The following is a 57,671-nucleotide window of genomic DNA, read 5'->3' as shown; positions in this document are numbered from 1 at the left end:
GTGCATCACACGCTGGTGAAGGGCGCCCTCTTCCTGGCTGTCGGCATTCTGGCTGCGACCGGGCGGGCACGGTTGCGGCCTGTCCTGCTGCTCACCGGCCTTCTGGCGCTCAGCCTCGGTGGCCTGCCTCTGACCAGCGGGGCGCTGGCCAAACTCGCGACCAAGCCGATGCTGGGCTATGGTTATGTCAGCCACGCCATGGCGCTGGCCGGCGCAGGAAGTACGCTGCTGATGCTGCATTTCCTGTCGATCGTGGCGCGCGACGCGCGAGAGAATCCGCAATCCTCTGCCCCCACCGGACAGATCATACCCTGGCTCGTCGTCGCTGCCTCCTCGCTGGTGATCCCATGGTCACTCTATCCCGCGATTGCGGGCGAAAGCATCGCCAGTCTGCTGCAACCCGCCGCGCTCTGGAAGGTCATCTGGCCCATGCTGCTGGGGGGGCTTGCCATGCTGCTGGTTCGCCGCATCACGAAACTGCCTGGCTCCATCCCCGAGGGCGACATCGTCGTGCTGGCAGAGGCCGGTACCTCCGTCATTCAGCGCCTCGCTGCTGGCATCGAGCAGGTGGACGTCCTGCTGCGCCGCTGGTCGGTGGCCGGGCTGTCGCTCATCGTCGTTGCCGTTCTGCTGGGAGCGCTGATGTTTCGAGCCTGAACACGAGGGGGTCTGTGCTCACTGGCGCCCCGGCCATGGTCGGATACAGTGCCCGCATCCGCCCTTCTGCTGCGGAGCACATGACCCGGCTTCAGTGAACGACCAGGACAGCGGAGGCCTCGTGCCATGGCCGCTTTGACACGCATCATCACAAGACTGGACCAGACTTGACCCCGATTGAAAGCACTGCCGTCGTCACCGTGATCACGATTGCCCTGTTCGCCTGGAACAGGCTGCCGGTCATCGTCGTGGCTATTGGAGCAGCGCTTTCGCTCTGGGCGAGCGGTGCCGTCACGCTCGAGCAGGCTCTCGCCGGATTTGGCGATCGCGCGGTGCTGTTCATCGCCAGTCTCTTCATCGTCAGCGCCGCGCTGGAGAAGACGGGCGTGACCGCCTGGGCCGGACAGCTCCTGATCGCCAAGGCGGGCGAAAACAGGCGAACCCGCCTGCTGATCATCATCATGACGGCCGTCGGCTGCCTGAGCGCCCTGATCAGCGGCGGCGGCGCGGTGGCTGCGCTGATGCCGGTCGTGGTGATGGCGGCGATCCGGCTGCGGCAATCCCCGTCGCAGCTCCTGATGCCACTTGCCTTTGCGGCCCATGCCGGCTCGAACCTGCTGCTCACCGGTGCCCCGAAGAACATCCTGGTCTCGGAAGCTCTGGAAGATGCCGGGTTGCAGGGCTTCGCCTTTGCCGAGTTCGCTCTCGTCGGCATTCCCCTGCTGGCCGGCACGATGGCGATCATCCTGCTGCTCGGGAAGCGCCTGCTGCCCGAGCAGAGCAGCGCGCGCTTGCCCGCCGATTTCAGCCGCCACGCCCAGACGCTGGTCGAGCATTACGGGCTGAGCGACGGCGTCTTCCGGCTGCGCGTGCGCGCCAGCTCGTCCTATATCGGGATTGCGCCCACAGCCCTGGACTTCGCCGGCGATCAGCGTCTCACCCTGATGGCCGTGCAGGCCGGAGATTCCGGTACGCCGTTGCGCGCGCCGGCGATCTCGGAGGGCGATTACCTGCTGGTGAAGGGCGATGCGGCAGCCATCGCCGATCTCGCTGCGGAGAAACACCTCGCCTTGCGCGAGGACGGAGGTGGCGACGAGGCCGGGCCGAGCCTGTTCAACCGCCGCTCCGGCCTCGCAGAAGTCGTCATCCCGCCGCGCTCGGCCCTGATCGGACGCGCGATGTTCCCCGGGATGATCACCGATAGCGGCGATCTCGTGGTGCTGGCGGTGCAGCGGGCCGGCGTCGATCTCGAACCCGACGATGGTCTCCAGGCTGGCGACACGATCCTGCTAGAAGGGAGCTGGAAAGCACTCGACCTGCAGCTCACGGACCCCGACATCCTGGTCGTCAACTCGCCCGATCTCGTCAGGCGCCAGGCGGTTCCGATGGGCGCCGGAGCCGGTGTCGCCGTCGCAGTGCTGGCCTGCCTCGTGGTGCTGCTCGCCACCGGCATCGTCCCGCCGGCGGTGGCCGGGCTCGTCTCGGCCTGCCTGCTGATCCTCACGGGCATCGTCACGGTCGAGCAATCCTACCGGGCCATCAACTGGACGACGGTGATCCTCGTCGGGGCGATGATGCCGCTCTCCACCGCCATGGTGCAATCGGGCGCGGCACAGCTCGTCGCCAATTACCTCGTTGCGCTCACCGGCGATGCCGGGCCGGTCGTCTTTCTCGCGGGCCTTTTCGTGCTGACGGCAAGCCTCGGCCAGATCATGAGCAATACGGCCACCACGATGCTGGTCATTCCCATTGCCATGGCGGCGGCCACTGGCATGGGGGTTTCGCCCCGCCCGATCCTTATGAGCCTGTGCATCGCGGGTGCAGCGTCCTTCATGACGCCGATCGCGACCTCGACGAACATGATGGTGATGGGCCCCGGCGGCTACAGCTTCAACAGCTACTGGAAGCTCGGGACGCCGCTGATGATCTGGTTCTTCATCATGGCGGTGTTCTACGTACCGCTAATCTGGCGGTTCTGAGCTCTCCGGCGGCCCGAACGCGAACCGCCCGCCCATGATCCAATCGCCGCGGAACCGGCTCCGGCGCCCATCTATCGCGTGACAGGCACGGCGGGCGCTGCCGACGCCGCGCCGCGCAGCGGCTCGTCGATCCGGTCGATCAGATAGGGAAAGAACGGGTTCGACGACATCCGCAGCAGCGAATCCAGATTCACGATCAGGGTGCCGCGCTCCCCCCGGGCGGCGACCGCGCCGAGCTTGATGCCGAAATCCTCCGCCGGATCTGGCTTGAGGCCGTAGAGGCCATCGGTCACCGGGAAGGGCAACGCGACATGCGAGAGCGAAAACACGTCGAAGGGATAGGACAGCCCGAGGTCCCGCACGGTCTCGGCCGATGCGCCGGCCTCGGTCACCCGTTCGACGACGTCACTGGAATCCTCGCTGGCATTGGTAATGATCGACACGCGGAAGTTCCGCGGTGGCGCCGGCAGCATGCGGCTCAACAGCGTGTCGGAGGCCGAGCTCAGCAGCGGCCCGAACTTGGTCGAACGGTTCAGGTCGAACAGGACGAGCTCGCTGCCATTCGCCGGCAGATGGGCATAAAGCGAGGTGATGATCGCCCGCGTGCTCACGGTGAAATCCATCACCGACTGGAAGCTGATGAGCGGCGCCAGATCCTTCAACCGATTGTCCCGCGCGAGCCGCAGGATCTTCTGCTGCAGGGCGCTGGTCAGCAGATGCGACTGCCGTGCGCCGTTGACCGGAAAGGAGTTGTACTTGAACGGGTTGAACTCCGGCAGAACGCTCAGCCAAGCCGCCTTGGCAAAGGCCGGCAGGATGGCCGGCAGTCCGGCGAGCCCGGCGAAGCGCGCGAAGGCCGTGATGCCGATCATTGGCGAGATCAGGACAAGGCGGTCCGGCCGCGCCAGCTCCTTGTTCTCGAGCGCTTCGAGCGCGTACATCAGCGCAAGCGCGCCGCCATTCGAGAAGCCGACGAGATGCAGCGGCGCGGCAGGCTCCACCCGCTTTCTGGCCTCCCTGACGGCGAGACGCGTCGCGGCCAGCCAATCCTCCCATTCGATCTCGGTCAGTCCGGCCGGCACCGTGCCATGCCCGGGCAGGCGGATCGCGATGGCGACGAAGCCACGGTCACGATATTGCCGTGCGACATGGCGCAGGCTGTAGGGCGAATCCGTCAGCCCGTGCAGGAACACGGCCACGCCGACCGGCTTGCCTTCCGGCTCCATGACATAGGAGCGGTTCCAATCCTGCTTGAAATGCTCGGGATGGATCGCGCTGCCGTCGAAATAGCGATTGACCGGAACGCGCTCCTCGGGCGTGAGCTTTTGGGTGACCTCGGCCCGAACGCCTGCGAAAGCTGCCGCCTCCGCCTTGAGATAGTCGTCCCAGCCGGCGCGATCGAGTTCCTTGATCGAGAGCTCATGCGGCACATAGGTGTGCCAGGGTTCAAGCGGTGCGCCCCGCTGGGTGTCGTAGATGCGCAGTCCGAGCAGGGACAGCGCGACGATCACGAGGACGACGCCCCCGCGCTTCAGCGTCTTGCCGATGAAACCGCGCATGCCTGAAACCTTCGAGAACCAGTTCCGCCGATGATACGCCGAACCGGGAGGTCAGGCAGCGGCCTTCCGGGCGGCGAGCGCGATCGCGATATAGGCCCAGCCTGCGAAGAGCAGCGAGACGCCCACCAGCGTGCCCGGCGCATAGATGCCGCCATAGGGGAGCCGCATCGCCAACGCGACACCAACGACGATCGTGATGATACTGGACAGGAACATCCAGCCCACGCCGCTCTGCGCGCGCATCTTGATGGCGAGCCCGAGCTGGGCGAGGCCTTCCGCCATCAGGACGAGGGCGATCACGAGGGTGATGGCGATCGCCCCCTTCATCGGGTTGAAGTACACCAGAATACCGCCCAGCAGTTCGATCATCCCGACCAGAAGCTGCCAGACGAAGCCGCTCCACTCCTTGACCATGAAGGACTGGACGACCTTGAAGGCGCCGGCGACAGCCAGGATCAGGCCAAGGAACAAGGTCACCGCCATGGTCGAGATGGCGGGGCTGGCGATCGCGATGATCCCGCAGATCACGAGTGCGATCCCGAGTGCGATGATCTTGCCCGACATCAACCGAACGAGGCTGTGATCGGACCTGGTCGAATTCTGGGCCATGAGTTGCGCAATCCATCGCTATCGAAGCAAGCGACGACGTCGCCGCCGAGATCGCCTGCCGGGCGGCAGACGATCATGATCAGGCGATGCCGTCACTTGCAGTTATGCCGTGCTTGGTCTCGGGACGGATCAGCAGGGAATCCCAAAGCTAGTCAGGGAATCCCGTTTTCTTGGGTTCGAGTGGGCAGCGGCCCCGGGGGTGCTGACGCAATGACGCGGCAGACGCCCTGGACCGCGATCGGGCACATGCTGGCGGCCTCACGCACCGACCTTCGCCAGGACGTCGGCGCGCAGGAAGCGCTCGATGAAGAGCATGAACAGCACCGACGGGACGAGCAGGATCAAAGCCGTGATCGACGCGACCTGGTAATTGCCCCCCATCGCCGCGTTGTAGAGCAGCAGCGGCAATGTCGTGACCTGCGGCACTCCGACGAAGAAGGTGCCGGTGAATTCGTCGAGCGATTCCAGGAACACGAAGATGCCGCTGGCGATGATGCCGGGTGCAGCCAGCGGCAGCGTCACCGTGACGAAGGTGCGCATGGCGGAGGCGCCGATATTGCGCGCGGCCAGCTCCAGGTCCTTGTCGACCGCCGCGAAGGCTGCCGCCGCGATCCAGACGGAATAGACGAGACCGTGAGCGGCGTGGACGAGGACCACGGCAAAGACCGTGCCGTTGATGCCGATCTGGTAGAAAACGCGCGCGACGTTGATGTAGATCGCGACGGACGGAAAGGCCTGCGGCAGCAGGAACATCACCATGAACAGCGCCCGCACCGGCAGCTTCAGCCGCGCCAGCGCATAGCCGGCCGGGATCGAGAGCGCGAGCGCGACGATGACCGTCAGTACCGCGATCCATACGCTGGTCCCGAGCGAGGCCATGGCGTCGCCGGTCGGACGGAAGACCTGCTCCCAATAACGGGTGCCATAGGTCACCGGCAGCTTGTAGGGCGTGTACCAGCGCTCGGCGACGGACCACAGAGCGAGGTTCGCAAGCGGACCGATGAGGACGAAGGCAAAAGCGGTGAGAAGAGCAGCGGCCAGCGCCGCCTTCGCAGTGGAGGCGAGCCGGATCATGGTGCGGCCTCCTTCGACATGCCGCGTTTCAGGTAGAGGATCGCGGCGCCGGCGCTGATCAGATAGGTGATGACGCCGAGCGCATTCGCAGTGGCGTAGTCGCCATAGGCGTTGATGCGGAAGGCCATGTCGACGGTCAGCATGGTCGGCTGCGAACCCGACACCATCATCGGCACGGAGAGCACCGAGAGCATCGTCACGAAGGACAGGACCAGCGCGACGAGGAGCGTCGGCATCACCTGCGGCAGCGCCAGTTCCACCAGCACCCGCAGGCGCGAAGCGCCGAGATTGCGGCCGGCTTCGAGCGTCGCCCGGTCGATCGACGCCAATGCGCCGGCAAGCAGCAGGGCCACGAACGGCGTCTGTTTCCACACGAAGGTCGCGATGATGCCGCGCCAGTCGAGAAAACTGGTCGCGCTCAATGGGTCCATCAGGCCAAGCGAGACGAAGGTGTTGTTCATCAGCCCGTTCTTGGCGAGAAAGGTCCGCATGCACTGTGCAGCAACGATGAAAGGGATGAAGAGCGGCCAGCGATAGAGCGCCTTCAGCGTGCCCACGACCCATCTGTTTTCGCCGAGCGTCAGCGTTCCCGCGATGGCGATCGCAGCCAATGCCGTCAGCAGGCAGGAGGCCAGCACGATGATCACCGTGAAGACGATATCGCCGGAATAGAGCTCAAAAGCCTTGGCGAACCATTCCAGCGTCAGGGTGCCGTCCGGGCGCGTGAAGGCCGAGACCAGCGAAAAGCCGAGCGGATAGAGGAATAGAGCCGCGACAAGGAGCAGGCCCGGCGCGATCAGGATCAGCGCCAGCTGGCGTTGGGACATGGGCAGATATGCCGATCGAGAGGAAAGGTGGCCCGACTTGCGTCGGGCCAGGAGGTGGTGGAACGTCTCAGTTCGCGACCTTCTTCTCGTAGCCTTCGAGAATGTCGTTGAAATAGGGCGCGATCGGGAACGCCTTGGCGTTCTTGGACAGGTCCGTGGGAGTGATGTCGGTGAAGAGCTTGTTCCAGGCCGCCTGATCGAGCTTGCCTTCGAGGTTCTTGGCGTCGATGCCCGGATACCAGTTGAACTTCTTCACGATGCCATCCGCCTGCACCTGCGGGCTGGTGGCGAGCGCGATGAACTCCTCGGCGAGCTTCCGGTGTGCGGTCTTCTCCGGCACGGCGTAGTACATCGGCTGGCCCGGCATGCCGGGGGAAGCGAGCTTCAGCTTCATGTTCGGCGGCAGCTTGCCGTCAGCCTGCCAGGAATAGAACATGTCGACCCAGACCGGCCCGATGGCGATCTCGCCACGGTTCAGCATGTCGAGCGTGCCGGCATTGCCGGGCGTGATTACGACGCTCTTGTTGAAGTCCTTCAGGTCGGCAAGCGCGCCGTCCCAGGTGGCCTTCACCGCAGGATCGTACGGCCCCTTGATTAGCTTGTCGGCGTCGCCGCCGAAAGCGTAGACCCAGCCCGCCACGAAGGCGACACCGGACATGCCGCCCTTGATGCCGTTATAGCCGAACTGCTTGGGGTTCTTCTTGGCCCAGTCCTTCAGCTCCGCATAGGTCGCCGGCGGCGATTTCAGCATGTCGGCATTATAGGCGAGCGCGGTCTGCGACTGGAACATCGGGATCACGAAGCCGGAGACGTCAGCGCCGAGCGAGTTCTTCGCGGTTTCGCTGGAAACGAGCTTCGCGGTGTCGACCTTGTCGGTATACTTGGCGAGGAGGCCTTCCTTCACCATCGTGCCGGCCGCCTTCTGATGGATGACGACGACATCGAAATCCGATGCGGCGGCGCTCTTCTGGGCGTCGAGCTTCTCGAAGATCTTCTGCGATCCGGAGTCGCCGGCGCCGGTTCCGACGGAGACGACCTTCACGCCGGGATGCGACTTCTCGAACATCGGCCCGAGATAGTCCTTGACGTAATCGACCATGTTCTGGTCGCCGGCGGTGGCGACGTTCAAGGTCTGAGCGGACAGCGGCGTCGCCACCATCAGCGCTGCAATCGAGCAGGCAACTGTAAGAATGCGCATGAGCTGACTCCCTGTCAGGCGGCGATCCCGGCCTCGGATGCCGGGAAGATGTGGAGGCGCTGCAGCGGAATGCGCAGGCCGACTTTCGTTCCGAGTTCGTGACGGGCAGCGTCGTCGACCGTGATCTGGCGGCCGGCGGCTTCGACCCGGTAGCGGTAGACTCCGCCGGGATAGGCACGAGCGGCAATGCGTCCGGGCACCAGCAAGTCGTCGGAGGCTGGGGCATCAGTCGCATCGAGGCGCGCGACGTCGTCACGGAAATAGGCGACGGCATCTCCGGCAGGCAAAGCATCGAATGTACCGGCCGGAATCTCGACCGTGGCGTCGCCCGCCCTCAGCGAGGCGCCGCGCTCGGAGCGTTCGACATGCAGGGGAAGGACGTTCTCCGCCCCCATGAAATTCGCGACGAAGGCGCTCGCCGGGCGATCATAGACCTCTTCCGGCGTGCCGACCTGCGCAATCCGCCCCGCCTGCATGATGACGAGCCGGTCGGCCATCGTCATGGCCTCCTCGCGATCATGCGTGACATGGACGGCGGTCAGGCCAAGACGCTGCTGGATCGCACGGATCTCATGGCGCATCGTCATGCGGATCTTGGCGTCGAGATTGGAGAGCGGCTCGTCGAGCAGCAGGATGCCCGGATCGATCGCCAGCGCCCTGCCAAGCGCAACGCGTTGACGCTGCCCGCCCGAGAGTGCCGTGACCTTGCGGCCCTCATATCCGGTCAGGCCGAGGAACTCGAGCATGGACGCGACCTTGGCGGCGATCTCGGCCTTGGACGCACCACGGAGCTTCAGCCCGTAGCCGATATTCTGCAGCACCGTCATATGCGGCCACAGCGCATAGGACTGGAAGACCATCGCCATCCCGCGCTTCTCCGGCGGGAGTGACGCGACATCATTGCCGCCGACGATGATCGAACCGGATTGCACCGGCACGAAGCCGCTGAGCGAGCGCAGCAGGGTGGTCTTGCCGCAGCCGGACGAACCGAGAAGCGCCGTGAAGCTGCCAGGTGTGAAATCGAGGCTGACGCCGTGCAGCACCCGCGTGCCGCCATAGGCGACATGCAGGTCACGCACGCTGATGGCCGCGCCTCTGCGCGCCCTGTCCGGCACTCCCACTTGCAAAACGCCTTCTCCCTTGTCGCGACCTTTTTCCAGATCAATGGAATATCTCTTCCATTTTCTGGAGCGCTTGGAATAAACATAACGAACACTCGCGCCGATGTGCAACAGGTTTATGAAGGCTTGATGTCACCCCAAATTCATTCGATCTGGCTGATGCCGAGCGCCGAGGACGGCGCATTCCTCGCCGGCCTGGTTGCAGATCTCGCCGGCCGCTTCGGTACGCCGGTGTTCACGCCGCATCTCACCGTCAGGGGTGATACGGATCTGCCCATTGCCGCACTGGAAGCCGGGATCGCGGAGGCCGCAGCTACAGTTCCGGCCTTCCGGGAGACGGTCACCGCGATCGAAACCAGCGACACCTATTTCCGGTCCTTTTATGCGCGCTTTCAGATCAGCGCGCCGCTGGCGCAGCTCAAGCAGCGACTGGACAGCGAAATGGCAGACAGCTTCATGCCGCATGTCTCGTTGCTCTATGGCCCCGTCGCGCCCGCCCCGAAGGCCGCGGCCGCGGCCGAGTTTCAGCGCATGCTGACCGGAAGAGCCATCATCTTTGACCGCCTCTGCCTGGTTCGATCAGGTCAGAACATCGCCATTTCCGAATGGGCCGTGATCGAGACGGCCCAGCTTGGCAAGAACGGAACCTAGGCCAGCCCATCGGCTCAGTTCGGCCGGGCAAACCACAGGCGAACAAGCGTCAAGCCGCTGTCCCTCGCGAAGGTGAGCTCTCCGTCATGGGCGCGTGCGACTTCCGCGGCGATCGATAGGCCGAGCCCGGAACCTCTGGAGTGTGCGCCCTTCTCGAAGGGCCTGGTCAATGTTTCCGCGAGCTCGATCGGGAAGCCGTCGCCATCGTCGCCAACCTCGATCCAGGCGCTCCTCGTGTCCGCCGAGACCGTTACAGACAGCCTCGTACGCGCTCCATGGACGAGTGCGTTGTCGATGAGATTGGCAAGTGCCTCGCGCAGGCTCACCGCGTCGCCGTCGATCACCGGAGCCGAGGGAGCCGGCGTGAAGGAAACATCGACCTCGCGCGGCAGCGAAAGCGGAACGGCCTTGGCGAGAACCGCCTTTGCCAATTCGTTGAGATCGACCGGCGCGGCGCGCGCCGCGTCGGCGCGGTGGATGACCATCGCATGGTCGAGCAATTGACTGGTCAGACGCGCCAACTCGGTCGTGCGCTCACGAACGCGGGCGATATGTTCCGCGCGGCGCTTCGAGGGGTTCGCGCTCGACAGGATTTCGACCTGTGCATCGAGTGCGGCGAGCGGCGTACGAATCTGATGGGCTGCGTCGGCAATGAATCGTTGCATCACGGCCATGCGATCGGAGAGCCTGCGCATGAAATCGTCGATGGCATGGACGAGGTTGCGGATCTCGACAGGCGGCTCTGTCTGGATCGGGCGCAGATCGTCGGGGCGGCGCCCTGCGATCTCCAGCTCGATCCGCGTCAACGGCTTCAGGGCGAGGCGCACCGCGAAGCCCGTCGCCAGCAAGGCGAGCACGCTCATCGCGGCAATGACACCCAGCGCCTTGAGAGTGAGATCGCGCGCAAGCGCCGTGCGAGCGTCGGTCGTCTGCGCCACCACGATGGTCGCCCAGCCACCGAGCCTAGCATCGTCGATCTGGCGGGCGACCGTCGCGATGCGCACGCCCTGCCCCTGAAAGGAGCCGTCCTCGAGCACGACGCCGCTGCGCGCTGCTGCCGGTTCCGCTCCCGAGGCGAGATCGTCATAGCCGGCAACCACCACCCCGCGCGGATCGACGACCTTGTAGAAAACCAGATCATAGGCGGCGAGTGTCGCGATCGCGGCGACGGGCGGATCAAGCGCGACGACGCCACCCTGGACATAGACATTCTCCGCGATCTGGATCGTGCCGCCGCTGAGCAGCCGATCATAGGCCTGCTGTGCCGCGATCGTCGCCGAGTGCCATGCGGCCACGCCGAGCACCACCGCGCCGAGCCCCAGCACCGCCGACAGAACGACGATGATGCGGACCCGCAGCGAGAGGAGCAGGTCACGTCGTTGCAAGCTGATAGCCCAGGCCGCGCATGGTTCTGATCTCGATGGGGGCATCCGCGAGCTTGCGCCGCAAGCGCGCCACGAATTGCTCGACGGCGTTCGGACTCGGCTCCTGATCGAAGTTGAAGAGCTGCTCGATCAGTTCCTCCTTGGGCACGATCCTGTCCGGCCTGGCCGCCAGGATCTCGAGCACCGTCAGCTCGCGGCGCGTCAGGTTGAGCGGCCTGTCGCCGATGCTGGCGACCCGGCCCGCTCGATCGATGGCGAGCGGGCCCACCCGCAGCATATTATCCGAAAGTCCGGCGCTGCGTCGCAAGAGGGCGCGAGCACGTGCCTCCAGTTCACGATAGTCAAATGGTTTGGTCAGGTAATCATCCGCGCCGAGATCGAGCGCGCTGATCCGCTCGTCGACAGCGGAACGCGCCGTGATGACCAGGACCGGTGTCTTCACCCGCCGCGCGCGCAGGCTCTTGAGCAGCGTGAGCCCGTCCTCGCCCGGCAGGCTCAGGTCAAGGATCACGAGATCATAGGCCTGCACCTCCAGCAGCTCGGCTGCGGTGCGCCCGTTCGTTTCCCAATCGACGGCGTGACCGATCTTTTCGAACCGCATCACGACGGCCTCGGCGATATCGGCGGTGTCTTCGACGACGAGAACGCGCACGGCCAAAACATCCTTCGGCGGAGTCAGGTCGGAGTCAGGTTCGCAGGTTACTAGCACGGCAAGCGCCGCAAGTGCGCAGGGAAACGAAAGCAAGGGAGGGCCGATGCACGCCCCATTCTCCATCAACACTGCCGCGCCGCTTCTCTCCGTCGAGGGCGTCACGCTGCAATACAAGACGCCGGATGTGGTCGTCACTGCGACGCGCCGCGTCTCCTTCGACGTCTATCCGTCCGATCGTTTCGTGCTGCTCGGCCCCTCCGGCTGTGGCAAGTCGACCCTCCTCAAGGCGATCGGTGGCTATCTGAGCCCCGTCGAAGGGCACATCCGCCTCAAGGGACACGAGGTCACCGGGCCAGGACCGGACCGGATGATGGTCTTCCAGGAGTTCGACCAGCTTCTGCCCTGGAAAACGGTGCGCGAGAATGTCGTCTTCGCCCTGACGTCGAGCGGCCGCGCCGGAGCGCAGGAAGCCGAAGAGCGCGCGAAATCCTATATCGACAAGGTCGGCCTGACGAAGTTCATCGACAGCTATCCGCACATGCTCTCCGGCGGCATGAAGCAACGCGTCGCGATCGCGCGCGGCATGGCGATGGAGCCTGACGTCCTGCTGATGGACGAACCCTTTGCCGCGCTGGACGCACTGACGCGCCGCAAGATGCAGGACGAGCTGCTGCGGCTCTGGGACGACACCCATTTCACAGTGCTGTTCGTGACGCACTCGATCGAAGAGGCGATCCGCATCGGCACCCGCATCCTGCTGCTGTCGCCTCATCCGGGCGAGGTCAAGGCCGAGCTCAACAGCGTGCCCCCCGAGGAGATGGGCACCGGCACGCAGGCTGCGCTCGAAACGCGCATCAACGACATGCTCTTCGCGGCGCATTGAGACGGAGACGACAGACATGACCGACCTCCTGACCTTCCGCCCGGAAATCATCCGCGACGTCAATTCGAGCGATGCGCCGGTCGTGGCCAAGTCGCTTGGCCTGATCGAACGGACCTACCGCCTCGGCTTCGTGCGCAAGGGGCTGATCCTCGCGGTGCTCGCCATTGCCTGGGAGGCCTATGGCCGCTGGCTCGGCAACCCGCTGCTGTTCCCGACCTTCGGCGAGACGGTCGATGCCTTCGTCAGCAATATCGCGAGCGGCGTCATTCCGCAGCGCATGCTGGTCTCGCTGCAGACCCTGATCATCGGCTACGGCATCGGCATCGCGCTCGCCGCGCTCCTGACGACCTTGGCCATCGGCTCGCGCATCGGGGCGGACCTGCTCGAGACATTGACCTCGATGTTCAATCCGTTGCCGGCGATCGCACTCTTGCCGCTGGCATTGATCTGGTTCGGCCTCGGCTCGGGCAGCGTGATCTTCGTGCTGGTGCATTCAGTGCTCTGGGCAATCGCTCTGAACACCCATGCCGGCTTTCGTTCGGTCTCGAATACGTTGCGCATGGTCGGTCAGAACTACGGCTTGCGTGGGTTGAAGCTCGTTCGCCTCATCCTCATTCCCGCCGCCTTCCCGGCCATCCTCACGGGCCTGAAGGTCGGATGGGCCTTCGCCTGGCGGACGCTGATCGCTGCGGAACTCGTCTTCGGGGTATCGTCCGGCTCGGGTGGCCTCGGTTGGTTCATCTACGAGAACCGCAATCAACTCGAGACGGCCAATGTCTTCGCCGGCCTCTTCACCGTGATCCTGATCGGCCTCTTCGTCGAGAACGTCATCTTCGCCACGATCGAGCGCAGGACGATCCGCCGCTGGGGCATGCAGCACTGAACCCAGTCACCAAGGCCGAATGGCCGCATCAAAGGGAGGACGACAGATGAAACACACAAACTGGTTGAAGGGGGCGCTTGCCGCAGCCGTGATCGGGACCGCCTTCTGCGCCGGTGCCGCGCGGGCCGAGGTCAGCGAAGTCCGCGTCTCCAAGGGCTTCGGTATCCTCTACCTGCCGCTGATCGTGATGCAAGATCAGCAGTTCCTCGAGAAGCGCGCGAAGGCGGCCGGACTGGGCGACGTCAAGGTGACCTGGCTGATGCTTGATGGCGGCAATGTCATCAACGACGCGATGATGGCGGGTACGCTCGACTTTGCGGGGACTGGCGCGCCCGGGTTCGTGACGCTCTGGGCAAAAGCCAAAGGGATTCCCAATGTCGAGGTCGTCGGCGTCTCCGGCATGAGCTCGACCTCGCTCTGGTTGAATGCCAACAAGCCCGAGCTGAAGTCGCTCAAGGATTTCACGGGCAGCGACAAGATCGCGCTGCCCGGCATCAAGACCTCACTTGCGGCCGTCGTTCTGCAGATGATCGCGGCCAAGGAGTTCGGCCCCGAGAACTATGCCAAGATGGACCCGATGACCGTGAGCCTGCCGCACCCGGAGGCGCTGGCCGCGCTCATCGGCGGCAAGACCGAGATCAAGGCACATTTCACCTCACCGCCCTTCCAGTACATCGAAGCCAAGGCGCCGGGCGTGCACCGTGTCCTGAACTCGGTCGATTATCTCGGCAACATCACCCTCGACGTCACCTTCGCGCCGAAGAAATTCGTCGATGCCAACCCGAAGATGACGCAGGCCTTCATCGAAGCGATGGACGACGCCAACGCACTGATCGCCAAGGATCAGAAACGCGCGGCCGAGATCTACGCCAAGAGCTCAAAGGTGAAGGTCGACGCCGCCGAGATCCAGGCGATGATTGAAGATCCAGACGCCCGCTTCTCGACAACACCGACCGGCGTGATGCAGTTCGCCGAATTCATGCACCGTGCAGGCACGATCAAGATCAAGCCGGCCAAGTGGAGCGACATGTTCGTCCCGCAACTGACGGATCGCTCGGGCAGCTAGCCCCCGCGACGGCATCGCCGGCCGCACAATGCCGGGCGATGAGCCCGGCATATCACGATCTGAGCGCGTACCATGCAACGGGCCCGCAGCGGTCGCGGGCAGAACGAGGATCCACCAGGCGGCCAGGCTCTGATTGCTCCGCCGAGGCACTCGCTACCGGGCAGGCCTGCCTGCCATTCTGCCGGGAACCAATCGGCGCGCGTCTGATCGGCTCACGTAGATCATACCAACGCGCCCAGGCCCCATCCGCCGGGGGACACAGCCATCAGATCCCTCGGATCAGGCCGCCATCAACCCGAATCTTGGCGCCCGTGACATAGGATGCCCGCTCGCTGGCAAGGAATGCGACGACATCCGCGAATTCCTGAGGCCTGCCGTAGCGGCCAGTCGGAATCGTGGCGATCGAGGCCTTCGTGATCGCGTCCTTCGTCGCTCCCGCCCGCGTCGCAGCTGCGTCGTCGAGTTGATCGACACGCTCGGTGTGAATGCGGCCGGGCAGCACGACATTCACCGTCACGCCCTGCCCCGCAACCTCGGAGGCCAATGTCTTCGACCAGCCGACGACTGCGGCACGCACGCCATTGGAGAGCGCAAGGCGCGGAATCGGCTGCTCGACGCCGGAGGAGACGATGGTAACGATCCGGCCCCACCCCCGTTCGGTCATGCCCGGGAGCAGGCGCTGCGCGACGTGAAACAGGTTGGCCGCCATGGCCTCGAAATGCATCAGCCAATCCTGGCGCTTCGCGTCGCGGGCCTCGCCTGGCGGCGGTCCGCCGGAATTGCCGATCAGGATATCGACGCCGCCCTCGGAAATCAGCTTGTCGGCCAGCGCATCGATCGAGGCGATATCCGCAAGGTCGAGCGTGGCGGCAACCACGCGGCCGCGCTGCTCAGCCGGCAGCTCGCCGATCCAGGCGACGAGCGCGTCTTGATTGCGCGCCGCCGCGATCACGGTCGCACCTTCGGCGGCGAGCGTGCGTGCGATCGTCGCGCCGAGGCCGCGACTGGCGCCGAGTACCAAGGCGCGCTTTCCGTTGAGGCCCAGATCCATCAGTTGATCTCCTTGAGGCGCCGCGCCTGACGGGCGACGAGACGTTCGATGTCGGCGATGTCGGCCGCCGAAAGGGTCGACCCGGGGCTGCGTACCATGCCCGACGCGATCGCGCCGCGCTTGGCGAGCAGATATTTGCGAATGGCGAGCCCGTGGCCGGGCTGCTGCTCATAGCGCGCCAGCGGCAGATAGGCGTCGAACAGGTCATGGGCGCGTTCGACCTCTCCGGCGGCATGCGCCTTCCAGACATCGACCATCATCTCGGGATAGGCAAATCCGGTCATGGCGCCATCGGCCCCGCGCGACAGTTCCTCGGGCAGGAACATCGCGCCGTTCCCGACCAGGATCGAGATGCGCCGGCCGCCGTTCTTGTCGCTCGCCGCACGCAGGGCCGAGATCTTGGCAAGCCCCGGCCAGTCCTCGTGCTTCAGCATCACGCAGCTCGGCTGTGCCGCGACGATGCGCAGGATCACCGAGGAGGCGATCTGGACATTGGTGACCAGCGGGAAATCCTGCAGCACGAAGGGGGTCTTCGGTCCGAGCGTCCTGGCGACCATGTCGTAATAGGAGACGATCTGGTCGTCGGTCCGCAAGTTTGCAGGCGGCGCCACCATCACGCCCGCGGCTCCGTCGGCCATGACGCTGTCACTCAGCTCCCGCATCGCGGCAAAGCCCGGAGCCGAGACGCCGGCCACGACCGGAACACGCCCTTGCACCCGCGCCAGGACCCGCCGCACGAATATCCGCGATTCCTCTGCCGTCAGTTTCGGTGCCTCGCCCATCATGCCGAGCACGGTCAGGCCGGTGGCGCCCTTCTCGAGGTAGAAATCGACCATGCGGTCGGTGCTCGGCAGGTCGAGCGCGCCGTCCTCCGTGAACGGAGTAACCGCGATGACATAGACGCCCTTCGCGCCTTCATCCAACAACGCCATGATAGTCCTCAGTTCTTGACGGGGGCGGGCAGCAACTTGCCCGGATTGAGCAGATTGTGGGGGTCGAACAGGGTCTTGAGCGAGCGCATCAGGTCCAACTCGATCGGCGCCTTGCAGCGCGGCATCTCCGAGACCCGAAGCTGACCGATGCCATGCTCGGCGCTGATCGATCCGCGGCGCTTGCACGTCTCGTCATGGACGATGCGGGTGAGCTGCGGTGCGAGGACGGCAAAGTCCGCATCGCTCTGCCCCATGCGCGGCAGAAGATTGTAGTGCAGGTTGCCGTCGCCGAGATGACCGAAGACGATGGGGCGCACGCCGGGAGCCGCGGCGATGACAGCCGCATCCGCGGCTGCGACGAAATCGGCCATGGCCGCGACCGGCACCGAGACATCGTGCTTGGCAGCCTTGCCTTCGCGCACCAGGGCTTCCGAGACGCCCTCGCGGATACGCCAGAACGCCTTGGCCTGCACACCATCCTGGGCGATCGCGGCGTCGAGAACGATCTCTGTCTCGGCAGATTCTGCCAGCGCGCCTTCGAGCCGCTCGGTCAGCGCCAGTTCGTCATCCGCATCGGACAATTCGATCAGCACCGCCGCGGGCGGAAGGGCGCCGAGCGGCAAGCGCGCCTCGGTGACGTGCTTCAGGATGAGCGAGAGGCAATCGCCGGTCATGAATTCGAAGGCGGTCAGGCGATCGCCACAGCGGGCGCGCACCGAAGGCAGCAAGGACAGGGCGGCGTTCGCGTCGCGCAAGGCGACGAAGGCCGTCGCGCGCGCCAAGGGTTGGGGAAACAGTTTCAGGACCGCGCCGGTGATGACGCCCAGCGTCCCTTCCGATCCGATGAACAGATCCCGCAAGGCGTAACCGGTGTTATCCTTGCGCAGCGCGGTGAGGCCATCCCAGATCCTCCCGTCCGGCAGGACGACCTCGAGCCCGAGCGTCAGTTCACGCATGGTGCCGTAGCGCAGCACGGCGACCCCGCCGGCATTGGCCGCAAGATTCCCGCCGATCGTGCAGCTCCCCTCGGCTCCAAGGCTGAGTGGGAAGAAGCGCCCAGCCACTTTCGCGGCCTCCTGGACCTTGGCGAGAACGGCGCCAGCATCGACCGTCATCGTGTTGCCGATCGGATCGACCGCGCGGATGCGGTTCATCCGCGTCAACGACAAGACGATGGCGCGCCCCGACATATCCGGCGTCGCGCCGCCCGACATGCTGGTGTTGCCGCCCTGGGGGACGACCGGAATCGCCCGTGCCGCGCAAAGCGCCATCACGGCCGCGACCTCCTCGGTCGAGCCGGGCCGGACGATGGCGGCTGCATCGCCCCTGTATTTGCCGAGCCAATCCGTCAGAAACGGTGCCTGCGCTTCGGCATCGACGAGCACATGCCTCTCGCCGACGATCTCGGCGAGGCGCGCAACAAGATCCATCACGCAGTATGTCCCCGGAGCGGACGGCCGCCCCAGCCGAGGCGGGCGCGGCCGATCGCCATGGTCACCGCGGCCTGCGTCGGCTCGACCACGGGCACGTCGAGTGCTCTCTCCAGCGGCTCGCGGAAACGCGCCATGCCGGCACAGCCCATCACCAGCACATCGGCGTGATGGGTGTCGCGCAAGGTGCGCCCGACCTCGGTCATCCGTCCCATGGTCCGCGCGTCATCAGCAAGCTCGGCGACCGTCAGGCCGATCGACAGATCGCCGGCCAGCCGGTCCGTCACGCCCATCGCACCGAAATAGCGCAGGTGACGCGGGATCGAGGCCGGCAGAATGGCGATCACGCCAAAGCGCTGGCCCAGCGTTAAGGCGGTCAGGACCCCGCACTCGGCAATGCCCAGCACCGGTTTCTCGCTCTGCTCGCGCAGCGCATACATGCCCGGGTCGGAAAAGCAGGCGACGACGAAGGCCGAAGCCTCGCTCTCCAGTGCGGCCGCCCGCCTGAGCATGGGCTGGATCAGGCCGTCGATATCGCGCTGGGACTGGATGCCGGGAGGGCCCTCGGCCAGGGTCAGGCACGCGATCGCCGGACCATCAACCGAGCGGAGCGGCGCCACCGCCGTATCGATGCCGGCGGTCACCGCCCCGTTCGAATTGGGGTTGATGACAAAGATCGTGCCACTCACGGGGCCTCTCCTTCGGACTTCGCGCGCAGCCCATCCTGTTGCGCGCGCCAGGTGTCGAGCGTCTGGCGCGGTGCCTGGAAGCGGTCGCGCATGGTGACATACCAGTCGGCACCATGCAGACGGCCGACCAAGTCGAGCTTGTCGATGTCGACATGCAGCCGCTCATCGACCGCTCCATCGCGAATATGGATGTGCTGGATTTCGCCGACGACGAGATTGCGATGGCGCGTACCCAGCGACAGCGACACCGTCTCGCGGCATTCGAGCTGGACCGGCGACGCTGCGAGGCGGGGCGCGGCGACTTTGCGGCTAGGAGCGGTTTCAAGCCCAGCCGCCGCGATCTCATCGACATCGCCGGGAAAATCGATCGCGCAGACCTGCATCGCGTCGACCAGCGCCCTGTCGACGAGGTTGACGACGAAACTCCCCGTCGCGCGGATGTTGCGCATCGTATCCTTCAGCGGCGCATCCTCCAGATCGCGGCCTTCTATGCCGAGCACGACGAGCGGCGGCGCATGGCTGAAGACGTTGAAGAAGCTGAAGGGCGCCGCATTGGCCTGCCCCTGCCCATTCACCGTGGTGACGAGCGCGATCGGGCGCGGCAACACGGTGTTGACGAGCAGTTTGTAGAGATCGCGCTCGGCCAGATCGATGACGGACCATTCCATCGCGTCAACCGAGTGTCGCGTCGAGCAGGCGCACCGTTTCGCCGAGGACGCGGGCACCGTCCGCGGCCTGATGCGGTTCGATCGTTTCTTCCGGCGCGTGGCTGCGACCATCGAGGCAGGGCACGAAGATCATGCCGATCGGGCCGGTGCGAGCGACGAAGACGCCGTCATGCCCGGCACCACTCGGCAGGTCCCGCGTCGACAGGCCGAGCGCGGCCGCGGCGGCCGCGATCGCCGAGCGCACCGCCGGCGCGCAGCCCGTCGGTGGGACATGGCTGATCGGTTCCGACCGCACAGTGAGACGCAGCGCCGCCAGCGCCGGCTTCAGATCGCTGACCAGGTCCTCGCCGAACGCCTTGACCGCCGCCTCGTCGCCCGAGCGCACCTCGAGGGTCAGGACGGCTTCGCCAGGCACGGCATTGGCGGCATTGGGGCTGACCTCGATCCGACCGAAGGTGGCGACCAGCGGTTGGGGATCGTTCGAGCGCGCGCTGGCACGTTCGTAAGCGGCCTCGATCAGCTTTGCGGCGCCGACCAGCGCATCGGCGCGCAGCGGCATCGGCGTCGCCCCCGCATGGTCGGCGCGTCCGGACACGATGATGCGCTCGCGCCGGATGCCGACGATGTCGGTGACGACACCAATCGCGATGCCCTCGTTTTCCAGCACACGCCCCTGCTCGATATGAACCTCGACATAGGCCGCGACGCTGTCGGCGGCGCGTCGAACAGAGGCGAGGTCGTCCGGCCGGCCGCCGACGAAGCCGATGCCTTCGCGCAGGGTCATGCCGTCGGGACGCGTCATCGCCAGCATCTCGTCGGAAAGCGCCCCGGCAAGGGCACGGCTGCCGATGCAGGAGAGGCCGAACTCGCTCGGCTCCTCGGCCAGGAAGTCGTAGACCTCGAGCGAATGCCGCAGCCGGTCGCCGCGCTCGGTGAAGCTCTGCGCGACCTCCAGCCCCGCCAGTACGCCGAGAATCCCGTCATACCGGCCGCCAGAGGGCACCGTATCGGAATGCGAGCCGATGATGATCGGCTTCAGCGAGGGGTCGGCGCCAGCGAGGCGGCCGACGAGATTGCCACCTGCGTCGATCGTCGTCGCGAGACCGGCTGCGCGGAACTCCGCCGCCAGCCATTTGCGTCCTTCGAGGAAGCGCGGCGTAAAGGAACGCCGCGTCCAGGGACGATCGGGGTCGGTGATCCCAGACAGCGCCTCGATGCGCCGCCACAAGCGCTCTGCGTCGATCGACATTGGCCGCGCCTTACGCCGAGGGCCGCAGGAAACGGCCGTCACCCGCCTTGTTGCAGATCTTCGCGCCATCCCAGGCGAGAGCTCCGCGGACATAGGTCGCGGCCACCCGCACGCGGAATTCGCGGCCCTCGAAAGAGCTCCACTTCACCGCCGCGAGGCTCTTGCTCGGATCGTGGACGAAACGGCCGGGCTCAAGCACGACGATGTCGGCATCGGCGCCGGGCGCGAGACGGCCCTTGTCGGCGAGCAGGAAGGCCTTCGCCGGGCCTTCGCAGAGCTGCTTCACCGCCATGGTCGGGGAGATGCCGCGCTCCTCGCAGCCGGTCCACAGCGCCGGCAGCAGGGTCTCGATGCCGGGGCCGCCGGAGGTGTTCTTGAAGATGTTGGGATCGCCCTTCTTCTCCAGCCCCCAGGAGACGTGGTCGGAGGAGATGAAATCGCAATGACCGGCGGCGAGGTGGCTCCAGAGCAGCTCGCTCTCCGCCTTCGGCCGGATCGGCGGGTAATGCTTGATCTTGGCACCGAAGCGCGGGCCGTGCTCTTCGGCATTGAGCATGAAATACTGCACGCAGCTCTCGACCGTCGCCTTGTAGCCGGCGCGCTTGTAGAGGTTGCAGATCTCGAAGCCGCGCGAGGTCGAGACGTGGACCGCATGGGCGCGGGCGCCGGTCTCGGCGCCGATTTCGTAGATCCGTGCCGTGGCGAGGTTCTCGACCAGCGGGGTATGGGCGCGCAGGAACGCGTCGGAGCCGGTATCGCCGGCCTCGATCAGGCGCGCGATGTTCCGGCGCGTCATCTCCTGGTCCTGGTTATGGACACCGCAGAGGAGGCCCGTCGGCTCGATCAGCTTGAACGCCTCGTAAAGCGTGTCGTCGCCGATGCGCGGGAAGCGCGTCGGATTCGCTTCGAATGTCGAGAACTTGAAGGCGCAGGCGCCCGCATCGACGAGGCCCGGAATGGCGTGCAGCCCGTTCTCGATGGTGATCGTGGCATAGAGCGCGACATCGACATGCGCGTCGCGTTCGACGATCGCGACCTTCTCGTTGAAGAGCCTGGCATTGGTAACAGGCTCGGGCTCGTCATAGGGCATGTCGACCATGACGGTGACGCCGCCGGCAGCCGCGGCGCGCGAGCACATGCCGATGCCCTCGTGGTTGGCCTGGCTACCGGAATGGACCTGGCCGTCGATCACGCCCGGGATGATCCACTGGCCGCGGAAATCCTGCGTCTCGCGCGCCGAAGGCGATGTACCGGCACCGACGGCGCCGACCTTGCCACCGGTGACGGCGACATAGCCGTCCTCGATGATCTGGTCGGACAGAACGACATTGCCGCGAAGAACGAGATCGAAATCACTCATGGTCAGATGCCCGGTTGATGCTGCGTGGCCCGCAGGCCATTCGTGTCACGATAGCTGCTCGGCCTCAGAGCCAAACATACCAATTTCGCGGTCGCCCATAATCGGTCGTTATTGCGACGGCGGAAACAATGCATGTGGGTTTCCAGCTGTTCATCCAAGTGCATAGCCGGTGAAATCCATCCCGAGCGCCTTCTCGACGATCGGATAGACACTCGGATCGGTCACGCTGGAACTCAACGGGATGCGATCCTTGGCAATGCGCAGGATCGAGAGCTCCATGCCCTCGGTGACATGGCCGACGCTGACGGGCCGACCATCCGAACCGAGCGTGGTGATGACATCGGGATAGCTCGCCAGGCGCGCGCCATCGAGATCGGTCACCGCCATGTATTCGTTCATGACATGGAGAATCCGCGCCGCGGTGCCGGAGCCGACCTGGATGGTCCCGATATCAAAGGCCTCGCTGGTATATTGCACCGCCTTGCGGACGACAGTCCCGCGTCCGATGATCGATCCGCCGACCTGGTCGCAGATTGCGTCGATGATCGCGGACCCGCCCTTGGGCGTCGCGGCCAGGATGCGCTCCCCGAGCGCCAGCGCCATGGAAATACCGCCGAGCGCCGCGTGCTTGCGGACATAGGTCGCCGGAACCGGGTTCCGGCAGGACGCGATGAACCCGCCCGACATGTCCGAGGCCGTACGCAGGATCGGCGAGACCTTCCCGGTCGCGCCCCGCGTCACCAGTTCGATATAGGAATTCTTGGCGCGATTGCCGCCGACGGCTGTCTGGATCGTTGCCTCTGGGCTGTTGGCAAGGCCGATCGACCCCATGTCACCGGTGGGATGGGCGCGAATATCACCGACGGCGTCGATTACCTTCACGCCGAGGAGAGCACTCGGAAGCCAGGCATTGAGCGTGCTCGACATGCCGTTCTGGCCGATGATCAGGCCATAGACAGGCTTGCCCAGCGCGTCCTGCAGCAACTGGACGGCCCGGACATAGTCGACGCCCTGCATCTCCCATTCCGTCGTGCCGGCGGGAGCGCCGATTGCAGCCGCCGTCGCGATGATCGCGTCGTCCGGCGCCTCTTCAATCGAAACCAGCTCCGGCCGGCCAGCCATCACCGCTGCAGTTCCCAGCATGCGCCCATGCTCAGCCCAGCCGCCGCCGCCAGCGGCAAAGATCGAGCCACCGGCAATAGCCGCCTCGACATCCCCAATCGTCAGAAAACGTCCCATCGGTCAGCCTCGAATCAGCCTCGAATGCCGGCAGCCCGCCGGGCCGTGACGAACTTAGATGGCCGCACGCCCGAACGAACATGCTAATTCGGCGTGGAGTCATAACGGCATGTTATCCGTGGGCGACAGAACCTGCGGCAGCATCGCCCCATCTACAGGCCGCGGTCCGGTGAGGGCGGCAGAGACTTAACATAAGGTTATGGACACCCGACAATAAGTGATTGGTAAGGCATGAATTTGCACTGTTAGAGTTTTACCGCTGGGGTGGCCGGATTGTTGCAAGCGACAGGCGCGGCGATCACGTCCCCTCGGCGACAGCATCTAACGGGAGCAGGATGATGAGGTTTTTGTCGGTCAAAGCGGCGCGCACGGCCGTTCAGGGTTTCGCCGTGGCGGCGCTCCTTGTCACCCCTGTGCTGGCCCAGGACGCCGATCATCCAGCCAATGAGAAGCTGAAAGTGGCTTGCGACCTCGGCTTTGCCCCGTTCTGCTTCAAGACGGCGGCCGGCGAGACCACGGGCTTCACATACGACATGTCGCTGGCGCTGGCACAGAAGTTGGGCCGCCCGGGCGTCGACGTCACGGACTCGAACTTCTCGGCGATCTTCGCCGGACTGTTTTCCAAGCGCTATGAGATGATCCCGGCACCGACCAACATCACGCCGGAGCGCGCGCAGCAGATGCTGTTCAGCGAGCCCTATATGCCGACCGGCCTCGGCTTCCTCGTCAAGAAGGGCGGCAAGATCGCCAATCTGGAGGAGCTGAAGGGCAAGGCGCTGACCGTGAACAATGGCAGCATTTCGGACAAGTGGCTGACCGACAACGAAGCCAAGTACGGCTATACGATCCAGCGCTACAACAAGAATGCCGACGCGGTGCAGGCCGTGATGATCGGCCGCGCCTTCGCCAACGTCGCCGATGCGCCGGTCTCGCGCTACGTTTCGACGCAGACGCCTGCAGCCGAGGTTGCGTTCGTGCTCGACAGCGGCCGCAATTTCGGCATCGCCTTCCGCAAGGAGGACGCAGCATTTCGCGCCAAGGTCGAGGAAGCCCTCGAATGCATCAAGACGGACGGCACGCTCGCCAAGATCCATGAGAAGTGGTTCGGTGTGAAGCCGGACGCCTCGTCCTCTTCGGCGAAGATCTATCCGGGCATCGGTGCCCCGGGCTTCGAGGGCTACGACGCGACCGAGCACAAGGCCGTCTGTAAGTGAGGTCAGCGACCGCAATCACGCCTGCATCCGCAGAGCCGATCGTCGCCATCGACGGTCTGCGGAAGAGCTTCGGCAATGTCGAAGTCCTGCGCGGCGTCGATCTCAGGGTCGCCAAGGGCGAGGCCGTCGTGATCGTCGGCTCGTCCGGCTCGGGCAAGAGCACCTGCCTGCGCTGCATCAACCGGCTGGAAGAGCCGACAGCGGGGACCATCCGCGTCGGCGGCGAGGAAGTGACCGGCGCCAAGGTCGATCTCAACCTGCTGCGCCGGCGCATCGGCATGGTCTTCCAGGGCATCAACCTCTATCCGCACAAGACGGCCCTGGGAAACGTGACCCTGGCGCTGCGCAAGGTGGCCGGCCTCGGAAAGGCCGAGGCCGAGCAGAAGGCGCGCCAGCATCTCGAGCTGGTCGGGCTCGCGCACAAGGCCGACTCCTATCCGGCGCAATTATCCGGCGGCCAGCAGCAGCGCGTCGGCATTGCCCGCGCCATGGCGCTGGAGCCGCAGGTGATGCTCTTCGACGAGCCGACCTCGGCACTGGACCCCGAGCTCGTGGGCGAGGTCCTGAACGTCATGGTCCGCACCAAGGAGATGGGCATGACCATGATCGTCGTCACGCATGAGATGCATTTCGCGCGCGATGTCGCCGATCGCGTCGTGTTCATGGATCATGGCGCGGTGCTGGCGGAGGGCACCCCGGAGGACATCCTGGTCTCGCCGCAGCATCAGCGCATCCGCGACTTCGTCACGCGCTCCAGGGCCTGACAGTACGTCATGGACCAGATCGTCCGCTATTTCTTCGACTTCTCGCTGATGTCCGCCTATTGGCCCGACATCCTGCGCGGCTTCCTGATCACTATCGAAATGTCGATTCTGACGGTGCTGATCGGCGTGCCGCTCGGCCTCGCCATCGCAATCCTGCGGCTCTACGGCTTCAAGCCGCTGAACGCGCTGATCATCCTCTATATCGATTTCTTCCGCTCGATCCCGCAGCTCGTGCTGATCATGCTGGCCTATTTCGCGCTGCCCTCTTTCGGGCTGATGCTGGGGCCGTTCACCGCCACCGTTCTAGCGCTGGCAATCGTGCTCTCGGCCTTCTCCGAGGAGATCTTCTGGGCCGGCATCAATGCGGTTGCCAAGGGGCAATGGGAAGCCGGGCGCTCGACCGGGCTCGGCTTCAACCAGACGCTGGTCCATATCATCCTGCCGCAGGTCGTGCGCATCTCGATCCCGCCCCTGACCAACCGCGCGATCGGCATCAGCAAAGGCACGACGCTCGGCTCGGTCGTCGCGGTTCCCGAACTGCTCAATGTGACGTCGAGCATCCAGTCGAATGTTGCCAATCCGACAGCCCTCACCGTTGGTGCGCTGCTGTTCCTCGCCCTGTTCCTGCCGTTCGTGCGCTTCACGCGCTGGCTCGAACGCGCTTATGCCCATCCGAGGTCGTGATGGACGAACTCGTCACGACATTCCTCAATATCGACGTCCTCCGGGAAGTCTGGCCGCTGCTCCTGCAGGGCTTCTGGATGACGCTGGCGCTCGCGGCAGTCGCCGTGCCGCTATCGGTCTCCTGCGGTGTCGCCATCGCGATGGCGCAGGATTCGCCCAACCGACTGCTGCGGATGCTGCTGGTCGCCTATGTCGACGTCATGCGGGCGATCCCGCCACTGGTGCTGCTGATCTTCATCTTCTTCGGCCTGCCCTTCCTCGGGCTGAAGCTCAACGAGTTCACTGCCGCCGTGCTCGCGCTGACCCTCAACGGGTCCAGCTACTTCGCCGAGATCTTCCGCGCCGGCATCGAGTCCGTGCCGACGGGGCAACGCGAAGCGGCGCGCTCCACCGGGCTCACCTGGCGCCAGAGCATGACCTATGTCGTGGTGCCGCAAGGCGCGCGCAATGTGCTGCCCGACCTGATCAGCAACACGGTCGAGCTGGTGAAACAGACCTCGATCGCCTCGGCCGTTGCCCTGCAGGAACTGCTGCGTTCCGCGCAGCTCGCCCAGGGCCTTCTGTACAACCCGACGCCTCTGGTTGCGGTCGCGATCGTCTATTTCCTGATGTTCTGGCCGTTCGTCCGGATGGTGTCGCGCCTGCAGCACAGGGCCGTCGCGCAGGCCGGATGATCGCCGGCCCGCGTCCGGAGCACCGGCTAGACCGGAAACAGCCGCGTCAGGCGGTTGGGGCTGGTCTCCGCCAGGAGGATGTCGCCGTTCGGGGCGAGCCACATGCCGTGGGCACCGTTCAGCACCGGACGACAGCGGCCAAGCAGGTCCCCATCCGAGGCCAGCAGGCTGAGCGTGGGAATCGAGTCGCAGACATGGATGCGATCGGCGGCATCGGCAACGACATCCTGCGGCCGCAGGAACCCGTCCCAGACGGCGAGCAGATCGCCGGTGGCCGTGAAGGCCTGGACGCGGCTGTTCTCGCGATCGGCCACGATCACGCGGCCATCGCTGAGAACGCAGATGCCATGTGGCGTCAGGAACGCGCCCGGCGCCGTGCCGACGGAGCCCCAGTTCGACAGATGCCGCCCAGCGCGGTCAAAACGATGCACGAGCGCGTGGCCATAGCCATCCGCCACATAGAATCCCCCGTCCGGCGCAAAGGCGATGTCGCTGGGATGATTGAACGGCGCCCCGGGCTGATGCATCTGCCCGATCTGGCTCCGCACGACGCCGTCCCGATCGCAGAACAGGATGCGGTGGGCATCACGATCGACAATGGCGATCACGCCGTCGGGGCCTGCCGCAATCTTGTGTGCATCGACGCAGAGGCCTTCGCCCCAGCTCGCGATCCAGTCTCCGTCACGGTTGAGAACCACGACGCAGGGGCCGGGAGCATCGACCGCGACGTCGGAGCGCAGCAGCACATAGACGCGACCCTCGGCATCGATCGTGACGTCGGTGATCTTTCCCCGCGCTTGAGACAGATCGCCCCAAGGCCGCTCGACGCCAAAGCTCCGCTCGCCCAACCGGACGCGCAATTCCGTCTTCATCATCCCCTCGAGACTGCGGCGCAGCCGCGCCGGCTTGTGAATGGCGAGCCAGCCGCCAGAACCGGAGAACTACAATGAGCGATTTCGATCTCGTCATTCGTGGCGGAACGACGGTGACCGCATCCGACATCTCCGTTTGCGATGTCGGCGTCAAGGATGGGTTGATTGCTGCGATCGGCGCCGGTCTGCCTCGAGGCGACACCGATATCGATGCGAAGGGATTGCTGGTCCTTCCGGGCGGGGTCGACACGCATGTGCATCTCGACCAGCCCTTCTCGTCCGGCGCCGATATCGCCGATGATTTTGCAAGCGGGACGGCCTCGGCTGCGGCAGGCGGGACGACGACGATCGTCTGCCACGCGCCTCAGACGCGTGGCGGATCGCTCACCGAGGCCGTCGCGGCCTATGCCACGAAAGCGAAGCAGGCGCGCATCGATCACGGCTTTCACCTGCTGATCAACGATCCGACGCCGGACGTTCTCGAGCGGGAATTGCCGGCACTGGTGGCAGCGGGCCACCGCTCGGTGAAGGTCTTCATGACCTATGAGAGCAATCGTCTCGCCGATGCGCAGATCCTGCAGACGCTTGCCGCGGCGCGGCGCGCCGGAGCGCTCGTCTGCGTGCATGCCGAACATCACGAACTGATCGGCTGGCTGACGCAGGCGCTGCTGGCGGCAGGGCAGACCGCGCCGCGGCATCTCGCCTCGGCCAAACCCATGGTGGTCGAGCGCGAAGCGACCCACCGCATTCTGGCGCTGGCGGAGGCGCTCGACACCCCGGTCCAGGTCTTCCACGTCTCGGGCGCGCAGTCCGGGGAGGAAGTCGCGCGCGCCCAGGCCCGCGGCCAGAAGGCCTGGGCCGAGACCTGCACCCAATATCTCGTGTTGGGCGAATCCGACATGGACCGGCCCGGTTTCGAAGGCGCGAAGTTCATGATCTCGCCGGCGCTGCGTCCGCCATCTGATGGCGAAGCCTTGTGGCAGCTCATCCGAGACGGCGTCATCGACATCGTCTCATCCGATCACTCGCCGCTGCGCTTCGACGATCCGCGCGGCAAGAAGCAGCACGGCGAAACGGCCCCCTTCAACAAGATCCCGAATGGCGTTCCCGGCCTCGCAGCGCGCTTGCCGATTCTCTATTCCGAGGGGGTCGCCAAGGGACGCATCGATCTGCGCACGTTCGTCTCGCTCGTTGCGACCAATCCGGCGCGCCGTTTCGGGCTTGCCCCGCGCAAGGGTTCCATCGCGATCGGCGCCGATGCCGATATTGTCCTCTTCGATCCGACCCGGCGCATGCGCCTGACCAATGCCCTGCAGCACCATGGCAGCGACTACACGCCCTATGAGGGGCTCGAGGTTCAGGGATATCCCACCGCGACCTACCAGCGCGGCCAGTTGATCTTCGACGGCACCAACGTGCTGGTGCAGCCTGGTGCCGGACGTCTGATTGCGCGACCTGCCTATGCGGAAATCGCCCCCACCGGACATTTCCCGACGCCATTCAATCCATTTGAATAGGCCCTGCTCTGGCAGGCGCGCCATTGTCCGAACCGTAGGGGGCTTGTGGTCAATGTCCCCCGACGACGCCCGCAATGCGGCGGATATCGTCGACCGCCTGTTTGACCGCAACGCTCCGGTGAACAACCGTCTTGCCGGCCTCGATGAGCAGCTCCACCTGCTCGCGCGGCAGCGAGAGCCGCGTTTCGACGCGGTTCAGGCTGGCCGCGACGTTTGGTTCGAGATCCGCGAATTCGAGGTGCTCGACCCTGAAATCGACCTTGCGGCAGTCCCAGCCGTCGGCGCTGCCCCGGATCCGGCGCACGGTTTCCAACGGCAACCCGCAACGGTAGGCGACCACCCGCTCCTTCCACCTTTCGACTGCAAAGTTCAAAGCGTCGAGAGCATGACGAGACGAGGAGGTCATGCCGGTATCGATTGCCGCTTCGACCAGCGGCGCCAGCCAGGGGCCATTCATCGAAGCTCCCCAATCCTCCGTCTGACCCCGGCCCGCATCGGCAACAATGAACAGGAAATGGCGCAGCTTGACGGCCTGCTCCGCCGATAATGGTCCGTGCGGGGTCTTGGACGCGCTTCTTTCCAGCACGAACCCCGTTATGCCCAGATTGTCCGTCAGCCCACCATCCATAAGCCGCACAAATTTGATGCCGTCTTCGGCATGGTAGGAATCCAATGCGTTGGCGTAGGCCGTCAGCCGCAAGGATGGGTTGGAGCCGCTTAGCGCACCCTTGAGCCACGCAGGGTGGCGGTAGCCGCAATCCTGCTTGGTGGCAGCCAGCACGACGGGTGCAAAGACGACCGGCACGGCCGCCGAGGCTGCCACCGCATCCGAAATCTTCAGCTTGTCGAGATCGCTGCAGAGCGCCGCAAAGGTATCGTAGCTAAAGAGAAAAGGCGTCCGATTGTAGATATCCGAAGCGCTGATCCAGACTGATGGCGCGTTCGCCCATTTGAAGCGTGTAAAATCAGCCCCATCGAACAGGTTATCATTCAACCAGCGCGCAAAGGTATTTCGGTCATTTACGCCGCCCGCGACTGCCCGAGACAGGCTGAATGGTGATGCCAGCGATGTTTGCATGCTCGCTTCTGCATGCTGAAACAAGAAGCGCTCATCGAAATCACGATAATCGTCGCGGCCGCGATAGCCGAAATAGGCCGCCGTGATAGCTCCTCCGGAAACCCCGGAAATCATACGGACATTATCGACCATCGTACGTTCATAGGGCTTCTGATCGACGACGATCTCGTCAAGCGCACGCAAGACGCCATAGGAGAAGGCCGAAGCGCGAACACCACCTCCCGAGAAGGCGAGGCCAACGACCATCGAGCCGTCATCCCCACGATCGGGAACGAATTCCGGCGAAGGCGGCGGCGCTTTCTCGGCAAGACTGTTGACGGGCCCAACATCCGCAGCCGAGCAGGCGCAGAGAATGAGCGTAGCCATCAGCCAGATGGCCTTCACGCCCTTCGCAGCAAACAGCCTCATTCGCTCTCCGGCCCCGTTGCACGATGACTGGTTACGTAACTGACATCCCGGCTGATAGCCGATTCGATCCGACGTCTCGATCCAAAATTGCCGACGACGACCAGGTCCTGGATCGGAATCCAGCCATTGACTGCGCCGGCATCCGACGCGGTCTCGTTCAATCATGCATGCCCGTTGCCGGTGCGACGGTCCGGCCCGACAGGGGTTGCGCTATTGGCCCTCACGCGCAACGGCAACCCCGTTGGAGCAGCGGTATAGAGAACCGGATGCTGCCAGGAGGCTCGCCAATCGGCCCTACAGCAGCACTCAGGCGCCTTACGGGCAGGGACCCGTGAAGCGGCGACCGCTCGCATCCTGGAAGATGCAGTTGTTCGGGGTCGTCGCCCGGCCGACGACCGCACCGGTCACGCCACCAGCAAGGGCACCGATCGCGGCACCACGTCCGCCGCCCGCGATCCCGCCGACGAGCGCACCACCGCCAGCACCAATTGCGGCACCGCCAAGCGTGCGCTGCGATTGAGACTCAGGGTTGCAGCCTGCGAGTAAGAGGCCGAGGCCGATAAGGCCGGTGAGAGTGATCGAACGGATCATCATAGGGCTCCTTGTTCGAGAGTGGGCGCGAATGCGAACGCACCAATCTAGGCCAAGCACCCAAGCGCGCCATCGCCCTGCGTCCCAAACTATGTGCATGGCGTTTCGTGCCTGTCCGAACCGGAGGCTGAGAACCGCTGCTTGGCACGCACCCCTCATTCAAGACAGCTGCCCCGTCCCTTATTGGAACGGGCGCTGCCCGGCCCGGTCTCGCAACCGATTGGCCGCCAAAACTCAAAATGGACCGACCGGTCGACCGCGAATCGGGACGCGGCCGACCGAGAGGCGGACGGGTCGGTGGTGAAGTGGGCATGGCCCCACGCTTCGCGGCGTCGCATCGTAGAGTACTGCCAGGTTGAGGCACACCACGGACGGAGCAGCTCCCTCCGCAGCTGGATTTGGGCACCTGGCGCGCCCAGAATAATCCACGAACCTCATAGGATACGGACTTCTTCGGCGCTCGTGACCGGCGCGCAACTTCGAACGGCACAATCGCACCACGACGGGCTGAACTCGTGCCCAGGCATCCTGTCCCAAGGAGCCGCAGCTCAACGCATCTGATCGTGGGCGGCATCTCATGCAGCGGCAAAGGCGCCATTGATGATCGTCTGGGCCTCTTCCTGGATCTGTCGCAGATGCGCCTCGTCGCGGAAGCTCTCGGCGTAGATCTTGTAGACCTCCTCGGTGCCGGAGGGACGGGCGCAGAACCAGCCATCATCGGTTACGACCTTCACGCCTCCGATCGCAGCGCCATTGCCCGGCGCCTCGTTCAGGATGGCGGTGATCGGCTGTCCGGCCAGCTGATCGGTCGCGACTTGCGGCCGCGACAGGGTTTTCAGCACGGCCTTCTGCGCGGGGCTGGCGGCGGCGTCAGTGCGCGCGTAATGCGGTTCGCCGAGCTCCCTCGTCAGACAGAGATAGCGTTCGCTGGGATCTGATCCGGTGCTGGCAGTGATCTCGGCTGCGAGCAGACCGAGGATGATACCGTCCTTATCCGTGGTCCAGCTCGAGCCGTCACGGCGCAGGAAGGAGGCGCCGGCGCTCTCCTCGCCGCCGAAGCCGAAGCTGCCATCCGAGAGGCCGTCAACGAACCATTTGAAGCCGACCGGCACCTCGACGAGCCGACGCCCGAGCTTGCCAGCGACACGATCGATCATCGAGCTGCTGACGATGGTCTTGCCGATGGCGGCGTCGGCGCGCCAGCCGTGACGGCTGGTGAAGAGATAGGCGATGGCCGTGGCCAGATAGTGGTTCGGGTTCATCAGCCCGCCGCTGCGGGTGACGATGCCGTGCCGGTCTGCATCCGTGTCGTTGGCGAAGGCAACGTCAAAGCGATCGCGCATGCCGATCAGGCCCGTCATCGCGTAGGCCGAGGAGCAGTCCATCCGGATCTTGCCGTCCCAGTCGGCGCTCATGAAGCCGAAGGTCGGATCGAGCCTGGTGTCGACGGTGGTCGCATTGATGCCATAGCGCTCGACGATTGGCGCGTAGTAGTCGAGCCCTGCGCCGCCGAGCGGGTCGATGCCGATGCTGACGCCGGAGCTGCGGATCGTCTCCATGTCGACGACGGCTGCGAGATCGCCGACATAGGCCTCGATATAGTCATGGCGTCGGACCAGATCCGACTTCAGAGCCCTCCCGTAGGGCATGCGCACGATGCCAGCGAGCTTCTCCGCTATGAGCGCATTGGCCGTGCGCTCGATCCATCCGGTCGCGTCCGTATCGGCGGGCCCGCCATGTGGCATGTTGTATTTAAAGCCGCCATCCGCCGGAGGGTTGTGCGACGGCGAGATCACCACGCCATCAGCGAGACCGGCGCTCCGGCCGCGATTATGCCGGATAATGGCATGCGAGATCACCGGGGTCGGTGTGAAGCGCAGATGCTCGTCGACCATGGTGACGACGCCGTTGGCCGCGAAAACCTCGAGCGCTGTTTCGAAGGCCGGTCGGGACAGCGCATGCGTGTCGATGCCGAGGAAGAGCGGACCGTTGATGCCCTGCTGCTGACGGTAGAGGCAGATCGATTGGGCGATCGCCAGGATATGCGCCTCGTTGAACGAAAGCTGGAATGCCGAACCGCGATGGCCGGAGGTGCCGAAGGCGACGCGCTGCCCGGGTTGAGCCGGATCAGGACGGTCAAAGTAATCCTGCGTCAGTTGAGCGACATCGACGAGTTGGCTGGGATCGAGAGGCTTTCCCGCAAGCGGGCTAACGGCGGATGTCATCAACTTTCCTCAGCAGGCGCCCAAAATCCGGGGGTGAACGACGTCCAGTCGAAGCTCCTATTCCCGCCCGTCAATCTTGGGCCAGATCGGAGGTAATTGCGACTCAGTGTGCGATCGATGCTCATGCCTTGACTGCAACGCAAGTTTCCGATTGTGCGGCTGGTCGGGTCCCTCTGGAGCAAATGCCGCCGGCGCGCATCCTCCACGGCGACGCGGGCTACGACAGCTCCCTGATCGCTCTGGCCGGCAAAAGGGCGCCCCCCTAAAATCAAGAGCCAAGAAAGTCTAAATCAAGCGCGCGTAATTTCCGCGGCACGTCCGACACGATTCGAACGTGTGACCCTTGCCTTCCAGGGTTCTTACTCAATCGCAAAATCCCTCGTTGCCGAAGCAGTCGCGATCAGCTATCCACCTTCCACGGATTGCGCCCGTAGCTCAGCTGGATAGAGCGTTGCCCTCCGAAGGCAAAGGTCACACGTTCGAATCGTGTCGGGCGCGCCATTTGTTTCAAAGAGTTAGCTAGAATCCCCCTTCCCGAGAATTGAACTGATCCCGGTGTTCGTGCGGGGTCCTTTCCACAGAGTTGAAATGGGTGGCTGTGACTGGCCGCGAGTTCCGCTTTGGGACCGCCAGATCCACCTTTCCGCTTTCCCATCCCAATCTCTATCAAACACTGTCTACTCGACGGGGGCTTACGCGCCCTTGCACGGGCAAGGGATCACTTCAATCGTCCGGTGCGGCTTCCCAAAGCTTCCGCGAGGATGGCACCTGCTCTCCCACCTCTTCGGAGGAACTGTCCCTGTTCAGGGTATCCTGACCTCTCAACGGGATGGCTTAGCAGTATCACCAAATAGACTGATTATTGGGCGCGCCACTTATAAGATCCATTCCGATCGTAGAAATGGCCATTGCTATCCTTTCGTCCTTGGTAGGAACCATTTTTGTCATAGAAACTGCCATTCCCATCGACACGCCCTTTATAGGAACCATTGCTGTCGTAGGAACGGCCAGTTTCATCGACACGCCCCTTATAGGAGCCATTGCTATCAAAGGAGCGACCAGTTTCATCGACACGCCCCTTATAAGAGCCGTTACGATCGTACATACGGCCGCCACTATCCTTTCGCCCCTGATAATTACCAGAAGAATCATAGAAATTTTGCGCTCTGACACCAATTCCTGAAATAATAGACAAAATTACTGCCAAAATTAACTTTTTCAACTTTCCGCCACCCCGTTCTCGACAAGGGCAATCAGATAAATCATTTTTGCTGAATTTGGCCGCACTATCATATTCAGCCAGCATTCAGCGATTGCGCAGGGGCCGGGATTTTCACGGTCTTTCGGCCACGCACGCGGCCTGCCATGAATGACGCGCAGGCTTTGACGTCCGGATACTGCCAAGCGTACGGTGATCATCGATGGCCGGGACATGATCCCGGCGCCATACCGTGCCTCCATTCGCCGCGCGAACCAACCCTTCCCGGTCGAGCGGCCGGCACGGCGTCGCAGTCCGGCTTGATGCGGTGGGCAGTCCCATGGGCCCCATTGCTCGGCACCAGGGAGAAAGATGATCGTGATCGTTTTGACCTGATCCACCCGCTGCCTCACAGCGGAGAACCTGAACAGGACGCCATTTCAATTTGAAGGCTTCGCGATGAAGGATGCGATTGGTGACGACCTTGAGGGGCGCCCGGTTCAGCGGGGTGGGCACGGCGTTCGCGCTGGCTTGGCTCTTTCCGGAGAGCCGCCTCCCGCGGAGATACGCCCAAGCCTTTGTATCACCAGCCCCCACTATCTTGAGCCGATTTAAATGTCGGCGGCCATCAATACGTTCCTGGTTGTGCTCGCAGCCATCTTTCCCGTGGTCAATCCGCCGGGATCAGCACTCGTTTTCCTGGGATTGACGCGCGGCGCGGTGCCCGACACAAGGCGCATCCTCGCGCGGCGTATCGCGGTGAATTCGCTCTTCGTTCTGATGGGAGCGTTCCTTCTGGGCGCGCTCATCCTGCAATTCTACGGAATTTCGATCCCCATCCTGCGCGTGGCGGGTGGGCTGATCGTGGCGGTATCCGGATGGAAGCTGCTCAACGAAGGCAGCCAGAAGGATTTCGACGCGCATGCGGACGACGTCTCGCGCGCCAACCTCCTGAACCAGGCCTTCTATCCGCTGACCCTGCCACTGACCACCGGGCCCGGCACGATCGCTGTCACCATCAGTATCGGGCTTTCACGCGCGACGTTCACGGCATCCTCCGGCGCGGTCGTTTTCGTTCTCGCCAGCCTCCTTGCCATCGCCGTAATCGCGCTCAGCATCTGGCTCTGCTTTACCTATGCCGTTCGCGTGCAAAAGCTTCTCGGGCAAGGCGGCACCGAAATTGCGGTTCGCCTTTCGGCGTTCATTCTCTTCTGCCTGGGCGTACAGATCCTGTGGTCAGGAGCGAGCGAATTGCTGAGCTCTCTCCTGCATGGACCGGTCAGCGCAGCCTCAGCCACTGCGACCTGATTCCAGGAGATGCCTGAAGCGAACGAACGGCATCTCCTCGCGCCCCGGCAGCAAACCGTACCGGCGATGAATGGCACTTCCCTGTCACGAGCCTGAGGACCATCACTGGAAGCAGGGGGGCGGAGCGCAGCGTTCTCCCACGCTACCTCGGCGTTCAAGCTCCACGACCGTCGTTCTGACGTGATTGATTGATCAGACCGCTGGAGATCGCCAACTTGCCGGCCCCGTGTTTTTCTCGGATACTATTATCGCATGAAATGAGTTGGAAGATCGCGCGATGAGAGCTGCTCTGGTTGTTTCCAGTCTTATTCTATTGACCAGTATTGCAGGCTGCACGCCGCGCGAGGAATTCGCCTCACCCTCCGTCGTATCCACGGCAGCGCCCCGTGCTTCGGCGGAGCGCAGCTATCTCGACGTGGGCCCCGCTCCCGGCCGAGGCGGTCCGGCCTATCTCCAGGCGAACACGGCCAGCGGGCCACGGCAAACGGACTTCTTTGGCAACGACGTGCTGCCCCGCGCTCCATAGGTGCCTTGGAAATTTCAAACCCAGCCCGAGCCTTTGGCAAGGGTAGGTGCCTGGCCCGGTGAGATCAATTGCCCGGCCTGATCGCCCGCGTGTGCCCGAGAACCAAGACAGCCCCCAATGCCGGATGCGCTCATCGAGGCGCTGATGGAAAGGGTGCAGCGAAAGTTGGCTCGGCGTTCCCAGACGAATGCGCGGACGGCATCGGGGCCTCGATCCTGCTGACCGTTACTGGACGGCTGCAGCAGTGGCCCCCTCTCCGCGGAACACGGCCTCGATGACATCGCCCGGCTCGACCTCAGTGTCCTCGGTGGAGGGCAACCGCTGCCATTGCTGGCCGGCTTTCCGGACGATGACGACCTCCGAGCGAAGGTCGTTGCCTGCAGCTGGCATCGAGCTCACATTGCCGAGGGGGCGGAGCTTTTCGCTGATCGCCTGAATTCTCACGCTGAGATCCGCCAAGCGCAAATTGGAGTCCCTCAGCTCACGCAACAGAGTGATCCGCCGCTGGTTGGCGACGCGCTCGAGCTGGCGACCATATTCTTCGACCTGAAACCGCGTCCGCATCAACTGGGCCGTGGTTTCCAGGCGGCGCGATGACGACAGGAGCAGCGCGCGTCGGCTCTCGCTGATACGCTGGCTGACCAGGGCGCCGCTTCCAAACAGCTTATTGACCCGCTCGAGTTCCTGAGAATCGGCCTGCACTCCCTTTTCCTCTTCCTGCTCGCGCTGGATCAGCACCGTGACCTGTTCGCCTGCCTCCTTTACGGCGCGCTCCAGGAAACTCCGCTCGTCGCGGAAATCGGCCATCGAGATCTTGAGCGATTCCGCCTCGCTCTGGGCGACGCCCGAGGCCACGATCGTGGGCAGGGGCGAACTCCTCGGCGGGCGCAGATCAAAGGTCTCCTGATCATCCAGCTCAGCGCGCACGCGCAGCGCGTGGAAATATTCCTTCAGATACTCGGTCCAGAGCGAGTCGTGATCGCGCCTCATATCAACAGGATCCGGGCCGAGCTGCCCGGCACGAGAGCGCAGCAGGCTGTATCCGCCGGCAACAGTGATGGCCTGCCGAACCGTCATGGTCGGCCGATAGGCTTGCTGGCCGGGGGTGAGTACGTCGCCTGCGACATAGATCGGCCGGTATTCGGCAACCCAGGTGGTCACGTCGCCTGGCCTGACGACCTGGACCTGTTCGCGGCCGTCTGGAGCGCGAAATCGGAAGACCTTGGTCGGCATCAGCGCCTCCATCCGGGCCTGAAACTCCGCAGGAGTGAGGCCTGCGACGACGACCGAGCCGACAGCGGGCAATGCGATCGTGCCGTCGAGCTGGACTGTCGCGCGTTGGCGCTGATCCGGCAGTCCGGCCAGGGCCATCTCGATGGTATCGCCCGGGGCGAGCCGGTACGGAGCGCCGGCATGGGCTCCGCCACCCAGGCAGGCGGCCAAAAGGGCACCCGATGCGAGCCTGCCGAGGCTGGAAAGCTTGACTGCAAACAGGGTCATCTCACTGGCCTCTCGCGTCCTGTCCGGTAGGGGCGACCTCGTCGGGCCAATCCAGGCGCGAGACGAAATCGAAGACGGGGCCGCCTGCCTGCCCCCAATTGCTCGACCAGATGATCTGCGACCCATCGGGCGACGGCGAGGCGTGGGTCTCGCTCCAGTAGTCATGGGGCGCATTTCTGGTCTGCGCGATCCGCCGGAACTCGCCGCTGCCGTCGATCTTGAGTGCCAGGATTTCCTGCGCGAACGGCGCCCACCCCTCGTGGCGACCGACCTCGTCGGGCATCCCGGAATAGCTCAGGAAAACCCAGCCGGGCCGTCGCATCGCCAGGGAAGCGTGCTGAGCCTCGCCATAGCGGGTCAAAGCGGTGACTGCTCCGTCATCGAGACGCCGCTTGATGACCTGGAACTGATCGGGCGGCGCCTTGCTGATGCCGACATAGACTTCGCGCCCGTCCGCATCGACCGTCATGTCACCATGACCGGGCCGATGGTTCTCGGTCCAGCTCTGCACCAGAGCCCCTTCGAGCGTGAAAATGAAGGACTGGTTGGTCTCGTCCGGCAAGCTCTGGAGACAATAGACATGCAGGCCCAGCGGAGAGATTGAGCACGCATTGCTTTTGCCCGGAAGGTTGGCGAGCGCGATGTCGGGAAACTTCGTGCGGGTCGTCAGGTCGTAGGCGAAGGCAACCAGCGCCCCACTCTCCGAAAGTGCCCGTACGACAATGCGGCGACCGTCCCAGGACGGGTTTCCCTTGTACGGACCGAATTGCAGGTTGCGATGATGATTTGCGGTGTAGACCACTCGCTCGAGATTGGTTCGCGGCGCCCAGAACGAAACGGTCTGTCCCCCGACACAGATCATCAGCTCCGGATTGCGCGGGTGCCATTCGCATTCGCCGCTCCTGGTGCGCCGGAAGAGCGGCGCATAGCTGCGCCCATCGAGAAAACACAGGCCGTTGCAACCATTGACGATGACGAGGAGGCTCTGATCTGCGTTCCAGGCCTGGGCACTCGAATAACGATGGCTGCAATGGCCGGGGCCGCACACGATGCCGGAACCCAACGGACCCGGTTGTGTCACGCGTGTGAACGCCACTCCGAAGGCCGGATCCGATGCGGGTTGCAGATATCCGGGCAAAGGCATGTCCACTGGCGCGACCAGTTGCGCGGCGGAGAGGTTGTCGGCTGCGGCCGCGGGCCAGAATACCGGCACGAGCGCGGCGGCCATGAACGCCCCAAGCCATGATCTCGGGAGAACCGACCTCATGTGATGAAGTCCTTCTGGCGGCGAACCTGCCCGGCCGCCACGCGGGTAAGCCACCACGCGATCGTCCGTTCCAGGCCCTCGCGCAGACTCGTGCGCGGTCGCCAGCCGGTTTCGCGCTCGAAGCGGGAGCAGTCGGCCAGGAGTGCCCGCACCTCGGAATTAACCGGCCGCATCCGCGTCTCGTCGCGCAGGACCGGCTTCTGGCACGCGCTCAGCTCGCGGATCAGCTCGATCAGGTCCGCAACGGTCACCGCCCGCTGACTGCCCGCGTTATAGGCGTGTCCGTAGTCGACCGCGACTGCGCTGCCAGCGGCCATGAACGCTGCAACGGTGTCCTCGACGAAGGTCAGGTCCCTGATCGGCGTGGTGTCGCCCACCATGATGGCCGTGCAGGCCGGATCCAGCGCCTGGCGAATGATGGTGGGGATGATCGCCCGCTCGCTTTGACGCGGTCCGAACGTGTTGAACGGCCGGAGCGTCACGACCGGGAGCCCGAATGACCGGGCGAAGGCTTCGGCCATCATATCGGCGCCAATCTTGGACGCCGAATAGGGCGACTGGCCCTGCAGCGGATGAGATTCGCTGATCGGCATCGTCAGGGCGGTGCCATAGACTTCGCTGGTCGAGGTATGGACGATCCGCTCGGTGCCATGCTGGCGCGCCGCTTCGAGCACGTTCAGCGTCCCCAGGACGTTTGTTTCCACATAGGACTGGGCGGCCAGGTAGGAATGGGGAATGGCGATGAGAGCGGCGAGGTGGAAAACGATCTCCTGACCCTGCACGATTCGCCCGATGAACGCGGCGTCGCGAACATCTCCCCGCACGAGATTCAGCTGATTGCGGGTGGCCTCGGGAATATCGTCGAGCCAGCCATGGCTGTCGAAGGAGTTGTAGAGGGCAAGGGCCGTGACCTTGGCGCCGTCACGCACCAGCGCCTCGGTCAGATGGGACCCGATGAAGCCGTCGGCTCCGGTCACCAGCACACGCATGCCGCTGTAGCTCATTGAGCTGCTCCCTCGGACTTGGTTGCTTCGCGGGTTTCGGCCCCCCCTGGCCGGCCTGGCCGCTGCGCGGGCACGGCCTGCGGCGGGACCCAGCCGAAGACGGCTAGCACCCCCCGCATGAGCCACCCAATGTCGCCGACGACGCTGTGATGGGGGAAATAGGCGAGATCGAGCCGTGCCTTGGTCGGAAACAGCACGTCCCGATAGAAGCGCGTCGGGTCCATGTCCGGCGGGTAGAGACTGCCTTCGTTGCGGAACAGGATCTGACTTGGCCCCAACAGACCCGGCTTGTGCTCCAGAACCTGTTCGAAGCCATTCTGGAAGCAGTCGGCAAAGGCCAGCGACTCGGGACGCGGCCCGATAATGGCCATTTCGCCCCTCAGGACGTTCCAAAGTTGCGGCAGCTCATCGAGTTTGGTCGCAGCCAGAACGCGGCCAACCGGCGTCATGCGCCCGTCCTTGGCCATAGTCAGGGGACATCCCTCGGTGCCGCAGGTAGCCGCAAACTTCCGGAACTTGTACATGCGAAAGGGCTGGCCGCCCTTTCCCAGGCGGGCCTGGGAGAACAGGATCGGCCGACCGCCCTCCAGCCAGATGGCGCAGGCGATGACCAGCATGGGCAAGGCCAGGACCAGGGCAGCTGCAGATGCGACGATGATGTCGAAGGCGCGACTTGCGACCGCGTTCATATCGACGCCCGCCGCAGAATGCCTGACACGGATCTGGCGGGGTATCATGCGACGGCCTTGACGACTGTTTCGGCCTGAACGGCACGCGCCAATGTGCCCACGACCAGTTCGACCGTTTCGGCTTCCATCCGCGGGTGGAGCGGCAAGGTCAGCTCACGCAGCGCGAAATCTTCGGTTCGCGGCAACTGCACGCCGGGGCAGAGCTCACGGTAAAGCGTCATGAGATGGACCGGAGGGTAGTGTATCGTCGTCTGAATGCCGTTCTCCCGCAGGTGATCGATCACCTCCTGCCGCACCACACCGGCCGGCAAAACGACCGGCATGATGTGGAACGTGGATAGCCGCGGCTGCTGGAAAGGCACCGTGACGGACGGGCAGCGTTCGGCGATGAGCCGCCGATAATGCGCCACCAGGCGGCTCCTGACCTCGTTCCAGCCCGGCAGCTTCCGCAGCTGGACAAGACCGATGGCGGCCCGCATCTCGTCCATGCGATAGTTGAAGCCAAGCATGGTGACATCATAGGTCGGCGTGCGCGCGTTCAGGCGCTGGCGCGTTCCGCTGGTCATGCCGTGCCCCCGCGCCTGCCGGATCGTCTCGAGCAGGGCGGAATCGCGGGCGATGATCGCGCCGCCCTCGGCAGTGGTCATGTTCTTGTTACCGTAGAAGCTGAACGCCGCCGCTTCGCCGAAGGTCCCGACCTGCGGCAGCCCGGGCGCATGGGCCGCGTCCTCGATCAGAAGAAGCCCTTTCCGGCGGGCGAAGTCCCGCCAGGCCTCGCGATCAGCGAGATAGCCGGCAAAATGAACCAGAATGACGGCCTTGGTCCGCGCGGTGCAGCGGGCCTCGGCGTCGGCCAGCGACATCAGCGGGACATCCGCCGACTCGATATCGACGAAGACTGGGGTCGCGCCGACATAGACCACGCAGTTGGCGGTGGCGACGAAGGTCAGGGCGGGAACCAAAACCTCGTCGCCTGACCCCAGGCCCAGGGCGTGCAGAATGAGGTGGAGGGCCGCCGTACAGGAATTCACCGCGACCGAATCCGCGACGCCATGGGCTTCGGCAAAGGCCTGCTCGAAAGCTCTGACCCGGTCCCCCATGGTCAGCCAGCCACTGTCGATGACCTCTGAAAGGACAGTCTTCTCTTCGGGGCCCAGGATGGGCTCGGCAACCAGCAGCATGGAAGGCTCCATCTCGCGCGGCGGACAAGTCGCCGGCGCCGAGCGGCGCCGGCCGAACCGGGTGTCGTCAGGCTGCGACGGGGTGCTCGATGACAACGGACTGCTCGTCCCAGGCGACGTCCTGCGCCTTGTGGAAGTCGTCGACGCGGCCAATGTCGAGCCACACGCCCTCGTGCTTGAAAACGTGCACGGGCGTGCCATTTTCCAGCATCTGGAACATCAGGTCGTCGAACCCGAAGGGCACCCCGGACGGGATGAACTCGAACACCGACGGATCCATGCAGTACAAGCCCATGCTCACCAGATGCGGCAGCGCCGGCTTCTCCCGGAAGGTCTTGACCTCGCCGTCAACCTCGTCGATCACGCCGAAATCCATCTTGATCGTCCGTGTGGTCGTGGCGATGGTCACCGGCCCCGGATGGTGCCGATGGAAGCTGGCGAACTGGCTGAGGCTGATATCGGTGAGCACATCGCCGTTGAGCACGAGGAACGTGCTGTCGAGCTGGTCCCGCAGCAGCGAAAGCGGTCCGATCGTACCGAGCGGCTCGACCTCCTGGGTGTAGGTGATCTTCATGTTCCACTGCGCGCCGTCACCACAGAAACTGCGAATGAGGTGGCCGAGATATCCGGTCGTAACGAAGACCTCCTGGATGCCGTTCCGGCGGAGCCATTTGAGCAGCAGCTCCAGGACCGGCCTCGATCCGATCGGCATCAGCGGCTTCGGCAGAACCGAAGTATAGGGACGCAGACGGGTGCCCTTGCCGCCGCATTGGATCACAGCCTTCATCCGAGCCTCCTATAAGTGGTCTGCGGCTGCGTGCCGCTCCGGCTTGCTACGTGTGGCGCCGGGCGTGGCAGTGGTGGGGTGCCTGGAACGTCACGGCACAAGGCACCGGTTGGATCACCACGCACACAATTCACCCGGTCATCTGGGAGAGGATGCTATGAGCGCCGTAACCCACTGTCTTCGTTCGTTTGCATGATGGAGGTGCGGGCATGCCGCCATCGGCTCCTCTGCCTCCAGATCCGGCGCCACGTATTTCCAGCGATAGCCTTCGTTGCCCTCGCGGGCAGCCTCCCTATCCCGCCTCTCCTGAAATGGAAGCCGGCTAGCGGGTCCGGTGCAGGTTCCAAGCCGCCCCTTCGGCAAAGGGGCTCAGGGATGAAGCTGCGAGCCATCAAGGCATCGGCCCGAAAAGTGGATTGCGGTTTTCGGGAAAGGCGAGGCAAAGACAAAGGGTTAGATTATCGGACTGGATACGGTATCCGGTCCGATGATCTAACCCTCTTCACTGACAAGACCGCGCGACGCAGGCTACGGGCGCCCGATGATGGCGGCCAGCGCAGCGGCTACCCCCGCCCGGCGCAATCCACCTGGCATTGAGTGAAGTCCTGGCTCTCGCGGGCGATAGCCTCGACCCCAAGGCCGATGATCGCGGCGACCTCCGACACGGCCTGGGCGCGGGCCATCCGAGCCGCGGCCTCCCAGAGCGAAAGAATCCGTCCGGGAAGTGGATTGCGATTCTCCGGAAATACGGCGCAATCGGCCGGATACGAGACCCGGTCCGATGCTCTAATGGGAGAGCGCCGCATAGCCGCGTGCTGTGGGCTCCTTCGCGACGGCTCGCGATGGGCGCACCCTTGCAAGAACTGCGGCGGTGATCCGATCGATCGACAGATTCCGGCTGGGGACATCGATGCTGCTGACCCGGATCATGGGGAGCCCCCGCGCGCTGACCAGATCCGAGATCAGGTCGACATGGTCGACGTGGTCCAGGCTGCCTTGCAGGTCGATTTCGAGGTAGCGCTGAAGCGGGCCGATCTTCTGCCGGCGGTCCCTAAGGCGCGCCTCCAGAAGGGGGCGTGGCGCGTCGAAGCGGATGAGCAGGTCCGGCTTCGGCACGCAGTCGAGCGCGCGTCCGACAGGGTCGCGCTCGATTATGCCGCTGAGCAGAACGAGCGAGGCCACTGCCTGGACCATGCCCTGATCGAAGATCGTGATCGCATCCGAGGATTGAGCCGCAGCCCATTCGCGGTGAAGAAGTGCCAGGAGCCAGTGCAGGCGAACGACCCAGAGCCGGTCCTTCGGTGGCAGGATCCTGAAGAGCTCCGCAAGGCCGTCGGCCGGACCGGCGGAGCTGAGCAACCGGGCGCTAGCGAGGCATTTGAAGATAACGCGTCTCAGCGGATGCGCCCGCACACCGATCAGGGGGGTCACGACATAGCCGAGACCTCGCAGATGGGCGGTCAGGGCAGACGCCATCGTCGTCTTTCCCGCCCCGGACGGCCCGAACATCTCCAGGATCATCGCGAGCCTCTTCCTCTTGCCTTGACGCTCAAAGTCGCGCCCTGACTTCGGAAAATTAGGCCAAACAGAGAGATGTTGATCTCTATGTCCAGAAAATCGTCATGCGAATTTTGTTTATCCAAGTCGAATAGGCCTTATATCCACTCCCTAAACAATATCCCATCGCTCTCTATCGTATTTCTTATATTTGATTCCGCTACAATTTTGATTTCTCTCTCGATACGCTTCATATAAATTGAATGAAATTCGATATAAGCAGCATATAGCTCCCTATGAGCCCCGGTATTTATCATATCAAATAATATTTCGTATTCCGCACCTTCGACATCGAGCTTGAGAACGACTACATCATACAACATTCTCTTCGCCATAATGAGATTCGACAGCGAGAATGTCTCGACGAGGTCAGAATCCGTATCCGCCGCGTCATAGAGGCTGCTATTGTGTTCGGGAACGATCGATCGCCCTTCATAGGTCGGTTGCCGCCGATCGGGCGGAGGCCCAAACAACTTGGTGAAGCCGTCCCGGACGCTCGCCGCCTTACCGATGATCTCGATATTTGCGCTCGAGCTCGCCTGGAGGGCCTGAAGATATGGCAGGCAACTCTTGTTGGGCTCGATCATGATGAAATCGAAATACTCTTTCGTATAGTATCGACTGAATACGCTATATCCCTGCCCGACATTTGACCCGCAATCAATGAAAAGCCCTCGCCCATGGGAACTGTTCTTTATCTTGGCGATAGCCCGCTTGGCGTCAGCGGACACGGCAATCCGCACGCGCATTGATCGAACTGGGGCGCTCAACGATAGAGCCGACAACTCGAGAAATCGGAGTGCACCCTCGTCCTGCAAGACATCGGCTGACTGCTGAAGCTTTGCCGAGAGTCTGGCACTGAGACGTCCGGCTGCCCCCATTGCGGCGTTAGTCATTCCCACCTCCATGACCGCAATAAGCCTTGAGCGATGTGCGGTCTTACCTGCCACGCGCCCGGCCCATTCTTATCCAAGCATCGCTCCATCCCTGATCGACGGAACTCCGTCCCATCCCCATCGTCGAGCCCCGGCGCCAATCGACTTCTGCCTGTGGCCCCCGAGCACATCATGGCTGCGCAGTCTCGCGAAGCAGCGGGTCAGGCCGTTGCAGGACACTATGGAGCCGCTCTGCGTGCGTCATCGTCCGTTCGAAGGATACTGCGGACGCTCTCCCTGCGGGCCGAAAGGCCGTCAGGAATGCCATCCGATAGTCGGAGAGATCACGCCTTCGCCAGCAATCCGCCTGGAACGTCATTGCCCCCGTCAGACCACTCCGGCGTCGGAGCAAGGCAGGCAACAGGTTGGCGCCCCTCAAAACCCGCGGTTGCGACAGACGTCCGTGTTTGCCGCATCAGACCGGCGCATCCGCAAGGGCGTAGCGGGCCGGCTCCTCACCTGTCCTTGCGATGTGAGGAGAAGCGATGCAGAGCTTCCGTTCGCCGAGCGGCCCGCATCGCCGCGGTGTCTTGGCTCCGCACAGCAACCGATGCCCCCGGTCGAAGTCAAAACCACCAATCCGCCTCGCCGAAAGTCCTACTTCGAACCTCGATATCGCTTCGACCACGTTCGGCGCAGGACAAGACCAGCCGCGAGCCCGATCGCGCTGCCGGCAATACTACACGCCGCATCGACAACCCGTGGCGTGCGTCCCGGAATCCAATATTGGGCCAGTTCGAAACCGACGGCGCCAATGATCAGTAAGGCGGCAGACCAGGGGGCGCCCTTGCGTCCGTAGACCACCGCGAAAATTCCGCCCGTGACCGCATAGGCAAACACGTGCTCCAGCTCGGGTGGTGCTTGGGTTCTGAACTCGATGCTTCCGGGCAGGATCGAGGCAATGCCGACGAGGGAGAAGGCGCACCAAGCGACAGCCCGCCATCGCCTCCAGCGGACAAGCCTGTCGATACCGGCGCTGCGCGGCTCCGGGTCGAGGCGGCGCGCGGAAGCGAGCCCGCCCCTCACGGCAGAACCGCGACGCGGGCGAGCAACGTGACCAGCTCCGCCTGGCGTCTGGTCTGTGTCTTGGCGAAGACCGAAGCCAGCTGGGAGCGAATGGTGGTTCGGCTGAGACGCCGACTGCGGGCGACATCCGCCGGCACGTCGCCGCGCGCCATTTGAAGCGCCAGGCGCGTCTCGGCCATGGTCAGGCCAAACATGCGCTGAAGCATGAAGGGATTGGGCTCCAGATGAGCGTCAAGATCGAGAAGCATGACCACACTGGTGCCGTCCGGCATGTCGTCCGCGACCTGATTGAGAACGAGAGGCGCATCGTCCTTGTCCGAAATGACGATCCAGGTCAGCGGGCCGAGTGACGGGCGGTTCGGCGCGCGCGCGATCAAACGCTTGAAGGCGCTCGTCAGTTGGTCGAGACCTTGAACCGCGCCCGCCTCGCGGCCAAGGATCAGCCGGGCCGTGGCGTTGGCTTCGACGATCTTCCGGCGGTCCTCGAGGACAAGATAGCCGCAGCCGATGCGGTCGAGCATGCTCAGGGCCACGGTGCCGCGATAATTGCTCGGGGGCGCTACGCCCGCCCCGCCCTCCTCCTGGTCGAGAACCGGGGACGCACCAAGAGGCCCGACAAGGCCGGCATTCAAAGGCATAGCATGACGGACGGGCGCACCCAGACGCGCCGGCGCTTCGACAGATCCGCTGACCAATGACATATCGGCACTCTCCTCGATGTTCCGCATTCCGGACCAGAGATTATCCGCTTATCCTCACTCCAAAAACCATGTCGGTTGAGATGACGCGACCACTCGCAGCTCTAATAAACTTAATTGCTGCAACATATCGCACATAAGGAGAGAGGATCTAATACATATATACTCAAATTACCTTTGATTATGTCGTCGATATGGAAATTTATCTTCGATATTCGTACGCTCCGAACACATTACTATAGAACAATATCGGAACCATGAGGGAACAATATCAGAAAACCTCCGAGCGAAAACGCATTCAAAGGAGCCAGTCGACCTACACCCAAAGGTTAAGGTCCCGCCCCCCCAAAAGGCCATGCCGGCCGGCCTGTGTACATCGGCCGTTGCCCCAGGCAAGAAAGGGCTAACCAAATTGGATTAACGGGTTGCGGCGGGGCAGCAGGCGGGCTCATGCCAGCGTGACACGAATGCTGGCAGCCCCCGGTACGGAACGGGATTTGAGTTTCCGTTCGTGTGGCTAAGGCAGGGGCGATCATCGCCATCAGCCCGCAGGGATAGAACCCCGCCAGCAGCCGCCTTCGACGGACGCGAGCCCCTGGGCCTGCCCCCCATCAGGGTAGGTTCGCTCCGAGGCCGTTTCGAGATCAATGCCGCCGCTGCACGCACAAATTCGTGACGATCTGGAAATGCGTCGGGACACTTACGTTCTCTCCGCTCCTTGCACAGTTGGCCGGCGGCCCGGTCTTCGCGCCCGGGCGCTACCGCGGCACCTCTTCCGTCCGCCCGCCCGAATGGGGACATCACGCGTCTGCCAGCACATGAACCGGTGGCCGCCGGCGCCGATTCGGCCTCTTCTACGCAACCTATAGCGTGAGGGAGAAGCTGTCGGCTTGACGACCAACAACCTGCCGCCTCGGAAGCGAAGAGGCCTGCGATCGCCGGACTGCCTCCTCGACGATGCGGAAACGGACTGATGCCGCCGGCCTACGCCACTCACGTCCGGTTCCGATCCGTCATCCAAATGAATGAGGACAGTGCACAGCCTGCTCCATACCGTGATTTCCTGCCGGATACGGTCCTATGGGGCAGGAGCGAGCCGGAAAAGGTCATCAGGCCGAGCGCTTGCACTCAGGGGTCAAGCCCCCTGCAGTTCCAGCTCCTGGCAGGAGGAGTCAAAATGGTTCCGCATGTGCTTTGCGTGGGAGGGGAGGACCATTCGCTGCGCATCCCGTTCCTCGCAGCCTTGCAGGACCGCGGCTTTCGGATAACGGCGGCCTCGACCACAGACGGAGCCGCCTTTTTGCAAGCCGGCCTGGCTCATCGGCGTTATCAATTCGACCGGTTCGACAGTCGCGGCGCCGACCTCGCTGCCATTCGCCAACTCGCGAGAATGATCGCGGATACCGGTCCGGATATCATCCAAACCTTCGATACCAAGCCCAATCTGCTGGCACCCCTCGCAGTGCGGGGCAAGGTCGCCGTGGTGCGGACCATCAATGGGATGGGCTGGGTGTTCTCCTCCAAGACGGCCCGTGCGCTCGCCCTCCGGCCGGTCTACTGCGCCTTGCAATGGCTCGCCTCCCGCTGGACCGCGGCTACGGTTTTCCAGAACCGCGACGACAAGGCCTATTTCGAGAGTCACAGGCTGGTTCCGGGGGAGCGCGCTCATTTGATCCGCGGCTCAGGCATCGACATTGCCGCCTTCGATCGATCGCACGCCTGTGGCCCCGCCACTGCCGCGCTAAGGGAACAGCTCGGCCTCGGGACGGCCGAGATCGTCATCACGGTCAGCAGACTGACGCAGCAGAAGGGAATTCCGACACTGCTGGAGGCTGCTTCGCTGGTCAGGAAGGCGCGCCCGGGTGTGCGCTTCCTGCTCGTCGGTCCACGAGAAAGTGAAGGGCCCTTCGCGGTCGCTCAGGACGAGATCGACCGGCAGGCGCCCGATGTGATGGCGCTGGGCGCGAGGAAAGACGTGCCGGCCCTGCTCGGCCTTGCAGACCTGTTCGTCCTGCCAACGGAATACCGGGAGGGGATCCCGCGCGTGCTGCTGGAGGCCGGCCTTGCAGGCTTACCGATCGTCACGACCGACATGCCCGGCTGCAGCGATGTGGTCACGCATCACTGGAACGGTCTCCTCGTGCCGCCGCGCGACCCGGGCGCTCTCGCCGGCAGCATCCTCGAGCTCCTCGCAGACCGGCGCAGTGCGCTTGAAATGGGTGGTCGATCCGTGGCGCTGGTTCGGCGCGAATTCGGGCTCTCGACGATCGTCGGACATTACGCGGAACTCTATCGGCAGGTTCTGTCGGAACAGGGTCGTACGGACAAGGCTGCGGGCAGGTCGCGATCACCGGTTCTGGAGGGGGCCCGCGCGCTCCGCGGTGTCGGAGAAGGGGAATGATCCGAAATGCGCTCCTCGGAGCGGGGCTCGTGCTGTCTTCCGCATCGCAGCTCCGCCTTCCCGGCCTGCCGATCGGCTTAGGCGAGCTCTGCCTCGCGCTCTGGATCGGCCTGTCGGCGACCCGATTTCTGGCCGGGTACCCGATGGCGGCCAGTTCCGCCTTGACCCGACTGAGCGCATTCTGGGCCGTGTTCGCGCTCACCTTGAGCATCGGTGCGTGCATCGGACTTCTCTTCGATCCGCTGATCGACATCGGCGCCATGGTGCACGACTCCACGGCCTATCTGCTCATGGCCTGCGTGACGATATTGTCCATCGCCGAACCAGACAGTGACGACCGCCTGCGGCAGACGGCCTGGTTTGTCATCGTCTTCGGCAATATCGGCCTCGCGCTGCAGATTGCCATCGGCTGGGGGCTGCTTCCTCAGGGCTCACTCGATCCATGGTACTGGGATCGCTTTCGTGGCTGGTCCGAGAATCCCAACCAGGCTGCGCTCTATTGCGCCGTGTTTGGCCCGCTCGCGCTCCATCTGGCGATGAGTGCGGAGACAGGCTTCGGCCGCTTCTCCGGCTTCGCTTTGGCGGTCCTGCCCGTGGTCTTCGGGCGATTGACGAAAAGCGACGCCTTCTTGGGTGCGACGGTCATCTCGACCACGTTCCTGATCGGGTTGCGGCTGCGCACCTGGCTGGCCATGCCGGGATACAGCATGCGTTACATCGCAGCCGTCCTCTTCATCCTGGCCGCCCCGCCCACCACGATCGCGCTGTTGCCCTACGGCATCGCCGCTGCCGATGAGGCGGAGGATTTCGCCAAAAGCCTGGCCAAGGACAAGGGCGGGGACGGGACCGTAGCCACAGCCAATCTGCGGTTTCTGCTGTGGCAGCAGGCGCTGCTGAAAGGGTTGGGGTCTGCCTCCCTGGGCCTGGGTCCGGGGCCGCATTCCGAACGTCCCACGGGTCCTAACCCACAGAACCTGCCCGGCCCGTTCGAGGCCCACAGCACGCCCCTCGACCTGTACACGCAAGGAGGCGTGCTGGGCCTCGCCACTCTCGGGTGGCTCGTCGGCAGCACCCTCTTGCTCACGCTGCACGCCCGTTTCGATGCCCTCTCGGCACTGATCTGCTCCGTGGCGGTGTTCAGCATCAGCCACTTCATTCTTCGCCACCCGATCTTCTGGTTCGCCCTCGCCCTATGTTTGGCCGAGGGCTGCACACGAAGGCCGACGGCGTCCGCTCATTACGGGAGATGACAGGATGTGCGGGATTGCGGGTATCCTTCTGCCCCCCGACGCTGCGGACCCCGCGTTATTGGGCGCGATCAAGCCGATGACGGCTTCCATTCGCCATCGTGGACCGGACAGCGACGGGTTTTGGAGTGACCGTGATGCCGGCATCGCGCTGGGGCATCGACGCCTCGCAATCGTCGACCTGACCGAGGCCGGCCACCAGCCGATGCTTTCCCACAGCGGACGGCTGGTCATGACCTTCAACGGCGAGGTCTATAATTTCCATACCCTGCGCCGCGAACTGGAAGATCTCGGGCATAGCTTCCGTGGAGGCAGCGACACCGAGGTGATGCTCAGCGCGATCGAGAGCTGGGGTTTGGAGAGGGCGCTCCAGCGCTTCACCGGCATGTTCGCACTCGGCCTCTGGGACCGAAAGGCGCGTGTTCTCCACCTGGTCCGAGATCGGATGGGCAAGAAGCCACTCTACGTCGCGCGCATCGGACGTGCCCTTGTGTTTGCCTCCGAGCTGAAGGCAATTCGTACCTTTCCGGGCTTTCAAGCCCGGATCGATCGCGAGGCTGTGGCCGCCATGCTGGCGCGCGGCACGATGCCGGATCGGTGCTGCATCTGGCACGATGTGTTCAAGCTGCCCCCTGGAGCCATGCTGTCGGTGAGCGCCGACGAGATTGCCGACGCTCCCGACACCGCAACTCTCAAGGCGAGGATCCACCAGTGGTGGTCCCTGGCTGCCGTGGCCGAGGAGGGGCGGAAGAATCCGTTCATTTCGGACGATGCCGAGCTGGTCGCGGAGCTTGACGAACTGCTTCGTCTTGCCGTGCGCGAGCGGATGGTCGCCGACGTTCCGCTCGGCGCATTCCTCTCCGGGGGAATCGACAGCTCGACCGTCGTCGCGCTGATGCAGGCCCAGTCCGACAGGCCGGTGCGCACATTCACGATTGCCTTTCGCGAACGGGGCTACGACGAGTCGGTCGAGGCCGGTCGTGTCGCCCGGCACCTCGGGACAGACCACACGGAGCTGCATCTGACGCCGGCGGAGGCTCGCGAGGTCATCCCCGAATTGCCGCGCATCTGGGACGAACCGTTCGCCGACTGGTCACAAATCCCGACCCTGCTCGTCTCCCGCCTCGCTCGCACCGACGTGACCGTGGCGCTGTCGGGCGATGGCGGCGATGAATGCTTTGCCGGCTACTCAAGGCATTTTCTTGCGGTGAGACTCGCTTCGCTGCTCGGTCTACCCCCCATTCTCCGTCGCACCGCCGCTGACTTCCTGGTTCATCTGGCGAATGGCGCAAGCGAGGATATCGTCAATCGGCTGCCGGTGCCGGACAGGCTGCGGCGCTCGCTGCGCGGCGACCGCCTGAGGCGCCTTTCCGATCTTTTCGCTGCAAACGGAGACCAGGAAATCTACCGCCGGCTGACGCGTGTCTCGGAGCTAACCCTGTCGCGCGACGCCGAAGCTGCCGAGCCCGATGCTCCCGTCCTCGACGATCTGGTGTCGCAACTGATCTTTCGGGACATGACGGGATATCTCACGAGCGACATTCTGGTGAAGCTCGACCGGGCAAGCATGGCGACGAGCCTGGAAGCCCGCTGTCCGCTTTTGGATCATCGTGTCGTCGAATTCGCGTGGCGCCTGCCGACAGCCGTCAAGGTGCGCCACGGCCAGGGCAAGTGGATCCTGCGACAGGTACTTGCACGCTATCTGCCCCGGCACCTGTTCGAGCGCCCCAAGCAAGGCTTCGACGTGCCTGTCGGCTCTTGGTTGAAGGGCCCGCTACGGGCCTGGGCAGCCGACCTGCTGACGGAATCGCGGTTGCGGCGCCACGATCTTCTCGACGCGGCGGCGGTCCAAGCGTGCTGGGCGGAGCACCTGAGCGGCCGCCGCGACCATTCGCTTGCGCTTTGGGCTGTGCTGATGCTCGAGGCCTGGCTCGACGAGGGCGCGGGTCCGCCAGCCGCCACGCCGGTCGGCGAACTCGACCTCGCATTGCAGGGGAGCTGACGATGGAAGCGTTGACCGGCAAGGGCCAGCGGTTCATCGCGACGGCACGACCTTCGGATCTGCCGCCACTCGAACCGACGACGCGGATAACCAGACCGATCATTGGATCGGCGCCAGGGCCGCTGCCATTCCAGCGGATCATCCACGCGCTGTCGAGGCGACGGGGTTTGATCTTTGCAATGATGCTCCTCGGCGGCGGAGGGGTCGCGCTCGCTGGCCTGATCATGTCGCCCACCTATACGGCAACGACGCAAATCGTCGTGGACCGCGCCTCGGAAGGGTCGAGTAGCACGTCCCAAGCCTCTCAAGCGCTCGACGATGCGGCAATCGACACCCACCTGGCCGTGCTTTCGTCCGATGCGCATCTGCGACGAGTCGCTGCGGCGCTTCTTCTTGCCCATGAGGAAGGGGTGGCGGCGAACGAACCGGATTCCTGGCTGCACCGTGTCCAAAATGGGCTCGGTGCCGCCTGGTCGGCTCTCACGCAGCCGTTTCGGCGTACCGTTGACAGCCACTCCCTTGACAGCAACGAAAGCGCGCTCGCCACGCAATTGAAGCGCGCCGTAAAGATCGGCCAAGAGCGACGTTCCAGAGTCTTGTCGGTTGTTGCGACGGACTCCGATCCGCGACGTGCAGCCGAGATCGCGAACACCGTGGCGAATGTCTACATCGAGGATATTGCGCAACGAAAGCGCACCGACGCGGAGCAGCTTGTGGTTTGGCTCGCCAAGCGCGTTCCCGAGATGAGGCTGGAGGTGGCGCGTGCCGAAGAGGAGCTGCAGGCCTACCGATTGCTCCATGGCGCAGCGGTCGATGGCACCCCTGATGTAACCGGACAGCAGATCGCACAGCTGGCCCGGCAATTGGCCCTGGCCAAGTCCGATTTCGCGGCGACGCAGCAACGACTCAACCGATTCAAGGACTTGCGCCAGCGCGGCGCGCCCATGGCCGCCCTTGCGGAAGCGCTGGGATCAGCGAGCTTGGCCGAGTTCGCCCGCAGCGAAGCGACACCGGCGACAGCCGGTCAGGAGCCTCAGCCTGAACAACGCCTGGAGGCGGACCGTGCGACAGGGCAGGCGATCGATCAGGCGGTCAGCCAGGTAGAGACCGACGGTCGCATTCTCCAGGCCCAGGCCAGATCAATCGAGGAGCGACTGCAGTCCCTGAAGGCGGCAGCGACCGAAACCGCGGCCAGCATGTCCGGATTGCGGGCTCTCGAGCGTCAGGCGGCCGCGGTAGCCCAACTCTACGATGCCCTTCTGAGCCGCCAGCAGCAGGCAAACGAACAGGTCCAGCTCATTCAGCCGGATGTCCGGGTGATGGCCTCGGCGTGGCCCCCGGAAAGGCCAAGTTCGATTCACCCGGCCTTCCTCATTCCGCCCGGCGTGATGGTCTTCGGCATCATGGGCGTCCTGCTCGCGCTGGGCATCGACAGACTTGATCACACCCTTCGCAGCACGGATGAAGCCGCCGAGGCTCTGGCCGTTCCTTGCCTGGGACAGGTTCCGAGGGTCACGCTCCGGCACGCAAAGCGGATCGAGGATCTGCTGCGGCAGCAGCCTCAATCAGTCTATGCGCGGTCAATCCGCTCATTGCTGATCTCCGTGTTGCCAAGGGGCTCCGGCAGCTTCGCGTCGAAGATCATCCTTGTCAGCTCCGCCCTTCCGGGCGAAGGCAAGACCACGGTCGCGCGGAGCCTTGTCCTCTCGGCCGCGCGCCTTCGACTGCGCGTACTCCTGATCGATCTCGGCGAACCAAGCGGGCTCCCTGAACGGGACATCGTGACGATGGCGCGCGCAACTGCCCCCGGCGTCGATCTCGTCGACGTCCTGAGCCGCGGCCGGCCGATCGCCGATGCGGTGGAGCACCTTCCCGAGCTTGGGGTCGACTACATTCCGCCGCCTCGGCTCGATGGCAACCTGCTTCATTTCCTCGCAAACCCGCAGGTTCCGCACTGGCTTGATCAGTTCCGCGAGACCTACGATTTCATCGTGATCGATGGGCCCGCAGCGGTCGATCGGCTGGAAGCGAGTTTTCTCGCGGGCTGGGCCGATCAGGTACTGCTCGTGGTGCGCTGGGCACAGACCGGCCGGGAAATGGCGCAGAGTGCGCTGCGGCTCGTCGGCGGCGCTCCGGGGCCCGACGCCGATGGCGCTCCCCGAGTGGCGTCGGTGCTGACCTGGGTCGATACCGAGCATGATGCCGGCTTCCATTTCAAGGACATGCGCAGCTTCATGAGCTGGCGTCGGTCATGATCGATTACAGTCACAACGCTGGGTATTGATCTGATGTTGACAGGTTACGCCAACGCCACCGTCGCCCGGCTGGCCCGCAGCGATAATGCGCCGACAGTGACCGCTCTGTCTGAGCCTGCGGCCGAGCCGACAAGCGGCGAAACCAGCTCGAAGGGCAGCACTGACCTGGCTCACCGGCTCTCATCCGGGAGCGTTTGGGCTCTCGTCGTCTATGTCGGCGGCGCGGGGCTTACCAGCATTGCTCAGTTCGAGATCGCCCGGTTGGTCGGCCTTTCCAGCTATGGCACATATTCCTACGCCTTTGCCTGGGTCAGCCTCCTGGCCTACAGCGCGACCCTCGGCTTCAATGTTGCCCTGCTTCGGTTCGTGCCGGCCTATGGTGCGAAGGAGCAGTGGTCTCTGGCGCGTGGTGTGATTCAGTTCGCCGTGGGCTGGACCCTCGTGGCGGCCCTCGTTCTCGCCGGAATCGGTGCCGGAATCGTGGTCGTTTCCTCCGCTCGCCCGCACTCGGAACTTACCACCAGCCTGCTGATCGGGATGGCCACCGTCCCGCTGGTTACGATGTATCTGATTGGTGCAACGCTGCTACGCGCCTTCGGCGGAATCGTTTCGGCTCTTTTGCCGGAACGCATCGTCCGTGACGGTCTCTTGCTGGTGCTTGTCGTCCTGGCCGCCACTGCAGCTTCATGGAAGCTGGACGCAGCGCTCGTCATGGCTGCGCTGTTGATCAGCTCAGCGGTCACCGTGGGCGTGGTCTGCGTGATCATGCGCCAGCTCTGGCCCCGTGCTCTGCAGGGCGTGAGCTCGACCTACGCTCCGCGCTATTGGTTGACCGCCGTCTTTCCCATCATGATCATGACGGCCGTCGACACCCTGATGAACCGCACCGGGGTGATGCTGCTCGGCTGGACCGGAAACATCCGGGATGCCGGTACGTTTGCGGTCGGCTTCAATGTGGCGATGCTGCTCCTGTTGCCGCGCGTCGCCGTAAGCACCGTATTTGCCCCCACGATCGCGGACCTTCACGCGCGCGGGGACCGGCTGGGCCTGCAGACGCTGTTCGCGCGCGCCAGCGTTTTGTCCTTCGTTGGGGCGGTCATGCTGGCTGTGCCGCTCCTGGTGGTGCTCGAGCCGGGGCTGCGATGGTTTGGCAAGGATTTCGTCGCCGCAGTTCATGTTGCTCAGATCCTGATGATCGGTCAGGTCTTTGCCGCGGCGGCCGGCCCGCATCAGAACCTCCTGACCATGACCGGTCATGAGCGCGCCGCCGCGGTCATAATGGTTGCGAGCGCCGCCGCGAATGTCGCAGCCTGCGCCATAGGGATCGCGCTCTACGGAGCAATCGGCGCGGCAGTGGCCACCACGGCGACCATGGTGCTCTGGAATGTGGCGACCGCCATTTGCGTCTACAACCGTCTCGATCTCATTCCAGGACTCGCCGTTGCGATTGGCATGAGGCGAAATAAGCCGCGACCCAGCTGAACCTGGCCCATACATACCGGGCGCACCGACGCCACGCGCGAGAGACAGCGCCGAAAATCTCCGGGGTGGCGCGCGATGCTCCTCCCGAATGATGCGACCGGAACGGGTCCGCGCCGGTGTGGATCATCAGAAATCCATGCCGCCCGGCATCGCCGGCGGCGCTTCCTTCTTCGGCAGCTCGGCAATGATCGCCTCGGTCATGATCAGCAGCGAGGCGATCGACGCCGCATCCTGAAGGGCGGTCCGCACCACCTTGGCCGGATCGATCACCCCATTCGCCACAAGATCCTGATACTCGCCGGTCGCGGCATTGTAGCCCCGGTTGTAATCATCCTTCTCGATCAGCTTGCCGACGATGACCGCACCGTCGGCGCCGGCGTTTTCGACGATCTGGCGGGCCGGGGCCTGTAGCGCGCGGCGCACGATCTCTACGCCGGTTTTCTGGTCGGCATTGGCGGGTTTGACGACAGCAAGTGCCTTCATCGCCCTCAGCAGAGCCACGCCGCCACCCGGCAGGATGCCTTCCTCGACCGCCGCGCGGGTGGCATGCATGGCGTCATCGACACGATCCTTCTTCTCCTTGACCTCGATCTCGGTCGCCCCACCGACACGGATGACCGCAACGCCGCCAGCAAGCTTGGCCAGACGCTCCTGGAGCTTCTCACGATCGTAGTCTGAGCTGGTCTCCTCGATCTGCGCCTTGATCTGTGCAACGCGCGCCCTGATCTCTTTCTTCCCACCGGCACCGTCGACGATGGTGGTGCTTTCCTTCTCGATCATGATTTTCTTGGCAGCGCCGAGCATTTGGAGCGTGACGTTCTCGAGCTTGATGCCGAGATCGTCGGAAATGGCGGTTCCACCGGTGAGGATCGCAATATCCTCCAGCATGGCCTTGCGGCGATCGCCGAAGCCCGGAGCCTTGACGGCCGCGACCTTGAGGCCGCCGCGTAGCTTGTTGACGACAAGCGTGGCGAGAGCCTCGCCTTCCACATCCTCGGCGATGATCAGCAGTGGCTTGCCGGTTTGTACCACTGCTTCGAGCAGCGGCAGCATGGCCTGGAGTGAAGAGAGTTTCTTCTCGTGGATCAGGATATAGGCGTCTTCCAGTTCAGCCCGCATCCTCTCCGCATCGGTGATGAAATAGGGTGAGATATAGCCACGGTCGAACCGCATGCCCTCGACCACATCGAGCTCGATTTCGAGCGATTTTGCCTCCTCGACCGTGATGACCCCCTCGTTGCCGACTTTCTTCATTGCCTCCGCGATCATGGCGCCGATCTCGGTGTCGCCATTCGCCGAAATGGTGCCGATCTGGGCGATCTCTCTATTGGCAGTAACTGCCTTGGCGTTCTTCTTGAAATCTGCCACGGCAGCCTCGACCGCCATGTCGATGCCGCGCTTCAGATCCATCGGGTTCAT

General features: G+C 64.1%; 48 protein-coding genes and 1 tRNA gene (2 of these 49 only partly in view). 18 read left to right on the top strand and 31 right to left on the bottom strand.

Features of this window, described 5'->3' with window-relative positions; genetic code table 11:
- Together AB4099_RS15315 and AB4099_RS15310 are read left to right on the top strand one after the other, a co-directional pair.
- Nucleotides 1-657, top strand: partial view of a complex I subunit 5 family protein gene (locus AB4099_RS15315; protein WP_441478674.1) — the end only. The gene continues 972 nt to the left of window position 1, outside the view; only the last 657 of its 1,629 coding nucleotides appear in the window; its start codon lies off the left edge, out of view; its stop codon occupies nucleotides 655-657.
- 167 nt (nucleotides 658-824) lie between these two features.
- Nucleotides 825-2,636 (top strand): SLC13 family permease, encoded by a 1,812-nt coding sequence (locus tag AB4099_RS15310; protein ID WP_441478673.1) that lies wholly within the window; start codon nucleotides 825-827, stop codon nucleotides 2,634-2,636.
- A 71-nt stretch (nucleotides 2,637-2,707) separates the two neighbouring features.
- On the opposite strand, the gene AB4099_RS15305 is transcribed toward AB4099_RS15310, so the two are convergent.
- The 6 genes from AB4099_RS15305 to AB4099_RS15280 all read right to left on the bottom strand — a co-directional run bounded on the left by AB4099_RS15305 (nucleotide 2,708) and on the right by AB4099_RS15280 (nucleotide 8,982).
- On the bottom strand, nucleotides 2,708-4,195 hold the full coding sequence (locus AB4099_RS15305) for an alpha/beta hydrolase (protein WP_441478672.1): 1,488 nt from the start codon (nucleotides 4,193-4,195) through the stop codon (nucleotides 2,708-2,710).
- A 51-nt stretch (nucleotides 4,196-4,246) separates the two neighbouring features.
- On the bottom strand, nucleotides 4,247-4,804 hold the full coding sequence (locus tag AB4099_RS15300) for an HdeD family acid-resistance protein (RefSeq protein ID WP_113516973.1): 558 nt from the start codon (nucleotides 4,802-4,804) through the stop codon (nucleotides 4,247-4,249).
- Between the two features lie 258 nt (nucleotides 4,805-5,062).
- Nucleotides 5,063-5,878: an ABC transporter permease gene (locus AB4099_RS15295; protein ID WP_441478671.1), complete on the bottom strand. Its 816-nt coding sequence runs from the start codon at nucleotides 5,876-5,878 to the stop codon at nucleotides 5,063-5,065.
- On the bottom strand, nucleotides 5,875-6,705 hold the full coding sequence (locus tag AB4099_RS15290) for an ABC transporter permease (RefSeq protein ID WP_441478670.1): 831 nt from the start codon (nucleotides 6,703-6,705) through the stop codon (nucleotides 5,875-5,877). The genes AB4099_RS15295 and AB4099_RS15290 overlap by 4 nt, the downstream gene beginning before the upstream one ends.
- A 67-nt stretch (nucleotides 6,706-6,772) precedes the next feature.
- Nucleotides 6,773-7,903 carry an ABC transporter substrate-binding protein gene (locus tag AB4099_RS15285; RefSeq protein WP_113516970.1) on the bottom strand — a complete coding sequence of 377 codons (1,131 nt, stop codon included), beginning with the start codon at nucleotides 7,901-7,903 and terminating at the stop codon, nucleotides 6,773-6,775.
- Between the two features lie 14 nt (nucleotides 7,904-7,917).
- Complete coding sequence (locus AB4099_RS15280) at nucleotides 7,918-8,982, bottom strand: ABC transporter ATP-binding protein (protein ID WP_441478669.1); 1,065 nt, start codon at nucleotides 8,980-8,982, stop codon at nucleotides 7,918-7,920.
- Between the two features lie 42 nt (nucleotides 8,983-9,024).
- Here AB4099_RS15280 and AB4099_RS15275 point away from each other — a divergent pair, with 42 nt between their 5' ends.
- Nucleotides 9,025-9,675: a 2'-5' RNA ligase family protein gene (locus tag AB4099_RS15275; RefSeq protein ID WP_441478668.1), complete on the top strand. Its 651-nt coding sequence runs from the start codon at nucleotides 9,025-9,027 to the stop codon at nucleotides 9,673-9,675.
- 14 nt (nucleotides 9,676-9,689) lie between these two features.
- Here the strand turns inward: AB4099_RS15275 and AB4099_RS15270 are convergent, their stop codons facing one another.
- Together AB4099_RS15270 and AB4099_RS15265 are read right to left on the bottom strand one after the other, a co-directional pair.
- A complete protein-coding gene (locus tag AB4099_RS15270; protein ID WP_441478667.1) occupies nucleotides 9,690-11,060 on the bottom strand; it encodes a sensor histidine kinase in 1,371 nt (456 codons plus the stop codon).
- Nucleotides 11,047-11,712, bottom strand: coding sequence for a response regulator transcription factor (locus tag AB4099_RS15265; RefSeq protein WP_441478666.1), 666 nt, complete (start codon nucleotides 11,710-11,712; stop codon nucleotides 11,047-11,049). The genes AB4099_RS15270 and AB4099_RS15265 overlap by 14 nt, the downstream gene beginning before the upstream one ends.
- Before the next feature lie 103 nt (nucleotides 11,713-11,815).
- On the opposite strand from AB4099_RS15265, the gene AB4099_RS15260 reads away from it, so the two are divergent.
- From AB4099_RS15260 to AB4099_RS15250, 3 genes are read left to right on the top strand one after another with little or no spacing between them, the layout of a single operon-like run.
- Nucleotides 11,816-12,595: an ABC transporter ATP-binding protein gene (locus AB4099_RS15260; RefSeq protein ID WP_113516968.1), complete on the top strand. Its 780-nt coding sequence runs from the start codon at nucleotides 11,816-11,818 to the stop codon at nucleotides 12,593-12,595.
- A gap of 16 nt (nucleotides 12,596-12,611) precedes the next feature.
- Nucleotides 12,612-13,478 (top strand): ABC transporter permease, encoded by an 867-nt coding sequence (locus AB4099_RS15255; RefSeq protein WP_441478665.1) that lies wholly within the window; start codon nucleotides 12,612-12,614, stop codon nucleotides 13,476-13,478.
- Nucleotides 13,479-13,524: 46 nt separating this feature from the next.
- Nucleotides 13,525-14,544, top strand: coding sequence for an ABC transporter substrate-binding protein (locus AB4099_RS15250; RefSeq protein ID WP_441478664.1), 1,020 nt, complete (start codon nucleotides 13,525-13,527; stop codon nucleotides 14,542-14,544).
- 265 nt (nucleotides 14,545-14,809) lie between these two features.
- Here AB4099_RS15250 and AB4099_RS15245 read toward each other — a convergent pair whose 3' ends face one another.
- From AB4099_RS15245 to AB4099_RS15210, 8 genes are all read right to left on the bottom strand, one after another.
- Complete coding sequence (locus AB4099_RS15245) at nucleotides 14,810-15,595, bottom strand: SDR family oxidoreductase (protein ID WP_441478663.1); 786 nt, start codon at nucleotides 15,593-15,595, stop codon at nucleotides 14,810-14,812.
- Entirely contained in the window at nucleotides 15,595-16,527 is a 933-nt protein-coding gene (locus tag AB4099_RS15240) for a dihydrodipicolinate synthase family protein (protein ID WP_113516964.1), read from the bottom strand. Before AB4099_RS15240 ends, AB4099_RS15245 begins: the two co-directional genes overlap by 1 nt.
- An 8-nt stretch (nucleotides 16,528-16,535) precedes the next feature.
- Nucleotides 16,536-17,957 (bottom strand): FAD-binding oxidoreductase, encoded by a 1,422-nt coding sequence (locus AB4099_RS15235; RefSeq protein WP_441478751.1) that lies wholly within the window; start codon nucleotides 17,955-17,957, stop codon nucleotides 16,536-16,538.
- Nucleotides 17,957-18,646, bottom strand: coding sequence for an aspartate/glutamate racemase family protein (locus tag AB4099_RS15230; RefSeq protein WP_113516962.1), 690 nt, complete (start codon nucleotides 18,644-18,646; stop codon nucleotides 17,957-17,959). The genes AB4099_RS15235 and AB4099_RS15230 overlap by 1 nt, the downstream gene beginning before the upstream one ends.
- On the bottom strand, nucleotides 18,643-19,314 hold the full coding sequence (locus tag AB4099_RS15225; RefSeq protein WP_441478662.1) for a flavin reductase family protein: 672 nt from the start codon (nucleotides 19,312-19,314) through the stop codon (nucleotides 18,643-18,645). Before AB4099_RS15225 ends, AB4099_RS15230 begins: the two co-directional genes overlap by 4 nt.
- 4 nt (nucleotides 19,315-19,318) lie before the next feature.
- Nucleotides 19,319-20,563, bottom strand: coding sequence for a Zn-dependent hydrolase (locus AB4099_RS15220; protein WP_441478661.1), 1,245 nt, complete (start codon nucleotides 20,561-20,563; stop codon nucleotides 19,319-19,321).
- A gap of 10 nt (nucleotides 20,564-20,573) precedes the next feature.
- Nucleotides 20,574-21,923, bottom strand: coding sequence for a dihydroorotase (locus tag AB4099_RS15215; protein WP_113516960.1), 1,350 nt, complete (start codon nucleotides 21,921-21,923; stop codon nucleotides 20,574-20,576).
- Nucleotides 21,924-22,073: 150 nt separating this feature from the next.
- Nucleotides 22,074-23,162, bottom strand: a complete 1,089-nt coding sequence (locus AB4099_RS15210; protein WP_113516959.1) for a DUF917 domain-containing protein — start codon at nucleotides 23,160-23,162, stop codon at nucleotides 22,074-22,076.
- A 338-nt stretch (nucleotides 23,163-23,500) separates the two neighbouring features.
- On the opposite strand from AB4099_RS15210, the gene AB4099_RS15205 reads away from it, so the two are divergent.
- The 4 genes from AB4099_RS15205 to AB4099_RS15190 are packed head-to-tail and all read left to right on the top strand — an operon-like array spanning nucleotide 23,501 to nucleotide 26,498.
- A complete protein-coding gene (locus tag AB4099_RS15205) occupies nucleotides 23,501-24,376 on the top strand; it encodes a substrate-binding periplasmic protein (protein ID WP_113516958.1) in 876 nt (291 codons plus the stop codon).
- Complete coding sequence (locus tag AB4099_RS15200) at nucleotides 24,373-25,140, top strand: amino acid ABC transporter ATP-binding protein (RefSeq protein WP_441478660.1); 768 nt, start codon at nucleotides 24,373-24,375, stop codon at nucleotides 25,138-25,140. The genes AB4099_RS15205 and AB4099_RS15200 overlap by 4 nt, the downstream gene beginning before the upstream one ends.
- Before the next feature lie 9 nt (nucleotides 25,141-25,149).
- The gene (locus tag AB4099_RS15195; protein WP_113516957.1) at nucleotides 25,150-25,824 is read left to right on the top strand and encodes an amino acid ABC transporter permease; all 675 of its coding nucleotides are present in this window, start codon (nucleotides 25,150-25,152) and stop codon (nucleotides 25,822-25,824) included.
- The gene (locus AB4099_RS15190) at nucleotides 25,824-26,498 is read left to right on the top strand and encodes an amino acid ABC transporter permease (protein ID WP_441478659.1); all 675 of its coding nucleotides are present in this window, start codon (nucleotides 25,824-25,826) and stop codon (nucleotides 26,496-26,498) included. The genes AB4099_RS15195 and AB4099_RS15190 overlap by 1 nt, the downstream gene beginning before the upstream one ends.
- Nucleotides 26,499-26,524: 26 nt before the next feature.
- Here AB4099_RS15190 and AB4099_RS15185 read toward each other — a convergent pair whose 3' ends face one another.
- The gene (locus tag AB4099_RS15185) at nucleotides 26,525-27,370 is read right to left on the bottom strand and encodes an NHL repeat-containing protein (RefSeq protein ID WP_441478658.1); all 846 of its coding nucleotides are present in this window, start codon (nucleotides 27,368-27,370) and stop codon (nucleotides 26,525-26,527) included.
- Between the two features lie 74 nt (nucleotides 27,371-27,444).
- On the opposite strand from AB4099_RS15185, the gene hydA reads away from it, so the two are divergent.
- Complete coding sequence (gene hydA / locus AB4099_RS15180) at nucleotides 27,445-28,887, top strand: dihydropyrimidinase (RefSeq protein ID WP_441478657.1); 1,443 nt, start codon at nucleotides 27,445-27,447, stop codon at nucleotides 28,885-28,887.
- Nucleotides 28,888-28,936: 49 nt separating this feature from the next.
- Here hydA and AB4099_RS15175 read toward each other — a convergent pair whose 3' ends face one another.
- The 3 genes from AB4099_RS15175 to pgm form a co-directional block, all read right to left on the bottom strand.
- Nucleotides 28,937-30,373 (bottom strand): patatin-like phospholipase family protein, encoded by a 1,437-nt coding sequence (locus AB4099_RS15175; protein ID WP_441478656.1) that lies wholly within the window; start codon nucleotides 30,371-30,373, stop codon nucleotides 28,937-28,939.
- 315 nt (nucleotides 30,374-30,688) lie between these two features.
- Nucleotides 30,689-30,964, bottom strand: coding sequence for a YMGG-like glycine zipper-containing protein (locus tag AB4099_RS15170; RefSeq protein WP_113517072.1), 276 nt, complete (start codon nucleotides 30,962-30,964; stop codon nucleotides 30,689-30,691).
- A 575-nt stretch (nucleotides 30,965-31,539) separates the two neighbouring features.
- Complete coding sequence (pgm, locus tag AB4099_RS15165; protein ID WP_441478655.1) at nucleotides 31,540-33,189, bottom strand: phosphoglucomutase (alpha-D-glucose-1,6-bisphosphate-dependent); 1,650 nt, start codon at nucleotides 33,187-33,189, stop codon at nucleotides 31,540-31,542.
- A gap of 424 nt (nucleotides 33,190-33,613) precedes the next feature.
- Here pgm and AB4099_RS15160 point away from each other — a divergent pair.
- Nucleotides 33,614-33,690 (top strand) — tRNA-Arg (locus AB4099_RS15160).
- 358 nt (nucleotides 33,691-34,048) lie between these two features.
- Here AB4099_RS15160 and AB4099_RS15155 read toward each other — a convergent pair.
- Nucleotides 34,049-34,495, bottom strand: a complete 447-nt coding sequence (locus AB4099_RS15155; RefSeq protein WP_441478654.1) for a hypothetical protein — start codon at nucleotides 34,493-34,495, stop codon at nucleotides 34,049-34,051.
- Between the two features lie 507 nt (nucleotides 34,496-35,002).
- Between AB4099_RS15155 and AB4099_RS15150 the strand changes: the two genes are divergently transcribed.
- The gene (locus AB4099_RS15150) at nucleotides 35,003-35,695 is read left to right on the top strand and encodes a MarC family protein (RefSeq protein ID WP_113516952.1); all 693 of its coding nucleotides are present in this window, start codon (nucleotides 35,003-35,005) and stop codon (nucleotides 35,693-35,695) included.
- 751 nt (nucleotides 35,696-36,446) lie between these two features.
- Here the strand turns inward: AB4099_RS15150 and AB4099_RS15145 are convergent.
- From AB4099_RS15145 to AB4099_RS15105, 9 genes are all read right to left on the bottom strand, one after another.
- Nucleotides 36,447-37,721: a polysaccharide biosynthesis/export family protein gene (locus tag AB4099_RS15145; RefSeq protein WP_113516951.1), complete on the bottom strand. Its 1,275-nt coding sequence runs from the start codon at nucleotides 37,719-37,721 to the stop codon at nucleotides 36,447-36,449.
- Between the two features lies 1 nt (nucleotide 37,722).
- Nucleotides 37,723-38,988 carry a hypothetical protein gene (locus tag AB4099_RS15140; protein WP_162768298.1) on the bottom strand — a complete coding sequence of 422 codons (1,266 nt, stop codon included), beginning with the start codon at nucleotides 38,986-38,988 and terminating at the stop codon, nucleotides 37,723-37,725.
- Entirely contained in the window at nucleotides 38,985-39,992 is a 1,008-nt protein-coding gene (locus AB4099_RS15135; protein ID WP_113516949.1) for an SDR family NAD(P)-dependent oxidoreductase, read from the bottom strand. Before AB4099_RS15135 ends, AB4099_RS15140 begins: the two co-directional genes overlap by 4 nt.
- Nucleotides 39,989-40,681 carry a sugar transferase gene (locus tag AB4099_RS15130; RefSeq protein ID WP_441478653.1) on the bottom strand — a complete coding sequence of 231 codons (693 nt, stop codon included), beginning with the start codon at nucleotides 40,679-40,681 and terminating at the stop codon, nucleotides 39,989-39,991. Before AB4099_RS15130 ends, AB4099_RS15135 begins: the two co-directional genes overlap by 4 nt.
- Nucleotides 40,682-40,725: 44 nt before the next feature.
- Nucleotides 40,726-41,862: a DegT/DnrJ/EryC1/StrS family aminotransferase gene (locus AB4099_RS15125; protein ID WP_441478652.1), complete on the bottom strand. Its 1,137-nt coding sequence runs from the start codon at nucleotides 41,860-41,862 to the stop codon at nucleotides 40,726-40,728.
- A 67-nt stretch (nucleotides 41,863-41,929) separates the two neighbouring features.
- A complete protein-coding gene (locus tag AB4099_RS15120; RefSeq protein ID WP_113516946.1) occupies nucleotides 41,930-42,649 on the bottom strand; it encodes a nucleotidyltransferase family protein in 720 nt (239 codons plus the stop codon).
- 786 nt (nucleotides 42,650-43,435) lie between these two features.
- Nucleotides 43,436-44,170 carry a nucleoside/nucleotide kinase family protein gene (locus AB4099_RS15115; RefSeq protein ID WP_441478651.1) on the bottom strand — a complete coding sequence of 245 codons (735 nt, stop codon included), beginning with the start codon at nucleotides 44,168-44,170 and terminating at the stop codon, nucleotides 43,436-43,438.
- Nucleotides 44,171-44,304: 134 nt separating this feature from the next.
- Nucleotides 44,305-45,102 carry an FkbM family methyltransferase gene (locus tag AB4099_RS15110; RefSeq protein ID WP_113517071.1) on the bottom strand — a complete coding sequence of 266 codons (798 nt, stop codon included), beginning with the start codon at nucleotides 45,100-45,102 and terminating at the stop codon, nucleotides 44,305-44,307.
- Nucleotides 45,103-46,163: 1,061 nt separating this feature from the next.
- Nucleotides 46,164-46,868 (bottom strand): helix-turn-helix transcriptional regulator, encoded by a 705-nt coding sequence (locus tag AB4099_RS15105; RefSeq protein ID WP_162768297.1) that lies wholly within the window; start codon nucleotides 46,866-46,868, stop codon nucleotides 46,164-46,166.
- Nucleotides 46,869-48,042: 1,174 nt separating this feature from the next.
- Here AB4099_RS15105 and AB4099_RS15100 point away from each other — a divergent pair.
- From AB4099_RS15100 to AB4099_RS15080, 5 genes are read left to right on the top strand one after another with little or no spacing between them, the layout of a single operon-like run.
- Nucleotides 48,043-49,266 carry a glycosyltransferase family 4 protein gene (locus tag AB4099_RS15100; protein WP_113516942.1) on the top strand — a complete coding sequence of 408 codons (1,224 nt, stop codon included), beginning with the start codon at nucleotides 48,043-48,045 and terminating at the stop codon, nucleotides 49,264-49,266.
- Nucleotides 49,263-50,516 (top strand): O-antigen ligase family protein, encoded by a 1,254-nt coding sequence (locus AB4099_RS15095; protein WP_113516941.1) that lies wholly within the window; start codon nucleotides 49,263-49,265, stop codon nucleotides 50,514-50,516. Before AB4099_RS15100 ends, AB4099_RS15095 begins: the two co-directional genes overlap by 4 nt.
- A gap of 4 nt (nucleotides 50,517-50,520) precedes the next feature.
- Nucleotides 50,521-52,515: an asparagine synthase (glutamine-hydrolyzing) gene (asnB, locus tag AB4099_RS15090; protein ID WP_441478650.1), complete on the top strand. Its 1,995-nt coding sequence runs from the start codon at nucleotides 50,521-50,523 to the stop codon at nucleotides 52,513-52,515.
- Between the two features lie 2 nt (nucleotides 52,516-52,517).
- A complete protein-coding gene (locus AB4099_RS15085) occupies nucleotides 52,518-54,770 on the top strand; it encodes a GumC family protein (RefSeq protein WP_113516939.1) in 2,253 nt (750 codons plus the stop codon).
- 33 nt (nucleotides 54,771-54,803) lie between these two features.
- Nucleotides 54,804-56,252, top strand: a complete 1,449-nt coding sequence (locus AB4099_RS15080; protein ID WP_113516938.1) for a lipopolysaccharide biosynthesis protein — start codon at nucleotides 54,804-54,806, stop codon at nucleotides 56,250-56,252.
- Nucleotides 56,253-56,378: 126 nt separating this feature from the next.
- On the opposite strand, the gene groL is transcribed toward AB4099_RS15080, so the two are convergent.
- Nucleotides 56,379-57,671 carry the 3' portion of a chaperonin GroEL gene (gene groL, locus AB4099_RS15075; protein ID WP_441478649.1) on the bottom strand. 330 nt of this gene lie beyond the right edge of the window, so only the last 1,293 of its 1,623 coding nucleotides appear in the window; the start codon falls outside the window, past its right edge — the gene reads right to left on this strand; the stop codon is at nucleotides 56,379-56,381.

Origin of the sequence: Allobosea sp. 2KB_26, from assembly GCF_052115715.1 — a bacterium.
Classification (GTDB): Bacteria; Pseudomonadota; Alphaproteobacteria; order Rhizobiales; family Beijerinckiaceae; genus Allobosea.
This window is presented reverse-complemented; position numbering and strand designations above follow the sequence as displayed.

Coding starts and splice junctions, on each gene's coding strand:
- AB4099_RS15305 (WP_441478672.1), bottom strand. CDS start 4,195: ATGCGCGGTTTCATCGGCAAGACGCTGAAGCGCGGGGGCGTCGTCCTC.
- AB4099_RS15300 (WP_113516973.1), bottom strand. CDS start 4,804: ATGGCCCAGAATTCGACCAGGTCCGATCACAGCCTCGTTCGGTTGATG.
- AB4099_RS15295 (WP_441478671.1), bottom strand. CDS start 5,878: ATGATCCGGCTCGCCTCCACTGCGAAGGCGGCGCTGGCCGCTGCTCTT.
- AB4099_RS15290 (WP_441478670.1), bottom strand. CDS start 6,705: ATGTCCCAACGCCAGCTGGCGCTGATCCTGATCGCGCCGGGCCTGCTC.
- AB4099_RS15285 (WP_113516970.1), bottom strand. CDS start 7,903: ATGCGCATTCTTACAGTTGCCTGCTCGATTGCAGCGCTGATGGTGGCG.
- AB4099_RS15260 (WP_113516968.1), top strand. CDS start 11,816: ATGCACGCCCCATTCTCCATCAACACTGCCGCGCCGCTTCTCTCCGTC.
- AB4099_RS15255 (WP_441478665.1), top strand. CDS start 12,612: ATGACCGACCTCCTGACCTTCCGCCCGGAAATCATCCGCGACGTCAAT.
- AB4099_RS15250 (WP_441478664.1), top strand. CDS start 13,525: ATGAAACACACAAACTGGTTGAAGGGGGCGCTTGCCGCAGCCGTGATC.
- AB4099_RS15245 (WP_441478663.1), bottom strand. CDS start 15,595: ATGGATCTGGGCCTCAACGGAAAGCGCGCCTTGGTACTCGGCGCCAGT.
- AB4099_RS15240 (WP_113516964.1), bottom strand. CDS start 16,527: ATGGCGTTGTTGGATGAAGGCGCGAAGGGCGTCTATGTCATCGCGGTT.
- AB4099_RS15235 (WP_441478751.1), bottom strand. CDS start 17,957: ATGGATCTTGTTGCGCGCCTCGCCGAGATCGTCGGCGAGAGGCATGTG.
- AB4099_RS15225 (WP_441478662.1), bottom strand. CDS start 19,314: ATGGAATGGTCCGTCATCGATCTGGCCGAGCGCGATCTCTACAAACTG.
- AB4099_RS15220 (WP_441478661.1), bottom strand. CDS start 20,563: ATGTCGATCGACGCAGAGCGCTTGTGGCGGCGCATCGAGGCGCTGTCT.
- AB4099_RS15215 (WP_113516960.1), bottom strand. CDS start 21,923: ATGAGTGATTTCGATCTCGTTCTTCGCGGCAATGTCGTTCTGTCCGAC.
- AB4099_RS15210 (WP_113516959.1), bottom strand. CDS start 23,162: ATGGGACGTTTTCTGACGATTGGGGATGTCGAGGCGGCTATTGCCGGT.
- AB4099_RS15205 (WP_113516958.1), top strand. CDS start 23,501: ATGAGGTTTTTGTCGGTCAAAGCGGCGCGCACGGCCGTTCAGGGTTTC.
- AB4099_RS15195 (WP_113516957.1), top strand. CDS start 25,150: ATGGACCAGATCGTCCGCTATTTCTTCGACTTCTCGCTGATGTCCGCC.
- AB4099_RS15190 (WP_441478659.1), top strand. CDS start 25,824: ATGGACGAACTCGTCACGACATTCCTCAATATCGACGTCCTCCGGGAA.
- AB4099_RS15185 (WP_441478658.1), bottom strand. CDS start 27,370: ATGAAGACGGAATTGCGCGTCCGGTTGGGCGAGCGGAGCTTTGGCGTC.
- hydA (WP_441478657.1), top strand. CDS start 27,445: ATGAGCGATTTCGATCTCGTCATTCGTGGCGGAACGACGGTGACCGCA.
- AB4099_RS15175 (WP_441478656.1), bottom strand. CDS start 30,373: ATGAGGCTGTTTGCTGCGAAGGGCGTGAAGGCCATCTGGCTGATGGCT.
- AB4099_RS15170 (WP_113517072.1), bottom strand. CDS start 30,964: ATGATCCGTTCGATCACTCTCACCGGCCTTATCGGCCTCGGCCTCTTA.
- pgm (WP_441478655.1), bottom strand. CDS start 33,189: ATGACATCCGCCGTTAGCCCGCTTGCGGGAAAGCCTCTCGATCCCAGC.
- AB4099_RS15155 (WP_441478654.1), bottom strand. CDS start 34,495: ATGCTGGCTGAATATGATAGTGCGGCCAAATTCAGCAAAAATGATTTA.
- AB4099_RS15150 (WP_113516952.1), top strand. CDS start 35,003: ATGTCGGCGGCCATCAATACGTTCCTGGTTGTGCTCGCAGCCATCTTT.
- AB4099_RS15145 (WP_113516951.1), bottom strand. CDS start 37,721: ATGACCCTGTTTGCAGTCAAGCTTTCCAGCCTCGGCAGGCTCGCATCG.
- AB4099_RS15140 (WP_162768298.1), bottom strand. CDS start 38,988: ATGAGGTCGGTTCTCCCGAGATCATGGCTTGGGGCGTTCATGGCCGCC.
- AB4099_RS15135 (WP_113516949.1), bottom strand. CDS start 39,992: ATGAGCTACAGCGGCATGCGTGTGCTGGTGACCGGAGCCGACGGCTTC.
- AB4099_RS15130 (WP_441478653.1), bottom strand. CDS start 40,681: ATGAACGCGGTCGCAAGTCGCGCCTTCGACATCATCGTCGCATCTGCA.
- AB4099_RS15125 (WP_441478652.1), bottom strand. CDS start 41,862: ATGCTGCTGGTTGCCGAGCCCATCCTGGGCCCCGAAGAGAAGACTGTC.
- AB4099_RS15120 (WP_113516946.1), bottom strand. CDS start 42,649: ATGAAGGCTGTGATCCAATGCGGCGGCAAGGGCACCCGTCTGCGTCCC.
- AB4099_RS15115 (WP_441478651.1), bottom strand. CDS start 44,170: ATGATCCTGGAGATGTTCGGGCCGTCCGGGGCGGGAAAGACGACGATG.
- AB4099_RS15110 (WP_113517071.1), bottom strand. CDS start 45,102: ATGACTAACGCCGCAATGGGGGCAGCCGGACGTCTCAGTGCCAGACTC.
- AB4099_RS15105 (WP_162768297.1), bottom strand. CDS start 46,868: ATGTCATTGGTCAGCGGATCTGTCGAAGCGCCGGCGCGTCTGGGTGCG.
- AB4099_RS15100 (WP_113516942.1), top strand. CDS start 48,043: ATGGTTCCGCATGTGCTTTGCGTGGGAGGGGAGGACCATTCGCTGCGC.
- AB4099_RS15095 (WP_113516941.1), top strand. CDS start 49,263: ATGATCCGAAATGCGCTCCTCGGAGCGGGGCTCGTGCTGTCTTCCGCA.
- asnB (WP_441478650.1), top strand. CDS start 50,521: ATGTGCGGGATTGCGGGTATCCTTCTGCCCCCCGACGCTGCGGACCCC.
- AB4099_RS15085 (WP_113516939.1), top strand. CDS start 52,518: ATGGAAGCGTTGACCGGCAAGGGCCAGCGGTTCATCGCGACGGCACGA.
- AB4099_RS15080 (WP_113516938.1), top strand. CDS start 54,804: ATGTTGACAGGTTACGCCAACGCCACCGTCGCCCGGCTGGCCCGCAGC.